Annotated in this window: 50 protein-coding genes and 1 pseudogene (1 of these 51 only partly in view); 15 read left to right on the forward strand and 36 right to left on the reverse strand. The window is 39.2% G+C overall.

The window, feature by feature from the left end:
* From V5M36_RS11755 to dcd, 3 genes and pseudogenes are all read right to left on the reverse strand, one after another.
* Window positions 1–100 carry the 5' end (the start) of a hypothetical protein gene (locus V5M36_RS11755; RefSeq protein ID WP_338559214.1) on the reverse strand. Its footprint begins 584 nt before the window's first position, so the window shows 100 of its 684 coding nt (coding positions 1–100); its start codon is at window positions 98–100; its stop codon lies beyond the left edge, outside the window.
* Between the two features lie 93 nt (window positions 101–193).
* Window positions 194–1,597 (reverse strand): annotated as a pseudogene (locus V5M36_RS11760) (hypothetical protein); the annotation flags it as partial.
* 286 nt (window positions 1,598–1,883) lie between these two features.
* On the reverse strand, window positions 1,884–2,453 hold the full coding sequence (dcd, locus tag V5M36_RS11765) for a dCTP deaminase (protein ID WP_338559218.1): 570 nt from the start codon (window positions 2,451–2,453) through the stop codon (window positions 1,884–1,886).
* A gap of 454 nt (window positions 2,454–2,907) precedes the next feature.
* On the opposite strand from dcd, the gene V5M36_RS11770 reads away from it, so the two are divergent.
* From V5M36_RS11770 to V5M36_RS11780, 3 genes are read left to right on the forward strand one after another with little or no spacing between them, the layout of a single operon-like run.
* Window positions 2,908–3,915 carry a TAXI family TRAP transporter solute-binding subunit gene (locus V5M36_RS11770; RefSeq protein ID WP_338559220.1) on the forward strand — a complete coding sequence of 336 codons (1,008 nt, stop codon included), beginning with the start codon at window positions 2,908–2,910 and terminating at the stop codon, window positions 3,913–3,915.
* Window positions 3,915–4,388, forward strand: coding sequence for a DUF1850 domain-containing protein (locus V5M36_RS11775; protein WP_338559222.1), 474 nt, complete (start codon window positions 3,915–3,917; stop codon window positions 4,386–4,388). Before V5M36_RS11770 ends, V5M36_RS11775 begins: the two co-directional genes overlap by 1 nt.
* A complete protein-coding gene (locus tag V5M36_RS11780) occupies window positions 4,385–6,400 on the forward strand; it encodes a TRAP transporter permease (protein WP_338559225.1) in 2,016 nt (671 codons plus the stop codon). Before V5M36_RS11775 ends, V5M36_RS11780 begins: the two co-directional genes overlap by 4 nt.
* 181 nt (window positions 6,401–6,581) lie before the next feature.
* On the opposite strand, the gene V5M36_RS11785 is transcribed toward V5M36_RS11780, so the two are convergent.
* The 3 genes from V5M36_RS11785 to apbC form a co-directional block, all read right to left on the reverse strand.
* On the reverse strand, window positions 6,582–7,175 hold the full coding sequence (locus V5M36_RS11785) for a LysE family translocator (protein ID WP_338559227.1): 594 nt from the start codon (window positions 7,173–7,175) through the stop codon (window positions 6,582–6,584).
* Window positions 7,176–7,463: 288 nt separating this feature from the next.
* The gene (locus V5M36_RS11790) at window positions 7,464–7,649 is read right to left on the reverse strand and encodes a hypothetical protein (RefSeq protein ID WP_338559230.1); all 186 of its coding nucleotides are present in this window, start codon (window positions 7,647–7,649) and stop codon (window positions 7,464–7,466) included.
* A 228-nt stretch (window positions 7,650–7,877) separates the two neighbouring features.
* Window positions 7,878–9,266 (reverse strand): iron-sulfur cluster carrier protein ApbC, encoded by a 1,389-nt coding sequence (gene apbC, locus V5M36_RS11795; RefSeq protein ID WP_338559233.1) that lies wholly within the window; start codon window positions 9,264–9,266, stop codon window positions 7,878–7,880.
* 292 nt (window positions 9,267–9,558) lie between these two features.
* Between apbC and V5M36_RS11800 the strand changes: the two genes are divergently transcribed.
* Window positions 9,559–9,864 (forward strand): hypothetical protein, encoded by a 306-nt coding sequence (locus V5M36_RS11800; RefSeq protein ID WP_338559235.1) that lies wholly within the window; start codon window positions 9,559–9,561, stop codon window positions 9,862–9,864.
* 77 nt (window positions 9,865–9,941) lie between these two features.
* On the opposite strand, the gene V5M36_RS11805 is transcribed toward V5M36_RS11800, so the two are convergent.
* The gene (locus V5M36_RS11805; RefSeq protein WP_338559237.1) at window positions 9,942–10,406 is read right to left on the reverse strand and encodes a hypothetical protein; all 465 of its coding nucleotides are present in this window, start codon (window positions 10,404–10,406) and stop codon (window positions 9,942–9,944) included.
* Window positions 10,407–10,725: 319 nt separating this feature from the next.
* Complete coding sequence (locus V5M36_RS11810; RefSeq protein WP_338559239.1) at window positions 10,726–11,544, reverse strand: hypothetical protein; 819 nt, start codon at window positions 11,542–11,544, stop codon at window positions 10,726–10,728.
* Between the two features lie 170 nt (window positions 11,545–11,714).
* Here V5M36_RS11810 and metG point away from each other — a divergent pair, with 170 nt between their 5' ends.
* The 3 genes from metG to V5M36_RS11825 all read left to right on the forward strand — a co-directional run bounded on the left by metG (window position 11,715) and on the right by V5M36_RS11825 (window position 16,808).
* A complete protein-coding gene (gene metG, locus V5M36_RS11815; RefSeq protein ID WP_338559241.1) occupies window positions 11,715–13,784 on the forward strand; it encodes a methionine--tRNA ligase in 2,070 nt (689 codons plus the stop codon).
* A gap of 229 nt (window positions 13,785–14,013) precedes the next feature.
* A complete protein-coding gene (locus V5M36_RS11820; protein ID WP_338559243.1) occupies window positions 14,014–15,561 on the forward strand; it encodes an LA2681 family HEPN domain-containing protein in 1,548 nt (515 codons plus the stop codon).
* Between the two features lie 266 nt (window positions 15,562–15,827).
* Window positions 15,828–16,808 (forward strand): MBL fold metallo-hydrolase, encoded by a 981-nt coding sequence (locus V5M36_RS11825; protein ID WP_338559245.1) that lies wholly within the window; start codon window positions 15,828–15,830, stop codon window positions 16,806–16,808.
* Window positions 16,809–16,868: 60 nt separating this feature from the next.
* Here the strand turns inward: V5M36_RS11825 and V5M36_RS11830 are convergent, their stop codons facing one another.
* The 6 genes from V5M36_RS11830 to V5M36_RS11855 form a co-directional block, all read right to left on the reverse strand.
* Entirely contained in the window at window positions 16,869–17,543 is a 675-nt protein-coding gene (locus V5M36_RS11830; protein ID WP_338559248.1) for a DUF799 domain-containing protein, read from the reverse strand.
* Window positions 17,540–17,917 (reverse strand): DUF4810 domain-containing protein, encoded by a 378-nt coding sequence (locus tag V5M36_RS11835; protein ID WP_338559250.1) that lies wholly within the window; start codon window positions 17,915–17,917, stop codon window positions 17,540–17,542. The genes V5M36_RS11830 and V5M36_RS11835 overlap by 4 nt, the downstream gene beginning before the upstream one ends.
* A 22-nt stretch (window positions 17,918–17,939) precedes the next feature.
* Entirely contained in the window at window positions 17,940–18,614 is a 675-nt protein-coding gene (locus V5M36_RS11840) for a CsgG/HfaB family protein (protein ID WP_338559252.1), read from the reverse strand.
* Between the two features lie 552 nt (window positions 18,615–19,166).
* Window positions 19,167–19,790, reverse strand: coding sequence for a LysE family translocator (locus tag V5M36_RS11845; RefSeq protein WP_338559254.1), 624 nt, complete (start codon window positions 19,788–19,790; stop codon window positions 19,167–19,169).
* A 390-nt stretch (window positions 19,791–20,180) separates the two neighbouring features.
* The gene (locus V5M36_RS11850) at window positions 20,181–20,366 is read right to left on the reverse strand and encodes an NF038215 family lipoprotein (protein WP_338559256.1); all 186 of its coding nucleotides are present in this window, start codon (window positions 20,364–20,366) and stop codon (window positions 20,181–20,183) included.
* Window positions 20,367–20,730: 364 nt separating this feature from the next.
* On the reverse strand, window positions 20,731–21,402 hold the full coding sequence (locus V5M36_RS11855) for a D-Ala-D-Ala carboxypeptidase family metallohydrolase (RefSeq protein ID WP_338559259.1): 672 nt from the start codon (window positions 21,400–21,402) through the stop codon (window positions 20,731–20,733).
* Between the two features lie 189 nt (window positions 21,403–21,591).
* Between V5M36_RS11855 and V5M36_RS11860 the strand changes: the two genes are divergently transcribed.
* Together V5M36_RS11860 and V5M36_RS11865 are read left to right on the forward strand one after the other, a co-directional pair.
* A complete protein-coding gene (locus V5M36_RS11860; protein WP_338564187.1) occupies window positions 21,592–22,461 on the forward strand; it encodes a 1-aminocyclopropane-1-carboxylate deaminase/D-cysteine desulfhydrase in 870 nt (289 codons plus the stop codon).
* Window positions 22,462–22,542: 81 nt separating this feature from the next.
* Window positions 22,543–23,742, forward strand: a complete 1,200-nt coding sequence (locus V5M36_RS11865) for an NAD(P)/FAD-dependent oxidoreductase (protein WP_338559262.1) — start codon at window positions 22,543–22,545, stop codon at window positions 23,740–23,742.
* A 233-nt stretch (window positions 23,743–23,975) separates the two neighbouring features.
* On the opposite strand, the gene V5M36_RS11870 is transcribed toward V5M36_RS11865, so the two are convergent.
* From V5M36_RS11870 to V5M36_RS11880, 3 genes are all read right to left on the reverse strand, one after another.
* Complete coding sequence (locus V5M36_RS11870) at window positions 23,976–24,143, reverse strand: hypothetical protein (protein WP_338559265.1); 168 nt, start codon at window positions 24,141–24,143, stop codon at window positions 23,976–23,978.
* 202 nt (window positions 24,144–24,345) lie between these two features.
* Entirely contained in the window at window positions 24,346–26,040 is a 1,695-nt protein-coding gene (locus tag V5M36_RS11875) for a mechanosensitive ion channel (RefSeq protein ID WP_338559267.1), read from the reverse strand.
* Between the two features lie 419 nt (window positions 26,041–26,459).
* Complete coding sequence (locus V5M36_RS11880) at window positions 26,460–26,729, reverse strand: hypothetical protein (protein ID WP_338559269.1); 270 nt, start codon at window positions 26,727–26,729, stop codon at window positions 26,460–26,462.
* 184 nt (window positions 26,730–26,913) lie between these two features.
* Between V5M36_RS11880 and V5M36_RS11885 the strand changes: the two genes are divergently transcribed.
* The gene (locus V5M36_RS11885) at window positions 26,914–27,336 is read left to right on the forward strand and encodes a hypothetical protein (RefSeq protein WP_338559271.1); all 423 of its coding nucleotides are present in this window, start codon (window positions 26,914–26,916) and stop codon (window positions 27,334–27,336) included.
* Window positions 27,337–27,480: 144 nt separating this feature from the next.
* Here the strand turns inward: V5M36_RS11885 and V5M36_RS11890 are convergent, their stop codons facing one another.
* Window positions 27,481–28,242, reverse strand: a complete 762-nt coding sequence (locus tag V5M36_RS11890) for a ferredoxin--NADP reductase (RefSeq protein WP_338559274.1) — start codon at window positions 28,240–28,242, stop codon at window positions 27,481–27,483.
* A gap of 84 nt (window positions 28,243–28,326) precedes the next feature.
* Between V5M36_RS11890 and gigC the strand changes: the two genes are divergently transcribed.
* The gene (gigC, locus tag V5M36_RS11895) at window positions 28,327–29,205 is read left to right on the forward strand and encodes a LysR family transcriptional regulator GigC (RefSeq protein ID WP_338559275.1); all 879 of its coding nucleotides are present in this window, start codon (window positions 28,327–28,329) and stop codon (window positions 29,203–29,205) included.
* 186 nt (window positions 29,206–29,391) lie between these two features.
* Here the strand turns inward: gigC and V5M36_RS11900 are convergent, their stop codons facing one another.
* The 16 genes from V5M36_RS11900 to V5M36_RS11975 form a co-directional block, all read right to left on the reverse strand.
* Complete coding sequence (locus tag V5M36_RS11900; protein ID WP_338559276.1) at window positions 29,392–31,440, reverse strand: hypothetical protein; 2,049 nt, start codon at window positions 31,438–31,440, stop codon at window positions 29,392–29,394.
* 231 nt (window positions 31,441–31,671) lie between these two features.
* Window positions 31,672–31,968, reverse strand: a complete 297-nt coding sequence (locus V5M36_RS11905; protein ID WP_338559277.1) for a cold shock domain-containing protein — start codon at window positions 31,966–31,968, stop codon at window positions 31,672–31,674.
* An 84-nt stretch (window positions 31,969–32,052) separates the two neighbouring features.
* Window positions 32,053–32,688, reverse strand: a complete 636-nt coding sequence (gene upp / locus V5M36_RS11910; protein WP_338559278.1) for a uracil phosphoribosyltransferase — start codon at window positions 32,686–32,688, stop codon at window positions 32,053–32,055.
* A 120-nt stretch (window positions 32,689–32,808) separates the two neighbouring features.
* Window positions 32,809–34,365, reverse strand: a complete 1,557-nt coding sequence (gene nuoN, locus V5M36_RS11915; RefSeq protein WP_338559280.1) for an NADH-quinone oxidoreductase subunit NuoN — start codon at window positions 34,363–34,365, stop codon at window positions 32,809–32,811.
* A 3-nt stretch (window positions 34,366–34,368) separates the two neighbouring features.
* Window positions 34,369–35,985 carry an NADH-quinone oxidoreductase subunit M gene (nuoM, locus tag V5M36_RS11920; RefSeq protein WP_338559281.1) on the reverse strand — a complete coding sequence of 539 codons (1,617 nt, stop codon included), beginning with the start codon at window positions 35,983–35,985 and terminating at the stop codon, window positions 34,369–34,371.
* 1 nt (window position 35,986) lies between these two features.
* The gene (nuoL, locus tag V5M36_RS11925; protein ID WP_338559283.1) at window positions 35,987–37,882 is read right to left on the reverse strand and encodes an NADH-quinone oxidoreductase subunit L; all 1,896 of its coding nucleotides are present in this window, start codon (window positions 37,880–37,882) and stop codon (window positions 35,987–35,989) included.
* Window positions 37,879–38,187: an NADH-quinone oxidoreductase subunit NuoK gene (nuoK, locus tag V5M36_RS11930; RefSeq protein ID WP_004695395.1), complete on the reverse strand. Its 309-nt coding sequence runs from the start codon at window positions 38,185–38,187 to the stop codon at window positions 37,879–37,881. The genes nuoL and nuoK overlap by 4 nt, the downstream gene beginning before the upstream one ends.
* The gene (nuoJ, locus tag V5M36_RS11935; RefSeq protein WP_338564189.1) at window positions 38,187–38,705 is read right to left on the reverse strand and encodes an NADH-quinone oxidoreductase subunit J; all 519 of its coding nucleotides are present in this window, start codon (window positions 38,703–38,705) and stop codon (window positions 38,187–38,189) included. Before nuoJ ends, nuoK begins: the two co-directional genes overlap by 1 nt.
* Window positions 38,705–39,247: an NADH-quinone oxidoreductase subunit NuoI gene (gene nuoI, locus V5M36_RS11940; protein WP_338559304.1), complete on the reverse strand. Its 543-nt coding sequence runs from the start codon at window positions 39,245–39,247 to the stop codon at window positions 38,705–38,707. Before nuoI ends, nuoJ begins: the two co-directional genes overlap by 1 nt.
* 18 nt (window positions 39,248–39,265) lie before the next feature.
* Entirely contained in the window at window positions 39,266–40,285 is a 1,020-nt protein-coding gene (gene nuoH / locus V5M36_RS11945) for an NADH-quinone oxidoreductase subunit NuoH (protein ID WP_338559307.1), read from the reverse strand.
* A 3-nt stretch (window positions 40,286–40,288) separates the two neighbouring features.
* The gene (nuoG, locus tag V5M36_RS11950) at window positions 40,289–42,973 is read right to left on the reverse strand and encodes an NADH-quinone oxidoreductase subunit NuoG (RefSeq protein WP_338559310.1); all 2,685 of its coding nucleotides are present in this window, start codon (window positions 42,971–42,973) and stop codon (window positions 40,289–40,291) included.
* 11 nt (window positions 42,974–42,984) lie between these two features.
* Window positions 42,985–44,313, reverse strand: coding sequence for an NADH-quinone oxidoreductase subunit NuoF (gene nuoF / locus V5M36_RS11955; protein WP_338559312.1), 1,329 nt, complete (start codon window positions 44,311–44,313; stop codon window positions 42,985–42,987).
* Window positions 44,310–44,819: an NADH-quinone oxidoreductase subunit NuoE gene (gene nuoE / locus V5M36_RS11960; protein WP_338559314.1), complete on the reverse strand. Its 510-nt coding sequence runs from the start codon at window positions 44,817–44,819 to the stop codon at window positions 44,310–44,312. Before nuoE ends, nuoF begins: the two co-directional genes overlap by 4 nt.
* Before the next feature lie 14 nt (window positions 44,820–44,833).
* A complete protein-coding gene (gene nuoC / locus V5M36_RS11965; protein WP_338559316.1) occupies window positions 44,834–46,621 on the reverse strand; it encodes an NADH-quinone oxidoreductase subunit C/D in 1,788 nt (595 codons plus the stop codon).
* Window positions 46,622–46,706: 85 nt separating this feature from the next.
* Window positions 46,707–47,384 carry a NuoB/complex I 20 kDa subunit family protein gene (locus tag V5M36_RS11970; RefSeq protein ID WP_338559318.1) on the reverse strand — a complete coding sequence of 226 codons (678 nt, stop codon included), beginning with the start codon at window positions 47,382–47,384 and terminating at the stop codon, window positions 46,707–46,709.
* Window positions 47,385–47,390: 6 nt separating this feature from the next.
* Complete coding sequence (locus V5M36_RS11975) at window positions 47,391–47,936, reverse strand: NADH-quinone oxidoreductase subunit A (RefSeq protein ID WP_338559321.1); 546 nt, start codon at window positions 47,934–47,936, stop codon at window positions 47,391–47,393.
* Window positions 47,937–48,503: 567 nt separating this feature from the next.
* On the opposite strand from V5M36_RS11975, the gene V5M36_RS11980 reads away from it, so the two are divergent.
* Window positions 48,504–48,860: a hypothetical protein gene (locus V5M36_RS11980; protein ID WP_338559323.1), complete on the forward strand. Its 357-nt coding sequence runs from the start codon at window positions 48,504–48,506 to the stop codon at window positions 48,858–48,860.
* 156 nt (window positions 48,861–49,016) lie between these two features.
* On the opposite strand, the gene bfmS is transcribed toward V5M36_RS11980, so the two are convergent.
* Together bfmS and bfmR are read right to left on the reverse strand one after the other, a co-directional pair.
* The gene (gene bfmS / locus V5M36_RS11985; protein ID WP_338559325.1) at window positions 49,017–50,651 is read right to left on the reverse strand and encodes a sensor histidine kinase BfmS; all 1,635 of its coding nucleotides are present in this window, start codon (window positions 50,649–50,651) and stop codon (window positions 49,017–49,019) included.
* Window positions 50,652–50,694: 43 nt separating this feature from the next.
* Window positions 50,695–51,411, reverse strand: a complete 717-nt coding sequence (gene bfmR, locus V5M36_RS11990; RefSeq protein WP_035267251.1) for a response regulator transcription factor BfmR — start codon at window positions 51,409–51,411, stop codon at window positions 50,695–50,697.
* 610 nt (window positions 51,412–52,021) lie between these two features.
* Here bfmR and V5M36_RS11995 point away from each other — a divergent pair.
* The 3 genes from V5M36_RS11995 to V5M36_RS12005 all read left to right on the forward strand — a co-directional run bounded on the left by V5M36_RS11995 (window position 52,022) and on the right by V5M36_RS12005 (window position 56,876).
* Window positions 52,022–54,850, forward strand: coding sequence for a ribonucleoside-diphosphate reductase subunit alpha (locus V5M36_RS11995; RefSeq protein WP_338559329.1), 2,829 nt, complete (start codon window positions 52,022–52,024; stop codon window positions 54,848–54,850).
* 470 nt (window positions 54,851–55,320) lie between these two features.
* Window positions 55,321–55,449 carry a preprotein translocase subunit YajC gene (locus V5M36_RS12000; protein ID WP_338559331.1) on the forward strand — a complete coding sequence of 43 codons (129 nt, stop codon included), beginning with the start codon at window positions 55,321–55,323 and terminating at the stop codon, window positions 55,447–55,449.
* A 143-nt stretch (window positions 55,450–55,592) separates the two neighbouring features.
* Complete coding sequence (locus tag V5M36_RS12005; RefSeq protein ID WP_338559332.1) at window positions 55,593–56,876, forward strand: ribonucleotide-diphosphate reductase subunit beta; 1,284 nt, start codon at window positions 55,593–55,595, stop codon at window positions 56,874–56,876.
* Window positions 56,877–57,671 lie beyond the last annotated feature (795 nt).

Consider the following 57,671-nt stretch of genomic DNA (forward strand, 5'->3'; position numbering starts at 1 on the left):
GCCCTTCAACTTTTTGAAGATCATCATCACTTAATACATCTAATGCATAAGATGGAACATGAAACAGGCTAGCTAAAAGAATAAATGTTATTTTTTTCATATCATTCTCTACCTATAATCCTTTAGTGGTGATTTTCATATGCTGAATAAGCACACCATCTATCACACCTGAACCCATGTTTTTAAAATTGGCAGCAGGAACTGAACCGTTTGGAATCTGTGGCATTGGATTCATTGCCCCAAATGAGATACCCACTGCATCAGAACCTTTATAGGCACTCAAGGTATTTGAACCTTTGTCATAAACTGTAGAGCCTATGGTAATACTACCGTGCGTCGCATTAGTACCCTGATAGCCCGCTATGCCATTGTTACCGCACTGATAAACATTACACGTTGAACCTTTATAAACTGTTGAGTTTGGATTGCCGTAATCTGTGTAAATTTTTTCATAAATTTCTGGCTTATTCGGAATCCGAGTTAATTCAAGACTAAAATTGACACCATCTGAACCGAGAATCAACGGTTGATATAAAGACCCTAATACCAAGTTAGCATTTAGGTTATGTATGAATAATCCTTCATTGGCATCGAAGATCGGTGCAGAAGTCCCAGTATTAATCGCTGGTGTACTCAAAAGTGCGCTATCTGTAGTTTCACGCGTACTCAATCTTAGTACTTTATTGTTTAAAGCGTTGGTTCTTAAATTATTCGCATCACCACTATTTAGACGAATTAAACCTGCGATTCCTAGCGTATTATTGTAGAACTCACTCATTCCATTCGCATTTTTTGCGCCACCTAAGGTTTGGAATACTTGTAATCGTGAACCATTAATACTGAAATCATTCCAAATGGCTTGTAAACGAAGTCGGTTAGCACGCGATGCATCCGATTGACCACTACGTGCACCTAAGTTATATAAATCGGTTGCACCTTCTTTTTTAGATGGATCCAAAACAAATGCATCCGCCCACATCGCCATTTTTAATTTATAGGCATCGGCACCATCTGAAACGGAAGTTGGTAAATTATTATCATAAAGTGGAGCTTCCAAGGTTAAATAAGGAACTTGACAACTCACATCTGCCTGACTACAGGTCTTCGACAAATCAAAATTTGGAACTTGGTTTTCTGTCCCTACTTTTAACAGCCATGGATTGGTTGCGTTACCCCAAGAGCCAATTTTAGCCGCAGCATCTGTCGCCGCCAATCGAGTATTATGATTCCCGTCTGACTTAGACAATGCCAAGCCATAAACAAAAAGATCTGCTTTACCGACTGAATGGTCACCACTGTCAATAACACCATTTTTATTGGTGTCTTGTGATGCTGTGGTTAATGGACCGACTGGAATTAAATGGATATAACCCGTATCTTTACTACGATCAAGCACGTCTACAGCGGAGTTTGAATTTTCACCTTGGAAAACAAAATAGGCATCTTGAGGGACAAGCGCGATTCCTTCCCCAGTGGTTGAACTGAGCACTTCATCTGATAATGGCTGCAAAGCAAAGCTTGTTTGGCAAATGAACAAACCCATTAAGCTAGCCATTAAAGGCTTTTTTACTCTAAATGTATAATTTAGTGTAGTCATCTTGACCTTCCTTCTCTACGATGCTCCGCACCATAATTTATAATTCTTAATCTTTTTCAGGCATTTTTCATACTTATATTCAGCATAAGAAAAAACTTCGCATCTTTAAAACTTAATGGGATACGGAGCACAATTTCATCTTACCGAATAAAAAATCAATAAGCAAAATAATGCGACTTCTATCTCCTTTTTTCCGATAAATGAAATTGTTGTGAGTACAGCCAATAAAAAATAAAAAAAGCAAACTTAGGCGTTTGCTTTTTATACATTTTGGTTTTGATGAATATTAGGTCTTCGGTAAAGTGACACCTGTTTGACCTTGGTACTTACCACCACGATCTTTATAAGACGTTTCACACACTTCATCAGATTCAAAGAAGAGCATTTGTGCTACGCCTTCACCGGCATAGATACGCGCAGGTAAATTGGTCGTATTAGAGAATTCTAATGTCACGTGACCTTCCCACTCAGGTTCAAGCGGCGTTACGTTCACAATAATACCGCAACGTGCATAAGTCGACTTACCTAAACAGATCGTCAATACGTTACGAGGAATACGGAAATATTCAACAGTACGTGCTAATGCAAATGAGTTAGGTGGAATGATACATACATCAGCTTCAATATCGATAAAACTTTTTTCATCGAAATTTTTAGGGTCAACAATTACAGAATGAACGTTTGTGAATACTTTAAATTCACGCGCACAACGTACGTCATAACCGTAACTTGAAACACCATATGAAATGAGTTTTTCACCATTCTCATCTAAACGCACTTGGTTTTCTGCATACGGTTCAATCATGCCGTGTTTTTCGCTCATTTCGCGAATCCAACGATCAGACTTAATAGCCATCTATTTTATCCAAAAACTTAAATCGATTATTGCGTGGTACTTTAACTGAAATTGAGCGCAATGAAAATAAGCCGATGTCGCTAGTGACCACTTCCAATCCATGAATACTAAATTTCATCAAATAAATGTAGATAAATATTTACAGCATTAAAAAATTTAGTTTTAAGCGTAAAAATTATCTCATTTTAGTAGCTAGAATTATTTTTTAATTTAAATATTTTGATACAAGTTGCTTTTAAGAAAAAATAATGTAAGTCTTTAATATATATTATATTTTTATAAAAACACACACACTCAATTTATTTTCTAAAAACGTAGATTGGTCATTTATTAAAAAAAACTATTCAAATGAAAATTAATGAGTTAATTTCTTTAAAGTCGATTTAATCAATACATAAGATGACATTATAAAAATCAAAGGAATCTGATTGCAAAATAAAACCAGGAGAAGTAAATGAAAAAATGGACTCAACTCACCCTTCTATCCGTTGCACTTGTGGGTTTAAACGCGTGTTCAAGTGACAATAACAAAAATGCTTCAACTACAGATAAAACTGAAGTTACAGCACAGTCAGAAGATAAACTTGCAACAAAATTTGTCAACATCGCAACTGGAGGTGCCTCTGGCCCATACAATGTGATTGGTACAAGTCTTGCTGAAGTTTATAACAAAACCTACGGCGTTAACTCAAAAACCCAAACCACTGGTGCTTCAGTTGAAAACCTGAATTTATTGAAACAAAATAAGGTTGAAATGGCATTCGTCATGAGCGACAGCCTAACCGAGGCTTTAAAAGGCACGGGAAGCTTTGCAACTGGAAAAGTAGAGAATGTTCAGCAATTGGCTGCGCTTTATCCAAACTATGTACAAATTGTTGCCTCTAAAAAGTCAGGTATTAAAAACCTTGAAGACTTAAAAGGTAAACGTATCGCAGTTGGTGCTCAAAACTCAGGTGTTGAGGTCAATGCACGTACATTACTCAATGGTTTTGGTATTAGTTATAACGATGTCAAAGTGGATTACTTAGGCTATGCAGAGGCAGCAGATGCATTAAAAGGTGGCCGAATTGATGCAGCATTTTTAACCAGTGGTATTCCAAATTCGTCATTAATGGAACTGCAACAAGGTTTTGATTTGCAACTGGTTGGCATCAACCCTGCAAAAGTCAAAGAAATTGCTCAAAACCAAGCCTATTTCTTGTCCCTGAATATTCCAAAAGGCACCTATGGCAATGCAGAAGATATTCCAACTGCAGCGATTATGAATGCCTTGGTTGTTCGTTCAGATATCTCTGAAAGTGACGGTTATAAATTAACAAAGTCTTTCTTTGATAATTTAAAAACACTCGAAAACTCTCACCAAGCAGCATCAGAAATAACGCTTGCTGGTGCTCAAAACGGTTTAGTTGCACCGCTACACCCTGGTGCAAAACGTTATTATGAAGAGATGGCAGCCAAATAATGCCTTGGAAAAAAATTGCAGCTTCGGCTGCATTTTTTATCTTCATACTCGGTCTATTGATGTCTACACCGATAAAATATACCGAAGTCAATATCGCTGGTAAGCAGTGCAAAATCTCATCAGCAGATTTTGATTTGCAATGGAAGCATTCAGTTGAAAAAACAATATGGACCGAAAATTATCAGCGTCAGCAACAGCATTTCGTGCTGCGCTATACCGATTTAATTTCTTTTGGTGCAGGCACTCCCGCAAACCTGCCGATCATTTCCCAAAAAAATGGTGTGATTAGAATGAGCGTAAATCAAAAAATAGAAGATATACATTGGATCGTTTCTAGAAATATGCAAGGAACCCTTAAGGTGAATAAAAATGAGTGGTCTATTTATAAAGATTACCCCGATTACACGCTTGTGAATATCGCTATACAACAACAACCATTATGGAAAACATGGACAATAGGAGAATGCCTATGAGCCAGCATGAGCAAAAAATTATTCCAGAACAGCTCGATAAAAAGCAGCAACAAGCTATTTTAGAGAAATTTGACCGTGAGTCGGTAACACGCACACCATCCAATAAATCAGTGAAATGGTTCGTTGCTGCAATCGCCATCTGTTATTCGTTATTTCATTTGTTTATTACTTTTAACCCACAACCAGAATTAATTCAGCGGGCTGCACACGTTGCGATTGGTTTAGTCTTGGTTTTTTTACTTTATCCTGCGCGTCAATCCAGTTCTAGACAATCGATATCATGGTTTGACTGGATCTTGGCTTTAGCTTCTTTTTCTTCGTTTATCTATATTTGGACAGAATATCAAGCCATTATGACCTCCCGAGGAGGGATTCCAAACACACTGGATATTGTTTTCGCGATTATGAGCGTCGTGTTAGTGGTTGAAGCGGCTCGAAGAGTGATGGGTTGGATGCTTCCGATTCTCGGACTGATTTTTCTGACCTATCCATTTGTGAGTCATTTTAATTGGATGCCAGATCGTTTACTGACTCGTCACTATACGATTAGCGATATTTTCGGACAAATGTACCTTAAAACAGAGGGTTTATATTCATCTGCTATTGGTGCATCCGTCACGTTTATTTTTCTCTTCATTTTATTTGGCGCATTTCTAGCCAAATCAGGCATGGGTAAACTTTTCAATGACTTAGCGATGGCCTTAGCGGGTCATAAGCAAGGTGGCCCTGCAAAAGTAGCAGTTATTTCCAGTGGATTTATGGGAAGTATTAACGGTACTGCTGTTGCTAACGTCGTTGGTACAGGTTCTTTCACCATTCCGCTCATGAAAAAAATTGGCTATGACAAAAACTTTGCTGGAGCTGTTGAAGCCAGCGCCTCTGTCGGTGGGCAAATTTTACCACCTGTCATGGGCGCAAGTGCCTTTATTATGGCAGAAACCACGGGCGTCAGTTATGGAACCATCGCACTTGCTGCGACCTTGCCTGCGTTGCTGTATTACTTAGGTGTGCTGGCTCAAGTACATTTCCGTGCAGGAAGAGATGATTTAAAAGGCGTTCCCAAAGCTGATCTGCCCCGCGTAAAAGAAGTCCTGAAAGAACGTGGACATTTATTAATACCGATTATTGCTTTGGTCTTTTTCCTCTTTCAATCTATCCCTGTAAGCTATGCCGCGGTTTATACGATTGGTTTAACCATTGTTGTTGCATCCTTCAAAAAATCCACACGTATGGGGTTTAAAGAAATATTGGAAGCGCTTGAAGATGGTGCAAAACAATCGCTCTCGGTGATGGCAGCCTGTGCTGTCGTCGGAATCATTATTGGTGTCGTCAGCTTAACCAGCTTTGGTTCAGTCATGACATCATCCATTATGAGTATTGGTGCGGGCAGTTTATTCCTGACCCTGTTTTTCACCATGATTGCTTCTATGATCTTAGGCATGGGCTTACCGTCTATTCCTGCTTATATCATTACCGCTACGATGGCCGCACCTGCACTCGCCAATTTCGATATTCCGACGTTAGTCGCGCATATGTTTGTTTTCTACTTTGGTTTATTTGCCAACATTACGCCACCTGTAGCGCTGGCCGCCTTTGCAGGTGCAGGTATTGCAGGCGGCGATCCCATGCGAACAGGTTTTCAGGCACTTAAACTTTCCTTAGCCGGTTTTATTGTGCCCTTCCTCTTCGTTTACAACCCTGCAATGCTGATGATTGACACCACCAATGCTGCTGTCAATGCGCGTGAATTTGCATTCCCAGCATGGACCACCATTGTGAGTATTACTGTGACTTCGATCGTCGGTATTTTGGCATTGGGTGCGGCAGTAGAAGGTTACTTTAAAACAGCACTCAATTGGTTCTGGCGCTTATTCTTAGGCGCTGGTGCTTTAATGTTGATTATCCCTGAAACCATTACCGATGTGGTTGGTGCAGTCCTCGTGGTGATTGCTATTGGATATAACATTATGAAAGCACGTAAAACAGAGACTCAAAAGATCAGTCACCTTTAATCAACATATGAAGCATCAATAAAAAAGAGAGCGTTGATCGCTCTCTTTTTCTGAATGAAATGACTTAGAATTCAAATAACAGCTAAACTAATTTTTTCAAATTCTGATTTCTGATTTTAAGTTTAAGTTTAAGTTTAAGTTTAAGTTTAAGTTTAAGTTTAAATCTAATCGCTAACATCCCTCATAAACTTAAAATCGCTGAATAGCTTAAGGGAATTGAAAAACTCATCAAAACCAAAGATGCCGTTTTTTGCATATTCGACTGATTTAACCATTTAATTTTATTTTTTGCTAAAACTGACCCAATCAATGTCCAAAAAAAGGCAATTGGAACAATGAGAAATAAGAAAATCAGCATATGAGAAATATAATAATCTAGATTTTTCCATGCAATCGTTGGAAAAATAGCTGAAGCAAATAATAAAGCTTTTGGATTCAATAATGTTGCACAGAACAATTCCCTTGCTCGAATCGTTGGTTGTAAGACACTTTGTTCTACATCCGCAGTACGCCATAACTTGATGGCTAAATATAAAATATAAGCGGCGCTAAATAACTTGAGAATCGTCGGTAAAAGCGGAAGTTGAGTGCTGACTTTACCAATCAAGAAACCCCAAAAAGTAATCGACAACAAGTAGCCAAAGGATTCGGCAGGAATTAAAGCCAAAGATTTACGTATACCCACCTGAATACCTGATGAAGCTAACAAGGTATTGGTTGGACCTGGCGTGAGTAAAATCGTAATCACTAAACCAACAAAAAGCCATGAAATCATAGATGACCTCACTAATGAATCTTTGCAGATTAATCTTCTTTTTTTACGCAAGCAAAAACTTATTTGTGTGAAGATTTTTCAAACGGCTTCTCCTGTTTATTTATTATTAAATTACAATTACTTAAATTAATAAATATTAATTTTACTTCGCAGTCACTTTCCTATTTTCTAAGCAAAAAACATCTCATATCGAGAGCGTTGTTGAAAAAAAGTCAGCAATGTAATGCATTTCTTAAATGACAGCATAAAAAAGAGAGCATTTGCTCTCTTTTAAGTGTTGGAATATGCTTATTTCTGTGCATCTTTATGTAGATCAGTCGCGGTTAAATTTTCTTGCGTTTCGCTCTGCACTTTAGCTTTCACAGTCGTAAATGCTTCAGGAAAATCAACTTGATTAACAATCGCTGCTGTTACTGTAGTTGAAACCATGGTTAAAGCTAGTGTTGTTGCAGCTAAAATATATTGAATACGCATTTTTATCTCACCGAAAATAATCACAGGGAATAGGCTTATTTTATGGATTTAAATTAGAGTAAATAATCCTAAAATGCGTTTTTCTATGACCATTCATCGGACATCAATTCTATAACGATAAATTTAATGACATTGCAGACCCGATAAAAAAGCCCAACCGAGGCTGAGCTTTGTGTGAAAGAGTTGAGCTTTGGATGAAATCAACAATATGACAACTACAATCGCATTTTAGAAAATTCGATTTTGATCTTTTTCAGCTTGCGGCAATTGTGCAGCGATTTTTGCAGCAATCGCAATATAATGTTCAGCGGCATCATCACCCGCGGCAACAGACGGTTTACCCGCATCTGCATTTTCACGGATTTGAACGTTAAGCGGTAAACGACCCAACAATGGAATATCGTATTGTTCAGAAAGTTTGTCACCGCCACCTGTACCAAATATCTGCTCTTCATGACCACAGTTTGAACAAATATGCGTCGACATATTTTCAATCACGCCCATCACAGGAATACCAACGCGATTAAACAACTCAATTCCTTTGGTTGCATCAAGCAATGCAACATTTTGAGGTGTCGTCACAATCACGGCACCTGTAACTGGAATACGCTGTGCCAATGTCAATTGAATATCACCAGTGCCTGGTGGCATATCTATCATCAACACATCTAAATCTGGCCACAAGGTTTGATTAAACAACTGCATCAGCGCACCTGTCGCTTTAGGTCCACGCCATGCAACAGGCGTATTATTATCCCCCGTTAAATGTCCAATCGACAACACAGCCATACCATAAGCTTCAATCGGTACAAACTGTTCAGCCTCGATCATTGGGGTACGACCTGCATTGCCTAACATGGTCGGAATACTTGGGCCATAAATATCGGCATCCAAAACACCGACTTTTAGTCCTTGTTTCTGCAATGCCAAGGCAAGGTTAACCGTCGTGGTTGATTTACCCACACCGCCTTTGCCTGAAGAAACCAAAACGACATTCTTAATACGTGGATGTTTTGGCACATCACGCTGTTGAGGCGCTGCTTTTTGAATCGGTGGATTATTCGGATCAGTTTCAGCTGTTGAATTGATCTGCTGCTCTTTAACAGCTTCTTTACTCTCTACGCCCTTTTCCACTTTAATGTCAGCGTTCACTGTTTCCACTTTCTTGATCGGTGCTGATGCATCTATGACTGGCGGTAAACTTGGCTTAGCCGCAGCTTCATTTTTAGAACTATTTTTAGGACCATTTTTTTGACTGGAACAGCTCTCACCTTCTTGATGGTTGTGTCCACAACCGCCAGATTTATGATTTGATTTGTGCTTTGATTTATCCGCTGTTTTTTGCTGAATGACATGCATATTCAGTTCTTGGATACCGCACTTTTCCAATGCATCGGCAAGATCATCATGAATTTTTTGCAAATCATCTGCTTCAGAAGGGTATGTATTGATCGTGATTTGAAGAATACGACCTTCAACATTGACTTGGCTAATACGATCTTTTAAAGCATTATTGGAGTTAGGCAAAATATAGTTTTGCAATACGGTTTGGATGTCTTCTTCCTTCACCTCTTTTGCTGGTGAAAATACAGATTTGAGTGAAGAAAGCCACGACATACTTTTTGCTCCAAAACAGACAAACAGATGAAACTGTTCGTTTAACGGTGATTTATATATAGTTTAAATCAAGTTCAGCCTGAATTGTGAATGTATCGAGTAATCCGAGTAAAACAGTTGGTTTAATGTCTGGTTAAATGGCTGCTTAGATATCTAGTTAAAGAAAAGATTAGATATCTAGTTAAACATTAGATATTGAGTTAAATACAAAATATCAAATCAATAATACGGTCTATGATCTATGTTAAGTTTATCGTCATAAAAAATGAGTAAAATATATCAAGAGTCCACAATGAAAAAAATATACGCTGTACTACTTACTTTGAGTTTAAGCATAGTCGTTCCCACAGTTGTAAATGCAGCGAATGAAACACGGAGTATGCGTACCCAATCGGGTGAAATTATCGTAATCGGAGATCGTTTTTCTAAATTAAGCCAAGCGATGCAACATGTGCCGCAGCCTATACAAAGTTACGAATTTAAAGAAAATAAAAATCGTTATACCGCTTCCGTTTATCAATATGAAATCAACCAAATTATTTATGCCATTACTGTTGTGAATAATACGATCACTAAAATTGAATGGTTTAGAAAATAAGTAAAAATTAGCTTAAAATTGAAAATAAAAAACCACCTTTTGCAATGCAAAAGGTGGTTTTGAACAATAAGATAAAATTAAGTCTTATCGTTACTTTTAAACTTGTTTAAAGTATCTGTCGCTTTCTGTTTTAAATCTTCAAACTTCTCAGAAGCTTGAGTTTTCAATTCATCCAATTTTACAGAAGCTTCATGCTTAAGCTCATTGGCTTTCAATTTTGCTTCGTCCAATTTATGGCTCGCATCTGTTTTTAAATGATCAAACTTTTCTTGAGCTTGGTCTTTTAAATCACTTGCCTTGTCTTTGGTGGCATCGACTTTTTCATCTAAAGACGCTTTAGCATCAGATTGATTATGCTCTGCATCACGCTTTAAATCCGTCAGCTTTTTATCTGCTTCAAGTTTAGTTTCAGCAGCTTGATGCTTCACCTGATCAACTACTTTTTCACCTTCTAGCTTCGCTTGACCTGCTTTGTGTTTAAGATCATCACCGAGTTCAGTTGCTGCTTTTTTTAAATCGTCTAATTTATTGTTCGTTGTCATTTTTCACCTCTTCTATAGTTGCTTTTGTTTAAAAACACTAAAACCTGATACCAGTTATAACGTGATTTTTATTCTTAGAGTGTCAAAGCAGCATTAAGAAACAAATGGCATACAAGATGAAGTGATTCACACATCAAAACACTAAAATACAAGGATAAGAATGGGGTGGAATGGATGGAATTAGTCTAAATAATTTCATCCATTCGCATCGCTTGATTTACGAACGATCTTAGCAAATGATTTTAGCTACCGATTTTGAGTAAACGATCTTAGCAAACAATCTAATCGAGCTATTTTATCTAAATTTCTCCCAATGAGCTTATCGAACGGTGCCCATAAAACTTATTGCTGAGAATAGCCAGATCAAGAGTATGAAACTGCGCTCTTTTGAAAAATGCTGAATATCTGTCCCATGCACAATATTATGGCGTGTCATGGTCACCGTCGAACTACTGTCCATTTTATAGGCATTAATTTCAGCAAAATAACGATTCAGCTCACATGCAATTTTTGACTTATGCCAAAGGCTTTTGATCTCATTGCCTTTCAACCCAGGAACGATTTTATATACATCGACAAACTTGGTGTCATTCTGCTTCAAATACCCCTGCGCTATCAGCACATCCGTGAGCAATCCTTCTAATTGTCCATACAGTAACGGAATACAGCCTGCAAAACATTCAAGTTGATAGAGCTTGAATATTTCTTGAATCACAATACGGCGTTGATCTTTATTGTCACCAATATCCAGTGCATCAAAAGCAGTGAAGAGTTGGGCTTGGAAATATTCGGTATTGATCAATTCTAAAAGATTAAAACTCTCTAAATCAGCTTCATTCTGCTGAATCAAATTCCAAAAATGCATGAAGTTAAGTGCATCATTCGCAACTTTCGCATCTGTAGGCTGATCGAGCTCATCCATCAATACTTTAAAATAGGGTTCATTTTCTGAAAATGCACCTAAGGTTTTGAGTAAATATGCATGTTCTGTGGCATTGAGTGAATTTAAAAATTCATTTGCCTCAGCCAAAATCACTTTACCTAAAGGTTTGAGATGTTGATGTTGTGGAATACGAGTGACTTCACGATCAAATTCATCTTCCTCAAATTCATCTTCTTTAAAATCGTCATTGATCATGGCTGGGTACTCATCTACATCATTTTAGCTGTGTATTATCGCTGTTATTGAGCATTGAATATATATAAATCTACTTTTGAAAAGAATTCGCTTATTCCGTTGTGCAACTGGCATCCAAGTCAGGTAAAATCATTGACCTTGCATAAAATACGAATGAGAGAGTTATATCCGTGCGTAATATCTTAGTCACTAACGCCCTTCCTTACGCCAATGGCCCGATTCATATGGGACATTTACTCGGTTATATCCAAGCAGATATTTGGGTTCGTGCCATGCGTGCAATGGGTCATGATGTGACTTATGTGTGTGCGGATGATGCTCACGGTACAGCGATCATGCTTCGTGCTGAAGCCAATGGTATTTCACCAGAAGCTCAAATCGCCAACGTGCAAAAAGAACATATTCGTGATTTTGATGGTTTCGGTGTTCATTTCGATCATTACGACTCGACCAACAGTGAAGAAAATAAAAATCGCTCGGAAGAAATTTATCTTAAAAACCGTGATGCAGGCAATATTGCAGTTCGCCCTGTTAATCAGTTATTCGACCCTGAAAAAGGCATGTTCCTCTCAGATCGTTTCATCAAAGGCACATGCCCGAAATGTAAAGCAGAAGATCAGTATGGCGACTCATGTGAAGTGTGTGGTGCAACGTATAACGCGACTGAATTGCTCAATCCAAAATCGACCTTGAGCGGTGCTGCTCCTGTTGAGAAATCTTCAGATCACTACTTCTTTAAACTGCCTAATTTTGGTGAATATCTACAAAAGTGGACTCGTGATGAAGGCCGTTTACCTGTTTCTATCGCCAATAAGCTCGATGAATGGTTTGAAGCGGGCTTAAACGACTGGGATATCTCACGCGATGCGCCTTATTTTGGCTTTGAAATTCCTGATGCACCGAACAAATATTTCTACGTTTGGGTCGATGCCCCAATCGGTTATATGTCTAGTTTTGAAAACTATATTAAAACCAAACGTCCAGAACTAAGCTTTGAGGACTATTGGAAAAAAGACTCTAAAAATGAGGTATATCACTTCATTGGTAAAGACATTGTTTACTTCCACGCGCTGTTCTGGCCTGCAATGCTTGAAGGCGCAAACTACCGTACGCCATCAGGTTTATTCGTGAATGGTTTCTTGACTGTGAATGGTCAGAAAATGTCTAAATCTCGCGGTACGTTTATTAAAGCGGAAACGTATTTAGAACATTTAAACCCTGAATATTTACGTTATTATTTTGCATCTAAGTTGTCCGATAAAGTTGAAGATTCTGACTTGAACTTGGATGATTTCGTACAAAAAGTGAATTCGGACTTGGTGGGTAAAGTGGTGAACATCGCCAGCCGTTGTGCAAAATTCATCAATACTAAATTTGACAATAAACTCTCTGCGACTTGTGCAGAACCTGAATTGGTTCAAAGCTTCATCGATGCGGGTATTTCAATCGCTGCTCAATATGAGGCTCGTGAATTCTCTGCTGCGATTCGAGAAATCATGTCATTGGCAGATAAAGCGAATCAATATATTGATGAGAAAAAACCTTGGGCATTGGCGAAGATTGAAGGTGAAGACCAACAAGTCCATGACGTCTGCTCTGTGGGTATTAATTTATTCCGTCAATTGGCGATTTACCTTGCTCCTGTCTTGCCAACATTGGCAGCTCAAGTACAAGAGTTCTTGAAACTTGAATCTTTCAATTTTGCTTCTCGCACAAACATTCTTGTCGGTCATGAAATTGCATTGTTCCAACCTTTAATGCAGCGTGTTGATCCTAAAGCTGTTGCAGCGATGGTCGATGCGTCTAAAGACTCTTTGGCTGCTGCGGCTGAACCCGTCAAAGTCGAAAAGAAAAAAGAGAAGAAGGCTGATAAAAAAGCTGAGCCTAAAGTCGGTGAAGCTACTCTTAACACAAGCACCATTGGCATCGAAGACTTTATGAAAGTTGATCTACGTGTCGCTGAAGTTTTAGAAGCAGCGCACGTTGAAGGTTCTGACAAACTTCTTCAATTGACTTTAAATGTCGGTGAAGCTGAACCGCGTAATGTATTTAGCGGTATTCGTGAGTTCTATGAGCCTCAAGACTTAAAAGGCAAATTGGTGGTGATGGTGGCAAACCTTGCACCACGTAAGATGCGTTTTGGTATTTCAAACGGTATGGTTTTAGCTGCGGGGAATGGCGAAGGCGTTTGGGTAATTTCACCTGAAAGCGGTGCTAAACCGGGTGATAAAGTTTCTTAAGATTTAAAGTCTGTGATAGAAAAAGCCTCTACTGATGTAGAGGCTTTTTTATTTCCCTCTCCCAACCCTCTCCCTGAGGGAGAGGACTCATCCATCACTAGATTTATTCTGTATTACTCCTTCTACATTCAGGAGATTGGAAGCACTGCTTTACAATGGTCGAGGTAACTTTAGACACTTATCGGAAGCTCTGCTATATTTTAGTAGGACTTTTATATAAGTTATTTGGATGAAATTAGAGCTAAATGAAATTAATGAAGCTATAAACGCTATTTCTAATTCTATCGATGCTGGTGAATGGACTGATGCACTAATAGGTTGTGAAATGATGTTAGGTGAATTAGAAAAAAATGCAATATCAGAGTATTCTCTTAATCTTTTTTTTAATTTAGCAAGTCATTATATTGATGCAGGCACATATTTAAGAAATAAAGATGCTGTTTTAAGTGGGATTAACATTCTTGAAAAACACCGCAGTCACTACGAAGACAAATTTATAAATCACTTCTTTTATAACTTAGCAAATGCCAAAATTAGCATTGCAAATAATTTTGGCTATAAAAATGAATTATTAAGCTACGAAAATAGCGAACTGTATAGTGAAGCAAAAAATCTTTATTGGCAAAATTTCAAAAAAATTAACAAAGATACAAATACAAATCTTTATTATCAAAATTTAATCAATTTAGCGAATACATTAAAACAACAGTATCGATTCTCTGAAGCTATGTTTATATATGAAAAGATAGCTTTAACTAAACTAGACTACCCAGAAGCATTTCTAAATAGAGCTACATGCTTAGAAACGTTTGATAAGTTTTTAGATCATCGTACTGAAAAAATGATTCAAGAAATAATAAAAGGCTATACCTTCGTGTATTTATCCCCATTTACAATAAGTGTATATAAACCTAGTTACTTGGAAAGAATCCATTTTTTAAAATCTCAAATTAACGATTTTGACGAAGATGACGAAATTAAGAAAAATAAAGAAGACCTTTTGCAAATGTCTGATTTTAGACAATGGTGTATAAAAGAAAATCTAACTTTGAATATTCATGGAATGTATTGTTCATGTATAGCCAATGAACGAGATAACTTAACATTATTTGAAGGTGTCGTTTCTTCTGAAAATATTCTAAAACACGAACAATACTTAAATCGTATTAAAGCTGAATTTTCATTAGTTCGTGCTCTCCTATATGAATCTAAATTTACTGAGAGCTCTATAGTTGATTTTGAAAGTTGTTATTCCGAATTAAATGATCATGAGATTATCAATATAAGATCAGAAAAGTTAAGAACTTGCTTCAGATTATGCTTTTCAATATTAGATAAACTAGCAATATTTTTATGTCATTATTTTTCACTTAAAATTGAAAAAAATACTGCATTTAATAACTTTTGGCATAAAAATAAATCTATTTTAGAAATCAAAGAAAATTTTGCTTTGATTGCAATTAATAGCCTTATATACGATCTAAATGAGCAAAATGGACAATTTGGATTTTATAAAATTTGGCGAAACTCACTAGAGCATCATATTTTATTTTTAGTTCCAGACTCATTTGAGTTATCTAATGATTCGACACATACTTATGTAAAAATCAGCGAGTTTGAAAGTAGTCTTCAGAATTTACTTCAATTTACACGATCTGCTATCTTCTCAACTGTATTCTCAATCATTGAGGATTTACGTCAAAAAAAACCTAATGATCGTGAAAATACAATAGAAATTACGGTTCATAAGAAAGATTTTAATCAATTTATTAAGTAGTTAAAACAGTCTTCAATCACATGACCTGCGACATGGATGTAGCCCGTTCGTTAGAGGCAAACGGATGTGCCCTCTAACGAACAAAGGATTTTTGTTACTTTTGATCCTTCAAAAGTAAGGCAAAATTTCCTCAATATATAGATTCCCTCACCCCGACCCTCTCCCTGAGCAATATATGGCGCAAGAGAAGGAGCTTTCAACTAATTTTAAACTCATCAATAAATATGTTAAAAAAGATATATCCCTTTAAGTTTAATAAGAATGCTATGAAAACTTTAAAACCGCTTTTGATCGCCCTCGCCCTAAGCTCTACCACTTTCACAACAGTTCAAGCAGCCGAATCCAACACGACTAACCACCAAGCCTCAAAACAAGTAGCAGGTTACTACCATCACCAAATCGGCAATACCCAAATCACTGCCCTACTCGATGGTACAAACTTCTTAAAACCTGAACAATTTAAAGGGCTGAGTCCTGAACAAAAAGATGAAATTCTGAACAAATACTATGTTGATCAAAGCAAAGGTATACAAACCTCTGTGAATGCTTTCTTGATTAAGACAGGCGATCAACTCCTCATGGTCGACAGTGGTGCTGCAAGCTGTTTTGGAGCGCATCTAGGTTCAATCTATAACAACCTCAAAGCATCGGGTTATCAACCTGAGCAAGTGAATGGCATATTTCTCACCCACTTACATCCAGACCATGTCTGCGGTATCTCAAACAACGGCGTGCCAAATTATCCAAATGCGACGCTGCATATAGCAAAAACTGAATACGATTACTGGCTGAATCCTAAAACAGTCAATAGCTTGCCCAAAGAAAAACAAGCAGGCTTCTTAGGCACAGTTGAAAAAATTAAAGCTGCATTAGCGCCTTATGAAAAAGCCAAGAAAGTGAAAGTTTTCTCGGATAAATCACTCGCATTTGGCGGGATCACATTTAAACCGTCATTTGGTCACACACCGGGACATTACAGCTTTAAATTGAAAGCGGACGATCAAGACGTTGTATTTATTGGAGATATTGTACATTCACATACACTACAGTTTGAAAAGCCTGAAACAGCCATCGAATTCGATATTGATCAGAAATCAGCAATTCAAACCCGTCTAAAACACTTTGCAGAATATGCAAAAGATGGACAACTCATCGCTGCACCGCATTTACCCTTCCCAGGGATTGGTCATATTTATTCAAAAGATGGTTCAAGTTATCAATGGATCCCTGTCCATTTTAAAGATTAAAAAAATCCCCTCACTGGAGGGGATCATTGATTAAGAGGATGATTGTTCAAAAAAATATTTTTATTGCTGTGGACTCATCGAATTTTGAACAAAATTCGGTGATCTCGGGCCGTATAAAAGTCCTTTTTGCTGAGCCAGTCGCGGGGTATAGAGCTGACTACTCACAGAGCGAGACAAGGTATATCCTTTGTCATTCAAATGATTGGCAATTTGATCGACCAATGCACCCACCAAAGCGCCAAGTAGACCGCCATTATCGTTGGCTTGCTGCAACTTTTCTTGGCCTTCCCAAAGCAATTGACCTGTTTTTAAGTCAACCAGTTTGGCTTCAACTGCAACCGAAGCAACAGACTGTAAAACTTGGTACTTCGAACCATATTCTTTAACTTTGATGTACAACGCAGCATCCGCACCGAAAATTTCTTTTAATTTTTTCGGATCAATCGCTTGCGCATCAAAACCATTGAACACTCCATTTTCCTTGAGCATCGTATCGACGACAGCAATCGGGAAAACATAGTAGCCTGCTTCAGCGACAGGCAAAGTCACAGTTGACCAATAGCCATAAGTTGCACGAGTATCAGGTGATTCATTCACTGGCGGCAACACCAAAATTGATTTCGGCATGTTCGCAGCAAAAGTCGCTAAATCGCGGTTATTTTTTGGCGACATTGCACAGCCTGTTAATAATGTCGTGACAACGCCAAGCGCTAAAAGTTGTTTGATTATTTTCACTTTTTAGACACTCCAGCTGCTGTACCACCCATTTTCTTTAACAGTCGATCCATCAAGACAGTCGATTCAGGATAAACCTGACGCTCTAACTCAAAATATTCCGCTGCCCGTGTCGCATTTTGCGCATTAAGATTCATCAAACCCAAATGTGCATAAACGCCTGGTGGTACAGCCAAATTTTTCGCTTTGGCTTTTTCAACATCTTTCTCTAGCTTTAAGATTTGTTCTTGAGGTGAAGTTTTTTCAGGTAAGCTCAACAACAAATACGACTGTTGAGGATATTCCCCCCAACTGTATAAAGCTTGGGGAGCGGAGGCGCACCCCACTAAACTTAAAGTGGCCAAACCACATAAAGTTAAGAATATTTTTTTCATTTATTCAAACCTTTGTATGATTTTATTTGGTTGACCACTTGTTGGTTTGTACATCAACAACCAAATTATTCACTGCTTCACGAACAGCCAAATCTAAGACTTTACCGTTCAAAGTCGAATCATAAGACGCTGTAGAACCAAAACCGAGTACTTCACGTTCGCTTAATGCATATTCGCCTGCACCTTGAACGGAATGTACAACTTCAGCAGTTTTTACATCGACGACATTTAAATTCACTTTTGCATAGGCAATTTGCGTTTTACCGCGGCCTAAAATACCAAACAGTTGATGATCACCGACTTCTTTACGACCGAATTCAGACACGTCACCAGTGAATACAAAACGTGCACCTTTAATCGCCTGAGCTGTTTTATTAAAACCTGCTTCTTGTTGTAATGCGGTCAAATTATCACGATTTAAAACTGAGAAATATCCAGTCTGCTGGAGATGTGTTTCTAGAATAGTTTTGGCTTGTCCACCTAAACGGTCAACATTATCAGAGAAGATTCCGCGCATGTAGCTTGAACGATTATCAAACTGACCAATCGAAACAGGCGTTTTGATTCCTGTATATTTAACTGCGGCTGTTGCAGCCGTCACTTGCGGCGCTTGGATGGTTCTAGAAGTTTCAGTAGTTGAGCATGCTGACAATACGAGGCCAGTAAGAACGACTGTTAAAGTTAATTTATTAGACATATTTTACCATAAGGTTTTATTATAAATAAGGAGCGCATGATATCAATGAAATCGCTTAAAAAGAATAATTTGTGATGAAAATCATCATTTTTTTATTTTCTAGTTCTTATCTTCTTGTTCTTATTTTCTAGTTCTTTATCTAGTTCATAATGTGATCTAAATAATTTTATCTTTAAATAATCTTATCTTTAAATGATCCCAGCTTAAAGCTTCATCTGAATCGATAAATTGACTTCATCATCAAGCAATCTACGCGCTTACTTAATTTACTCATCTTACTCAATTGAAAGAAGCCGATCTGCCAACGATGATACCGTGAAAATATTTTGATCAAAAACTTATGACCAAAAGCATCTTATTAGGGGACATTAATTAAAAGAAGATCAACGTTTAAGGTCTAAAATTTAAGGTTTAATGATTTGGAAATGAATGAGATTAATTTTAAACTTTCATAGGGTTTGAACCTAAAGAAAGTTTCCTCTAAATATTTATTTCAATCAAGATTTTTAAGGATCGATACGACTCAATATGAATATTAATAAGATGCTTGTGTTATTTCATACCAAAAATGAGTTTTAAACCCAATACCGTCATAACAGTACCTGCAGCACGATCAAAACCCGCTTTAAATTTTAGATACACACGGCGTGGTTTCTCTGCGGACAATGCCACAGCGACCAATGAGCACCATCCCGCATCTATGAAAAAGCACAACAAAGGCAAGAAAAAATAATAATAAGTAGGAATAACTTTAGGTAAAAGTGCTGTAAAAATACTGGCGAGAACAATAGCAATCTTTGGATTTGATAATTGAGTAATTAGTCCTGTCATAAATGCACGGCGTAATGACATTTGCGTTTCAGTCGTTGGATAATGATCGATCGGCTCTTTAGCATGTTTGATGATTTTAAAAGCAAGCCAAAGTAAATAAAGACCACCACAAATTTTTAAGATGATATATGCAGATGGCACTGCCAATAAAAATGCTTGTAGACCTAATACCGCCAGCAAACCAAATATTGCTGCACCCGCACCTGTCCCCAATGCCGTAAATAAACCATGTTTTCTTGAAATCGCAATCGAATTTTTGGCGACATAAATTGAAGTCGGCCCTGGACTCATCGCACCTAACATTAGAGCAAATGCAATTGAGCCTAAAATCCAAAATGATTCCACAACGCCACCCTAATTTAAATTCACGAACAGATTCTACAGATTTAGAAGTTGAATATCTCGCTATTTTTTTATCGATTTAAAAAAGTCAGCGTAGATCTTACTTAAATCCAGTTTAATGTGTGATGAGATGATGAATGAAATTGCTCACTTAAAAGCATTTAAATATATAAATAGATCAAGAAACTTTAGCGCACAAATTAAGCTTAGCGCATTTTTCACAAATAAACGTGTTATTTACAACCAAGCACATTTTCAAGAATAGCTTTTTTAAATATCACTTGTTCAAACGTATCAATGAATAAACATGATGAAAGAAGTGTAATAAACATTGAAGTTAATTCGAGATCTTTTTCATGTCATTCATCATGCAGACATTTCGAAAGATGCACCTTAATCTTTAAGCTGAATTTGCTCAGCACTTAAATCTTGAGCAAGTTTGTAATCACGCTCATATACAGGCACACCGCCAATAATCATAGTGCGTAATTCAGTTTTAGGCTTAAATGGATCTTTGTTATCACATCCGCTGCTCAATAAGGCGATAACAATGAATATAGCTTGGGTAAGTGTTTTCATACTGCCCCCTCATTATTGTTTTATCGGCTGAATATCCTTTCTTCTCTCCAGCATAACATTGAACAGTCTAAAATATATACAAAATATAAGAATAATGATTAAGATTTTATGTCTATAATTTTAAACTCTATTCAATTTATGCTATTCCATTCAGCACTTTAGAATCTTTTTAAAAGCTCCTTCATACGCAATAAATTGATCCATAGCATCCCTTCTCCCAGAGGGAGAAGGAATTTCCTCTATCAATTTAATGCTTCAAAATGATCATTTTTGATTTATTAAGTGGCTTCTTGTTTAAGCTAAAATCAATTTAAAATATTCAGCAAATCATATAGATAAAATTTATTGATCTTGTTCAGTTACTTCATTTTAAACACGGTGAGCTTGCTGACTTATAACCCACACCCCAAGTTCGATATCCTTGCGTATCAATATGAAAGCGTTGTTTGCCATAAACACCTAATCCTAAACGATACTGCCGCCCTTCTTTACGCCAAAATTCACATAATCTTTGTTCTACTAGATCAGTATCTGCATAAGGTTTGAAATTTTGATCTAAGGTTTGAAAATCAACTGCATAATTTTTTAAATGTTTGCTTTTTTGCGCACCTTTTACACAGCTGTTGGCTTCCTGACTGCGATATACAGACACAATTTTATAATGATCATACACGCCATTGAGCTGTAGTTTTTCAATCAGTTGTAAGGTCGGTAATAAATTTTTCCACAATGACTTTGGCGGTAAACTAAATCGAAATTTCTCGCACTCTCCACCGAGTGGATGTGAATTATAAGTTAACTCGAATAAGGTCGGTTTTTGTTTTAAATGCGTGTTGAAATAATTCTGATACTGCTCCAATTCCACTGGATTTTGAGTCTTTTTCCATTGTTCAAATTGATCTAGATGCGCTTGCATAATCGATTGCTTTTGATTTGGCTTAAGTGGTTTAACTTTTTCAACTTTATCTTCGCTTGGTTGACAACCTAATAGACAAGCACTTAAAAAAATGAAAGAAATAAAATAGTGATTGGTCATTGTGAATATATTTTCTAGTGCATTGATGGTATCAAAATCAATTCTAATGTATCGATCACTGTCTAAGTTGGTCCATTACAATTCATCACACAGATGAAAACTCATAAAATAGCGAACGCTCACTGGACCGCATTGACACTTTTTTTCGATACAATATCACTTGCCTTCGCCTGTATAGATTATTTTGTGATGTTTGATGAAATCGCCCTAGAAATTCCCTATCAAAATATTCAGTATAAGCAAGTCACCCTCACCATTAAACGTTTGGATTTAGTTCATCCGCAAATATCAGGTAATAAATTTTTTAAACTAAAATATAACTTTCTTGAAGCAAAGCGTCAGCGTCTGAAAAAAGTACTTACCTTCGGCGGGGCTTATTCAAATCACATTGCCGCGACCGCTTTTGCAGCGCATCAGTATGGCTTTAAAAGTGTGGGCATCATCCGTGGTGAAGAGTTAGCTAATCGTCCGCTAAATTCAACTTTACAAACGGCACAGCAGTTTGGCATGACATTCAAGTTTGTCAGTCGTGAAGACTATCGACAAAAAGATCAACCTGAATATTTAGCACAGCTAATTCAGCAGTTTCCTGAGTATTATGTTATTCCAGAAGGTGGCACAAATGCCCTTGCTATTCGGGGTTGTCAGGAGATTTTAAGCGCTAAAGATAAAGCTCATTTTGACTTAATATGCTGTGCTGTCGGTACCGGTGGGACGATTACGGGTCTGATTGAAGCCAGTGATCCGCATCAACAGGTCTTAGGATTTTCCGCCTTAAAAGGTGATTTCTTAAATAAAGATATGACTCAACTCACTCAGAAATCAAACTGGCAGATTATCGATGATTATTGTCATGGCGGCTATGCCAAAACCACAGCAGAACTCATGCAATTTATTGACAGTTTTGAAACTCAATACAACATACCACTAGAACACGTTTATACCGCTAAAATGCTCTATGGCATATTTGATTTAATTGATCAGCAAAAAATAACATCTACAACGAAAATACTAATCATCCATTCAGGCGGTCTACAAGGTCGGCTGGCTTCAATTTAAGTTCATCTGGATCAAGATAAGCCCTGAAAAAAAAGCTAAACTTGTCTATAATGCCCAGCTTTATTTTCCCGTGAGTTAGTCATGTCTACAAATCAATATGATGTTGTCATTTTAGGTGCGGGTGCATCTGGCTTAATGACAGCATACATGGCTGCTCAACGTGGACGAAGAGTTGTGGTTCTGGAAAAAGCCAATAAAGTGGGTAAAAAAATACTCATGTCGGGTGGTGGTAAATGTAATTTCACCAATTTGTATGTAGAGCCTGACAATTTCATTTCTCATAATCCACATTTCGTCATTTCAGCTTTGACTCGCTATACCAATTGGGATTTTATTGGTTTGGTTTGTGAGTATGGGATTGAATACGAAGAGCGTAAGCATGGACAGCTGTTCACACTCAACGGCGCTAAAGAAATTCTAGCAATGCTGTTAGCAGAATGTGAAAAAACAGGATTGGTGGATATTAAGACCAGTGCTGAAGTCAAAGCCGTCAATGCCATCGATGACCATACTTTTCAAGTGGCAACGTCTATCGGTTATTTTCAATGTGAATCTGTGGTTGTTGCTTCTGGTGGTTTATCTATTCCAACTTTAGGTGGCTCAGGTATTGGTTATGATATCGCTAAACAGTTTGGTCATCACATCTACCCGACTCGGGCAGGCTTAGTTCCTTTTACATTCTCAGATGGTTTTAAGGAAGTCACCACACGTTTAAGTGGTAATGCTGTTGATGCAACGTTATCGAATGAGCTGAATAGTTTTACTGAAGCGTTATTGTTCACGCATCGTGGTTTGAGTGGACCAAGCTCTTTACAGCTTTCAAATTATTGGGAAGCGGGACAAAGTTTTAAAGTGAATTTCTTACCGTATATTGATCTGTTTGACTTCTTTAAAACCAAGAAAAACAGTCAACCGAAAGTATTATTACGGACCTTATTGACTGAGCACTTACCTAAAAGTGTTGTCTTAGAATTACAAACTTTAATTTGGTCAGATGTCGCGGAAATGTCGATTGGCAATATCAGCGATGAAAAATTAGAACACGTTGCACAACGCTTACATGCATATGATGTTAAACCATCTGGAACTGAAGGTTACCGAACTGCTGAGGTTACTTTGGGTGGTGTAGACACGACTGAGGTTTCATCAAAAACCATGGAAAGTAAGAAGCAAAAAGGCCTGTACTTTGTCGGTGAGATCCTTGATGTTTCGGGGCATTTGGGCGGATTCAATTTTCAATGGGCATGGTCATCTGCACATGCAGCATCGCAATTTGTTTAACTTATATCTTCAATATGAGAGCACGAAAATAATATTAGAACCTGAACATCCACTTGAGATATTGATCAGATTCAATACGAACTCGATCTCAATCTTTATACATCAAGGGATTGAGTTATTTTTAAAGCCCGATCAACATTCATTTGTATTCAGACATAAACCTGCTTCCTGAACCATTAAGGATGGCTGAAAATAAGGATAGCTGATAATTCATTCTCCTGTTGAAGATCTGCTTAAGAATCTTGCTGAGAATTTTGAGCGTTCAATTCCTCTGTTTTTACATCAACTTTTTTTTCATCATCTGATTTAGCAAAAACGAATTTGAACGCGCTGGCCAAAAACCCGATGGTAATACCCGCAATCACAATAGGTGCTATAAACTTATTGGGTTTCTTTTTCATTGTTATTTTCCTCTTTAAATAGTCCGCTCATATTTGAATGAACAGCAGCTCATTTTCAATCTCTGCTCTCTTCAAATACTTTAAAATTTTAATCATTATCATCTTTGAATTCAATCTTATGCTTTTTGCATTCTCCTCAAATAAGGTTAAGAATAAAAAATCAGCCACGATATCGTGACTGATCTTAAATACAAATTAAAGGTTATTTTAGGTCATCTTGCGGTTTATCATTTAACAGTGATTCACCGGTAGATCCAAATGGATTATTCAACGGTTTGTCCGTTGGCTTTACATCAGCACCCGCTGGTAGATCCTTATTTAGATATTCTTCAGATACCGTGGTTGAATCCATTTGCTCTTGTAGCGGAGCAACTGGCGTGGTTTTTGAGTCAGATTGTTCTGATCCACGTAATGGATTAGGTTTATCTGCTTCGTCTTTTGCTTTATCGATCAAATCCGTCAATAAACGCTCAGCCGGTTGACGACCGCCTAATCCGAAGGCCAAAGCAAATGCCACTGCAACAGCACCTAAGGTTAAGCCAAAGGCTAAGTTAACAATCGAATCTGCGATGCCCATTGCGCGTAAACCCATTGCGACAACTAAGCCCATGATCAAAACACGAACTAACGTACCTAACCAACGTGAGCTGTTGTTCTCACCACGTTGTACGACATTCGCAACGATATTCGCCAGCCAAAAACCGATGACCAAAATCACAGCGCCCAGTAAAATATTGGCACCGAAATAAATAAACATGGCGATCAATTCGCTGACTTGCTCAAACCCAAGTCGATTCGCCGCTTCTGAAACAGCAAATAACATAGTAAAGAAAACGATCAGATAACCAACAACACACGACAGTTTAGTTGTTCCTAAAAAGCGTTGAATATCTAGTTTCGCTGGAACCTCATCTAAGCCAGTACCTGAAACAACATCAACCACCAAATTAGCAACGAATCGCGCCACCACATAAGACAGAATCAGGATTAAACCTGCTGCAATAATATGAGGAATTGCATTCATAATTTCATACAGCATTGCAGTTGCAGGTTGTGAAATTGCATTCACACCCAATGCTTCAAATGCAATAATTAATGACGTAATGATGATGATTGCAAAGACAAATGATCCCAAAACCTTAGGTAAATTGGAGTTTTTAAATAATCCAATTTTTTCTGCTTGCTGTTGAACATTTAAGCTTCCTAATAAACCTTCAACAATACCGCGTACAATTTTTGCCAAGATATACCCAACAAAAACAATAATACCCGCCATAAATATATTCGGCAGATAACCTACAGCTTCATTCACCATGTTTTGAACTGGGTACAACAAACCATTCAAACCGAGGATAGAAAGTACGATCGGTAAAAATAGAAGTAGAATCAACCAATAAACAATTTCACTAATATTTTGGCTGATGGAAGTCACGCCTACATCTTGGCTCAACTTTTCATCCAGTTGGGTACGATTTAACAGCTTGGTCAGTCCAACTTTTACTAAATTTGCAACAATCCAACCAATAAAAGCAACGGCGACTGCGGCTAAAAGTTGAGGAATGAACAATAAGAACTGTTGAACCATATTACTAAACGGACCACTTACGCTGGTCAAATTCAACACATTCAATGCGCCGATCACAGCAATGATCATCACGATCCAAAAGACGACTCGAGAAACAATATTTTCGATATTAGAACGATGCCCGGTCGCAGTTGATAAACGCTGATTCGTATTGAGTTTACTTAATAATTTTTTTATACCTGCAGCAATGATGAGTGCAACAATCCAACCGACAATCAAAATAGCCACAGCGGCTAAAATCGGGTGAAATTGTTCCCAGTAGTACGCAGCATCAAATCCACCACGTGACGGACTGTTAAAATAGTCGTTCATACCTTCACCTCTTGTCTAAATTTAGTTTTTCTAATCGCAACTTTTGTTCATTTATTTTGTTTAAAACTCATTCATTTTGTTTAAAACTATAGTTATTAAGCTTGAGTTATTAAGCTCGAAAAAAATGATTAAGCTTGGACAATTTTAAATAAATAATGATTACATGTTTATTTCTAAGCCTTTGTTAAAGCTAATTTGTTTAATCAATTCTTTAGTTAAAGCAATAAAGTTTAGCCTTAGATTTGTTAATCCATCTCTACACCTTAGATTTGCTCTAGATTGGGTTCAACCTTTTTCAACCATATGCTGCATAATTACTACATATCATGTACATAAGCGCTTAAATCCATAAATTATAGACCCACAAAAAAGCCCTAGAACATGTCTAAGGCTGTATGCTTTCTCTACGATGAACTCGACTACTGTGCTGTCGCAGTATCTTCTGCAATGGCCGTCGTTGTATTGTTGACAGCAGAATCATCAGATGCTGTCGCTGTGTTTGAATCATTGGTGGATGTTGCAGGAATAGATTGATCAATTTGCTCAGGATTACGATCAGCAAGTACATAGAAAATAAACGATGCTAAAAATATTCCGACAATAATCAAAATAAATACAGGAATCCGTTTTCTTCTATTCGATTGTTGATGATTGGGATCTTGGGGCGGCTTATTGAAATCTTGAGTCATGATTCACCCTCACTTATATTTTGTTGATTAAGTTTATTTATACTAATAATTATACTAACAAGCACTTATGTTGTTTTGTGTGAATAATCATTATCAATTCGTAGTGATGTAATTTTCAGAAGATCAGAAGAATTTAACAAAATGGGCTATAATATGTTCCCCCATCTTTTCGCTGTTGAATTTTATGACCTATTCGAGGCAAAGTGTCTCTTTAGATTTAGACACAGATGTCACTCATCAATGTTACTTACATAGTACTCGCGATGAGCATTTGATTGGAATTATTGAATTCAATAAACCAAGCTATATTTTAAAATGGGGTGACTTAGAATATTTCCGTAGAAAGACGGAAGAGTTTTCTGTCATGCCTTTCCCTGAGTGTATCAATGCAATGATTATTGATATTCGTAATATTGCGGCGTTCTTAGACAACGAAGTACCGATTATTCCTTGGCGGCTTTTAGAAGAAGATTGCCCGATTCGCTTAGTCGTTCCACATGATCGTGTGGATCATTATGCAGGTCTTTTTGAACCGACATGGCTCACTAGTGATGTGGAAACTGCAATTCAAGAAATCCGCCAATTTATGGACATGTTTGTGCATTAATTTTTGAAATAATTAAAAAACCTCCATTTTGGAGGTTTTAAATTGAAAAGAATAATTTGAATTAGCCCAATATTTGAACGCGCTTAATATTTGAATAGGCTTAATATTTATTTAGACTGGTCGTTGAGTTCAAAACCCATCGCGTTACCAATAATTTTCAACCGCTATATTACCTTCACCACGACGGTTCATGGTTAAGCCACGCGCTTTTAAAGCCTCTTTCGTGTCTTCAACCATTTCAGGATTCCCGCAAAGCATAATATGTGTTGATGCTGGATTAAAACAAAGCCCCGCTGTTTCTTCTAATTGACCATTTTCAATCAAAATCGGTAAACGATCATGTAAAGGTGCTTCAGGATCACGGGTAATAATCGGAATGAATTTAAAACCTGTATGGCCTTCGCCAAAAGTTTCAACGATTTCTTCAATACGCTTTGAATAAGCCAATTCCGATGCTGTACGAACGCTATATACCAGATTAATCTGGGAATACTTTTGCCAAGTTTCAAAATCTTGTAACATCGAAATAAAAGGCGCAAGCCCCGTTCCTGTTGCCAATAACCATAAGTCATGTGGTGCAGGCAATTGATAACGCGCCAGTGTTAAAAACCCATAAGGTATTTTTTCTAAATAAAGTTCATCATCAACTTTCAAGTGTTGAAGATTAGATGTAAAAGCACCATCCGGTACAACAATAGAGAAAAACTCTAAAGTCTCATCAAACGGTGAAGACACCACAGAATAAGCACGTACAACGAGACCATCACCCACTTTCAAACCAATACGGGCAAATTGGCCTGCAGTAAACTTAAAATGTGCAGGCCGTGTCATCGTGAAACTAAACAATGTGCTGGTCCAACGATGTACAGACAAAACTTTTTCTAGGCTAAATTTCTCAAATGACATAATTTCTACGTGGCACGATAGACTCTGCTCATGGTAGCATGACCCAGTAATTTATTAATATTTTTTCACATTAAGGCTTCATCCATGCGCATGACACTACGCCAATTGGCAGTTTTTGTAGCCGTTGCTCAAGAAGGTACTGTAACGAAGGCGAGCGATGCCGTCCGACTGACTCAAAGTGCTGCGAGTATGGCTTTGGCAGATCTGGAAGATGGTTTAGGCGCACCGTTATTTGATCGCTTAGGTAAACGTTTACAGTTAAATGATCTCGGTCGTTTCTTGCTTCCTCAAGCGCTCGAAATTCTGGGTCGTTGTGAGTCTTTTGAACAGGCTGCCAAAGGTGAATTACAAAGTATTGATTTGCGCATTGGAGCCACGCTCACCATCAGTGATTACTTAATGCCAGACTTAATGGCGAATTTTCTACAAGCTCAACCTCAAGCTCATCTACAACTACAGGTTGGCAATACACGTCAAATGATCGAAGCGGTAAATCAATTCCAGTTAGATTTGGCGTTAATTGAAGGTTCATGTCATTTACCTCAATTACAATCGATCCATTGGCGTGATGATGAACTTGCCGTGTGTTGTTCACCTAATCATCCAATCGCACAATTAAATCGACCAGTAACGATTGAAGATTTTATTGATGCCGAATGGGTTTTGCGTGAGGAAGGTTCAGGTACACGTGAAGTTTTCGATAACGCTATTTTAAAAGACTTACCAAATGCCAATATTCGCCTGACACTGGGTCATAATGAAGCGATTCTAAAAATCGTGGCGGGTGGTCTAGGTTTGTCATGTATTTCAAAGCTTGCCATTGAGCCTTTATTAGAAAAACAGCAACTGGTTGAAATTAGCACACCTTTCTGGCAATTAACTCGTCCCTTATTTATGTTGGTGCATCGTCAAAAATATAAAGGACCTGGCTTAAAAGCCTTTATGAAGTTTTGTGATGAATAATTTGTGGTGAATCATTAAATTATTTTTGATAAATAATTTTGTTAACCGTTAAATTCAAAATATAAAAAAGCCCATATTATTTGGGCTTTTTTATATACTATGACAATGCTTTATTTGATCCGATCCTAACAAATGATTCACACCTGACAACTGTTGCAAAGCCTGATCTGATAGAAGCTCGTCCGATTAATTTCCATGTGAACGGCGTTGCTCTTCTATTTTTTGTTCTTGCTCAAGCATATAAATCGTTAATTTAGCCTGTTGCTCAGACTTATATTGTTGAAATCTTTGATATCCCCACATACTTCCATTCACCAATACCAATGCCGCGATGACCGACATAACTGTAAAGTTCAATATCTTTGTCCTTTTTTGTCGTTTTTTATTCTTTAAACTTTTATTTTGAACAGTTGAAAACTGATTTTCACTTGAACTCACATTTTTCTTTTGCGTTAAATGAATGCAATTTTTCTTCTTAATCGCATCAACAATTGCTGGATCTGGAGCTTTAAGCTGTCCTTGAAAATAATGTTTGTCACTGGTCGAATTTGCTGATGCAGATAGCATTGATTCTTTCCAACGTTCAAATTTTTTAATATTAGGTTGTGTTGAAAAATATTCCCCATCTTTAGTATGGACTCTGTTCGCAAGCGGCAATACTGGAACTGCTGATTTATGTAAAACCTTGCTCTCCTTAGCGACTGCTAGCTCCGCATTAGAAAACAACTCAACGTCTTCAAAAGATATTTTTTTTAACTCTTCAGAAGATTGTTCTGGACTATTTTCCCCTTCAAAAATAACCGAGTCCTTATTGAGTTTATCAAAATCGAGTTCAAATTCAATGTTGAAAAATTCAGAACTCAACGCTTCATCCTGTTTGTTTTGTTCTATTTTTTCATTTTCAACAGGAATTTGGAGATCGGTTTCTGACGAAACTTGACCTGAGTTTAAGATTTTATAATTTAATTCAAATTCCGGAATGACATCATTGTCAGCTTTTTGGTTTTTAATTTTTAAGCTTTCATTTTCATGCTGTTCATTGATAAAGCCATCATTATTCGCTTGAGTGATTGTGTTTCCAGAAGAATCTGTATGATTAACTTGCTTATGGTTATCTACTTGCTGTACTGCTAAACGACCAAAATCAAGTTCAAACTCTTCTGGTTCAGCAGGCTGCGCATTCGCAGCATCGTTTTGTTCGAATGCAGTCTCTTCAGTCTGATCAACTTCACTATGAATATTTAAATTTTGTAAGTCCGAAAGTTTCTCAAAATTTAATTCAAATTCTACAAGTGGAAAAGGGAGATTTGAATCTTTTTCATCATCAAAATTATCTCGCGCCCTTTCATCATGTTGCACAGTAGACTCAATAAGATTCGGCTGCTTGGTATTTAATGCTTCATAATTTAATTCAAACTCTTGAACGCTTTCAGTGCTTTCAGTGCTTTCAGTGCTTTCAGTGCTTTCAGTGCTTTCAGTGCTTTCAGTGCTTTCAGTGCTTTCAGTGCTTTCAGTGCTTTCAGTGCTTTCAGCATGCGGATTTTCAGATTTTAGTTGATTATTTTCTTCTGCTATTTTTAAATCTGAGCCATGATCTATCTCCTGTGTTGTCTGCTCTAAATCATCCTTATTTGATTGTTCGAGACTTGAACTCAACAGTTTTCTGATCAGTTCATTTTCAGCATTTTGTAAAATCAATTTTGATTGAAGACTTTGTGGTGAATGAAACGCCTCAGTTGTTTGATGCTGCTCATTAACTTTAAAAGTTTCATTTAGATCGATCTTTGGCTTTAAATCAATATTTTGTTTTATTTTGGCTGATTGCTTTTCAACATTTTGAATTGCTGTTTGTTTAACTTGAGGTTTTGCAATAACGTTAACCTGTTTCGTAACACCTTCATCAGCTTGGCTAATAACAGATTTTTGAGTAGATTCTTTTCGGTTTTTTTCTTTTAATAAAACATTAGAAGTCTTCGCTAATTTCGAGCTTTGGCTTTGAACAGAACTCTGCTCAGTTCGAGCATTTTTATTGTCTAAACGGACAATATATTTTGCATATTTATCATTCGCTTCATCGACCAGAATACATTTAACCCGCTCCCCAATTTGCGGCTGAATGATCGAGTTTGGTAGATCTTTTAAATTAAAGTGAACTGTTATTTTTTGCTCATCAATATATATTGTTCCGACTTTATTTTCAGAATCATACGTATGTAATACTCCCCTGTAAAACATAAACTTCCCCAGTCCCGCTTGAATTCAATGTATAAGAATCAAAATTTTAAAATTTTTAAAGACACGCAATAATACAAAGGAGGCTCCCCCGCCTCCTTTGTATTTTAATCACGTTTTAATCTTTTTGTACAGACACAAAAGCAATAACGATTCAATCACTTAGTTTAAGACAAAGATAAATTTTGGACTGAAATTGAATCTTCATCCTTCTGTTTATTTTGTCTTAAATCATTATCTTAGAAATTTTGACAACAAATCTGTCGTAATGGCTTCGTTATGTTGCAAAATTTTTCTTTGCTTGGTTTTTGCAGGGTTTGGATCAAGTTTCTCGATACGCGTTGCCTTGAGTTTTTCCCCATTTTCTTCAAGCACAAATTTAACCTTATCATTTCTTTTAGGCTCTTCTTCAGCGCCTTCTGGAAAATCAGAAATATGGAAAAAAACATCTTCTCCAGCCATAGAAATAAAACCAAAACCTTTCTCTGGATTATATTTAACCACTTTACCGAATTGATATTCTAACTTCATGATCGTTGCCCTATTGTTTAAGCATTTGAATAACAGTATATAAAAAAGAGGCCAGAAGCCTCCTTTTTTGCTCAAAATCTTAAATTAATCTTTTTGAACTGAACCGAAGATTTTATCGCCTGCATCACCCAGACCTGGAATGATATAGCCCTGTTCATTCAAACCTTGGTCAATTGAAGCCGTAAAAATAATTACATCTGGATGTGCTGCTTCTACACGCTTGATCCCTTCTGGCGCCGCAACCAATACCATCACACGGATGTCTTTACAACCACTTGCTTTAAGCACATCAATCGCTGCAACCAGTGATGAACCTGTTGCTAACATTGGATCAATAATCATTGCTAAACGATTTTGAACATCAGGGACTAACTTTTTATAATAAGTACGCGCTTCAAGCGTTTCTTCATCACGCTCAAGACCTAATACAGATACTTTGGCACTTGGAATGAGATTTAAAAAGCCATCTAACATGCCAATACCTGCACGTAGAATCGGGACAACTGTTATTTTTTTGCCTGCAATACGATCGACAACCACTTTACCATTCCAACCATTAATCTCGTGATCAACAATCTGTAAATCTTTGGTTGCTTCGTAAGTGAGAAGCATCGTTACTTCTTGAGCAAGTTCACGGAAGTTCTTGGTGCTGATATCTGCACGACGCAATAAACCTAATTTATGACGAATGAGCGGATGACGGATTTCTTGAATGGGCACGGGAGAACACCTAAAACATAAAAGTAAATTTCCACTATTATAAATGTTTTTTATATAAGAAATAAGAAAAGCCCTCAATCAATGAGGGCTTTTTTTGTTAATCACGACAGGATTTTCAGATTATCGAATAATTGCCTGTAAAGGGGCGATCATTTGAGCATTTTGCGCAATCGCGATTACTGGATCTGGATAAACACCAATCACCAATACAGCGAGTGCAGCAAGAAGTACCATGATACCACCGACTTTCTGTCCCCAATGCTTATCTGCATCGATACGTGGAACATCTGGCGGTGTCATATACATCACAATCATGACACGTAGGTAGTAGTACAAACCAATACCCGAACCGATAATAATCATTGCCGCATAGAACCAATGCGCACCTGAAACAACCGTCATCACCAGCATAAATTTACCGATGAAACCAGCAGTTAACGGAATACCCGCTAAAGACAACATCATCACCGTCAATGTTGCAGTCAATACTGGACGACGCCAGAACAAACCACGGTAATCTGCCAGCGTTTCAGCTTCGTCACTATTATTATATGGACTAGACATCAACGCGACTGCACCAAAGGCACCAATCGTCGTCAATACATAAGTCAATATATATAGGCTCACTGAGGTTAAACTTAAAAATGACATTGAAACGATGGCCAAGATTAAATAACCAAAATGTGCAATTGAAGAGTAAGCCAAAATACGTTTGACATTCACTTGCTTAACCGCAAGTAAGTTACCCACCAAAATAGACATCACAGCAATCACGATCAACACGGTATTGATCGATTCAATGTTCAATACGCCTGAAGACAGTAAATAACGTACAAATACCCCAAGCATTGCAACTTTCGCAACTGTTGCCAAGAACGTTGCAATCGGTGCTGGCGCACCAGCATAAACATCTGGTGTCCATTTATGGAATGGAGCAAGTGACAATTTAAACGCGACAGCCGCAATGATTAAGCCTAGACCCAAAATACCAAATACTGAAACCAGTTGCGCACCATACTGTGGTAAATAGGCTTGTAATGCCGCTTCAACAGCAGGATCGCGTGTATTAATTAGCGTCCAAACTAAACCATCGACATGACCAGCAAAAGACAATGAGCCTAATACTGAATACATGTACGCCATACCCATGAGTAAGGTCGCAGAAGCGGTTGCTGAAAGAACTAAGTATTTCACGCCTGCTTCAAGTGAGTTGCCACGTTGGTACGTGTAAGCAATCAAACCATAAACAGGAATAGACATTAATTCTAAGCTGATAAAGAACGATACAAAGTGTGAGCTTGACACCATTAACATTGCCCCTGAAACAGAGATCAACATCAATAGATAAAGTTCTTCACGATTGTCTTTATACGTTTCAATATAAGCGTGAGACAAGGTACAACATGCTAATGCAGCCAGCAAAATAATGACTTGATAGTACAGTGAGAATGGATCCACCATAAATAAGTTCATTACGTTTGGAGAAACCTGTGGCCCCATAAACAAACTATATAGAATGTTTAACAAGGCAAGGTTTAGACCAATCACTGATACTGTCGCAATCAAATTATGATTACGTTTAATTGCAGTCAAGATCATGACAACGATTGCTGTCAACGCAACAATCATGACTGGAGCCAATGGCATTAGCTCAGAAAAAGAAACTGTGAAGTTCATGACTTATTGCATCTCCACATTTTGTTGTAATACGACTTGTTCTGTCACATCAACAACTTCTTGTACTGGGATATAGCTGTTTGCAATCCACATCATGCTTGAGTTTGAAATATCAAGGAATGTTTGCGGATATAGACCCAACCATAAAAGACCAACAGCACAAATTAACAAAATACTAAGCTCACGCGCATTCAAGTCTTTTAATGGGCTTGCATAGTGTTGTTTTTGCTCTTCGTTTGGTGTTCCAAACAATGCTTTGTGAATGAGGATTAAACCATATAGTCCTGCAAACACTAAGCTGATCGCTGCAATAATCGTAAACATTGGGAAACGACCAAATGAACCCATTAAGATCAGGAATTCACCAATAAAGTTACCCAAGCCAGGAATACCGACTAACGCTGCAACGAAGAACATCAAGAAGAAAGGTAAATATTGGAATTGACCTCGGATACCACCCATTAAACGTAAATCACGTGTGTGTAAACGCTCATAGACTTGACCACACATAATGAACAATGCAGCAGATGACAAGCCATGTGCCAACATCATGATCATTAAGCCTTGGAATGTTAAAATATTACCTGCGTAAATCGCGAGTAATACAAAGCCCATATGTGAAATAGATGTGTAAGCCAATAGACGCTTCATATCGGTTTGCTGGAAAGCACACCAAGCGCCGTAGAAAATACCAATTAAACCCAGAATAATCGCGACGTCTGCAAATTGTGCAGAAGCGACTGGGAAAAATGGAATAACAAAACGCAATAGACCGTATGCAGCAGTTTTAATCAAAATACCTGCCAAGTCTACAGAACCTGCTGTAGGTGCTTGTGCATGCGCATCTGGTAACCAACCGTGTAAAGGGAACACTGGAAGTTTTACTGCGAAACCAATAAACAAACAGATCATAAATGCAAAAGCAATCGAGGCTGTTTGAGGGTTTGCATCAAGTGTATTGGCTACACTGAGTAAATGGTTATAACCAAAAGCAATTTGATCCGTCATTGCATATCCATAGATCACCAGACCTAAGATACCAACAAGCATGATCAAACCAGCAACTTGCGTATAAATAAAGAATTTAGTCGCTGCATAAACACGCGATTTACCATCTGCTCCTTTATGACCCCAAAGTGCGATCAAGAAGTAGATTGGAACCAGCATCATCTCCCAGAAGAAGAAGAAGAGGAACATGTCAATCGCTAGGAATACACCGATCACACCACCTAAAGACCATAAAAGGTTTAAGTGGAAGAAACCAACGTTCTTTTGAATTTCACCCCATGAACAACCTACTGCCAGTACACCTAACAATGCCGTTAAGCCCACCATAAGCAGTGATAAACCATCCACAGCCAAGTGAATGTTAATCCCCAGAGATTGAATCCAAGGAACATAAAATTCTGCTGACCAAGATGGTGCCGCAGCACCTACTTGATAGCTAAATGTTCCACTTTGCCATAAAGCAACAGTCAAGCCTAATGTAATCAGCATGCCGAATAAAGCAATATAGCGTGGAAGATGTTCGTCGACTTTATCAACCAACCAACACACAAAACCAGCAATGAACGGTACAAGGATCAGCGCGGGTAAAAACCAGTTGTTTGGATTTTCCATGTTATTTCCCCACGATCTGAGTCACGATCAGAATCATCAATAAAATGACGATACCGAATGCCATGCTCGATGCGTAATTACGCAAAGAACCGGTTTGGCGTGAACTTGTGAAACTATGACCACCTTTAACAATTGCAGGTAATACTAACCACAAACCATCAATAGGATCACGTCCTAAAATTTTAGCAATAAGCAGGTATGGTTTTACAAATACGATGTCATATAACGCATCAAAACCAAGCGCATTACGACAGATATTAACAAGACCAGCACCGAAACAAGTACGCGTAAAGGCTTGAACTGCTTTATATGCAAATGCAAATAAAATCACGCCAATTACTAAACCAGCCAGAGCAATTGCAATCGCAACATGCTCAGCACTATGTGCACCTGCTTCTAAAGCTTCTGGAATCACAAATGCTGGAATTTGCGCAGCATTTAAGATACTCATAACGGGTGCTTTAAGCACGATAGCAAGACCTGTAGACAAAACAGCAAGAATCGCTAAAGGTAACCAGTAGGTCACGCCCTTAATTTCATGGTATGCCGTTTTTTCTTCGCCAAAGAATACAATCCAAATGAGACGGAATGTATAAATTGAAGTTAAGAATGCACCAGCTACACCCACACAATACAATGTGTTGAAGACTGGGATACCTGCGATATGTTGTTGTGTCCAAACAGCTGCCAAGATTGCATCTTTAGAGAAGAAACCAATGGTCAGGAATGGAATCGCTGCCAAGGCACCGCCACCAATCGCGAAGCAAGCAAATAAGAATTTATTGTGCTTGAACAAGCCACCCATTTTGAAAATGTTTTGTTCGTGATGGAATGCAAGAATCACTGCACCTGATGAAAGGAACAATAATGCTTTAAAGAATGCATGCGTCAGCATATGGAACAGACCAGCTTGGTATGCTTCTGCGCCCACCGCCATAAACATATAACCCAACTGACTCATTGTAGAATAAGCAAGAATACGTTTAATGTCTGTTTGAACCAAGGCAGCAAAACCAGCAACGATCAACGTCACTGCACCAGTAATCGAAATAAACACCATTACTTCAGGTGCCATTTCAAATACAGAGAACATACGGCAGCACAGGTAAATACCCGCTGTGACCATTGTTGCAGCATGAATCAATGCTGATACAGGCGTAGGACCTGCCATTGCATCTGCCAACCATGTTTGTAATGGGATTTGTGCAGACTTACCTGCAGCACCCAAGAACAACATAAGCGCAGTCCAAATGGTCAATGAAGAGCTTTGCGTCATGACTTGTGGCGCATTCGCTACGATCTCTGCGATGTTCAAGGTTCCAAATTGTTGGAAAATTAAGAACAAAGCAATCAGCAAGAATACGTCACCAATACGAGTAACCGTAAATGCTTTGATTGCCGCAAGACCATTCGATGGGTTTTGGTAGTAATAACCAATCAATAGATATGAACACAGACCTACACCTTCCCAACCCAAGAACAATAACGCTAAGTTATCGCCCAATACGAGCAGCAACATGCTGGCAACGAACAGGTTGAAATAAGAGAAGAAACGTGCAAAATCTTCTTCGCCACGCATATACCATGATGCAAAAATGTGAATTAAGAAACCCACACCTGTCACCATGCCAAGCATGAGTAAAGATAAACCATCTAAGTGCAAGCTCATGCCTGGTGCAAAACCAGCCACATTAAACCAAGTCCAAAGATGGGTTACTTGTGAAGATTCACCACTATTGATGAAATTAATACCTGCAAGCAAAGCAAATAATGCAGATAGACCGACTGAGCCTACACCAATAATGGCAGCGACTGATTCAGGAAGTTTATTACGTCCTGCCGCTAAAAGGACAAAACCAATGAGCGGAAATAAAATTGTTAGTGCTAATAAACTCATCCGCGCATCTCACTAGCAGCATCTACATCCAAATGATGGAAGCGATGGTAGAACTGAAGGACGATCGCAAGCCCGATACAGGCCTCTGCCGCAGCAAGAGTCAAGATCAAGATAAACATAATTTGACCATCTGGTTGTACCCATGCACTACCAGCAAGTACGAACGCAAGTGCTGCTGCGTTCATCATGATCTCAAGGCTCATTAACATAAAGAGTAGATTGCGTCGTACCATCACACCGTAAAAACCGAGTGCAAAAAGAATGGTCGCAACAATCAAACCATGTTCTAAAGGGATATTACCCATTATTCTTTTTCCCCTTCTGCACTTGGTGCACGTTTACCTAAATGGAATGCTGCAACCAAGGCTGCAAGCAATAACATCGCGGCAACTTCAACCAATAATAAATATTGTGTAAAGAGTGCTATACCAACTTCTTTAGGACCGATAACTTCTGTGCCCATCAGTGGACCAGAAACACTGTATTCTGATGTCATTGTCCAAACCAGAACAAGACCCATCAGGAAGCTCATGAGTGCTGGATATGCCCAAGCATCAGAGCTTAACCATCTACGCTCTTGTTCTACCGTATGTTCGCCGAGATTTAACATCATCACGACGAATACGAACAACACCATAATCGCACCAGCATAAACAATGATCTCAAGCGCGCCAGCAAATGGCGCCCCGACGATCATGAAAATACCAGCAACGGCTAAAAGTGACACAATTAAACTTAACAACGCATGCACAGGATTCGCATTGGTTACAACACGGATTGTCGAAACGATGGCCACAAGTGCCATCAAATAAAATGGCCACATCATGGTAATAAGCTCCGTACATCCACAGGCGCGCTTTCACGTTGAGCCTGACCTTTGTCTTTACCTGTTACAGCCATACCTGTTACACGGTAGAAGTTGTAATCTGGGTATTTACCAGGACCTGAAATGAGTAAGTTTTCTTTCTCATAAACCAAATCTTGACGTACATACTCGCCTAACTCAAAGTCAGGTGTCATTTGAATCGCAGTCGTTGGACATGCTTCTTCACACATACCGCAGAAAATACAACGTGAGAAGTTGATACGGAAAAACTCCGGATACCAACGACCATCTTCTTTTTCTGCTTTTTGTAAAGAGATACAGCCCACAGGACACGCAACCGCACATAAATTACATGCAACACAACGCTCTTCGCCATCTGGGTCACGTGTCAGCACGATACGACCACGGAAGCGAGGTGGAACGATATCTTCACCTTTGACTTCTGGATATAAAATAGTGTCACGTTTACGTGTCACGTGCGAGAAAACCATCCACAGTGAACGTACGATTGACCCGAACCCAGCTAGAATTTTATACATTTCCTACTCCTTGCTGTCTTAGGCCGCTTGATTCAGAAGAATCACAGCACCAGTCACCAACAAGTTGACCAACGCCAAAGGCAAACAAATCTTCCAACCAAAGTTCATCACTTGATCATAACGTGGACGCATTAACGAACCACGTGCCAAGACAAACATCATGACAAAGAATGCAGTTTTAATGATGAACCAAAAAGCTGGTGGGATAAATGAAATTTCTAGGTTGAACGGCGCTAGCCAGCCACCAAAGAATAATGTCACGATTAAAGCTGAGATCAGAACCACGTTGACGTATTCCGCAACGAAGAACATCCCCCACTTCATACCACCGTATTCGACATGGTAACCTTCCGCCAATTCTTGTTCCGCTTCTGGTTGGTCAAATGGGTGACGATGCGTTACCGCTACACCCGCAACCACAAAGATTAAGAAACCTAAGAACTGTGGAATCACAAACCAAACATCACGCTGCGCTTCTACAATTTCACGCATGTTGAATGAGCCAGCAATCGCGACTACACCCATCAATGAAATACCCAAGAATACTTCATACGAAATTGTTTGAGCGGCAGAACGTAGACCACCCAGTAATGCATATTTGTTGTTTGAAGACCAACCACCGAACAGGACTGCGTAAACAGCGATACCCGCCATTGCCATAAAGAACAATAGGCCGATGCTCATGTCTGCAACACCTAAATAAGGTGATACAGGAATAACCATGAACGACAGTACAGCGGTTGCCATTGCAACTGCTGGCGCTAAACGGAAAGTCAATTTATCAGCAAACTTCGGCGTCCAGTCTTCTTTGAACATGATTTTCAACATGTCTGCAACGATCTGGAACATACCACCTGGACCTACACGGTTAGGACCATAACGGTCCTGCCAGAGGCCAAGTAAACGACGTTCAATAAAAGACATCAACGCTGCGATCAATACCACAACCAGCAAGATCACAATCGCTTGAACAACTGAGTAGGCAATTTGCCAGTTCTCAGCCCAAAGCGGCGTTTGACGGATTAATTCTTGTTCCATGAATTATGCTCCTACCGCGACTGATACAGGCTCAGCAAGAGATACCGTCGGTGCGAGACCAATTGGGTAACCAATATAACCTGTAGGTAAATATTCAATCACTTGAACTGGAAGAACGATTGACGTATCCCCTGCTTTCACAGTGATTTTCTGACCGTCTTGAACATTCAAACGAGCTGCATCTTGTTCGCCTACCGCAAAGACCGCTTCAGGAATACGTGTTTCCATCGCTGGTGTTTTTACCGTAAATTCGCCAGAACCAAAAATATGGTGCATTGGCACTAAACGGAAGCTTTCAGCATTCACAATAACGGGTTGAGGCGCAACAAAAGTACGCACTGGACGTTTTGCCAAACGGTCGAATAAACGAATACCCGAATCACCACCTTTTAGTGAACCACCCACTTTGTTTTGGAATTTATTCCAAGCTTGTGGAGAGTTCCAACCTGCAGACCATGCAAATGGTACAAGTGCTGATGGTGTTTGATTACCTACATAACCTTCCATAGAGAATGTTAATGCAGAATCTTTATCCACCGGTTGTTTAGGTTCATGAACAGTCAATGGTGCACGCATAGACGTACGACCAGAGTAACGACGTGGTTCACGTGCAACTTTTAAACCATGCACACGGAAGCCAGCATCTGGTGCAACATCTTGAATCGCTTCTAAAGCAGGTACATTTTTTGCAACTGCTTCAATCACGTCATCCAGTAATGTCCATGAAATCATTTGACCTTTCACACCGGTCTCGATTGCATGTAACCAGCGCCAAGATTCTTTAATTGCGAGTTCAGGTTTATAGTAGCTTGGGTCATACACTTGGTAGAAACGTTGTGCACGGCCTTCTTGCGAAACCACAGTACCATCACCTTCAGCAAAACTTGCAGCAGAAAGTACAACAGTCGCTTTCTTCACAGTTTCAGTTTCAGAATGATCTAGCACAATAATATTTTGCGCTTTCGCTAAAGCAGCATCGACTTGTTTTGCAGGTAAACGACGGTAAAGATCATTTTCAACCACGATGATCGAATCATAATCTTGTGCAAATGCTTGCTCAAGACTTTGACCACCAAAGATTGCCAGACCCATCGAGTTCACTTCAGGAACAGTCAACGTTAAGCCAGCATGAGCACCTAGGTTTTGTGCAACTTGTGCAGCCGCTTCCATGATCGCTGGATCTTGTAAGCTTGTACCAGAGATGATCAGTGGTTTTTTCGCTGCTTTTAATGCTTCCGCAATGCTTTGTGCAAATGCTTTTGCATCATCTTCTAAACCAAGGATGTTTTCACCCGCAACTGCTGCTGCAACTGCAAAGCCTAAACGTGCGATATCATTCGGAGAAGCAACCACTTCACCTGTTGCAACGTCTGCTAGGCGTGTTTGAGTTGCTGCCAAAATGTAAATCGGAGATTTAGCATCTTGTGCAATACGCTGTAACGGTTCTGCTAACCACTCTTGGGTACGACGTTCTGCAGCCATTTCTTTGGCTTTATTTTTAGCCGCTTGACGAACAGACAATGCCATACGTGGCGCAGTTTGCGTTAAGTCTTCACCTAAAATCAAAACAGCATCATAGCTTTCGATTTCACGCATTCCTGGGTTATACACCCCTTCGGTTTGCATGATTGACGCTGCTAATTCAACTAAGTTTTGCTCTTTTTGCGAAAGACCGGTAGAGAAGTTCTCTTGACCCACCAATTCACGCAGTGCAAAGTTCGATTCAATCGAAGCTCGTGGTGAACCAATTCCTAATACTTTTTTGCCTTGAATATTGGCAATCACAGTATCAAGCGCTTGATCTACAGAAACAGTTTCTACATTTGCATTAGAACGGAATTGAGGTTGACGTGGACGATCTGCACGGTTCACATAACCCGTACCAAAACGACCTTTATCACAAAGGAAGTATTGGTTTACTTCACCGTTAAAACGGTTCTCAACACGACGTAATTCGCCATAACGCTCACCCGGAGAAATATTACAACCTGAAGAACAGCCTTGGCATACGCTTGGCGCATACTGCATGTCCCATTTACGGTTATAACGTTCAGAATGGGTTTTATCTGTAAACACACCTGTCGGGCAAACTTCTGTCAAGTTACCAGAGAATTCAGATTCTAAAGTACCTGATTCTGGACGACCGAAGTAAACACGTGATGCGCTTGCATACACACCAAAGTCTGTACCACCAGCATAATCATTGTAATAACGCACACAACGATAGCATGCGATACAACGGTTCATTTCGTGTGAAATGAATGAGCCAAGCTCTTGGTTATGATGCGTACGTTTGGTAAAACGATAACGACGGCGATCATGTTGAGTCATGACTGTCATATCTTGTAAATGACAGTGACCACCTTCTTCACAGACTGGACAGTCATGTGGGTGGTTGGTCATTAAGAATTCAACAATCGATGCACGGAATTCCGTTGCTTCTTTATCTTCAATCGATATATAGGAATTGTCAGATGCTGGGGTCATACATGACATTACTAAGCGGCCGCGTGTATCTTCTGGGTTCGCATATTGAGTAACGGCACATTGACGGCAAGAACCGACAGAACCTAAGGATGGATGCCAACAAAAGTACGGAATATCTAGACCCAAAGACAAACATGCTTGTAGCAAGTTTTCCGAGCCATCAACCTCGTACGATTTTCCATCGACATGAATTGTAGCCATAGTCGAATTCCTTAAGCTTGTTTTGCGAGGTGAGTTTGAGCAGCGGCATTAACAACCTTCGCTTCAAATTCACCACGGAAATGTTTGAGTGCACCCATTAATGGTTCCATCGCACCTGGAGCATGCGCACAGAAGGTCTTACCAATCCAAAGCTTACGCGTAAGCTCTTGTAAGTGGTCGATATCTTCTTGTTTGCCTGTACCATCTTCAAGTGCTTTCAGCGCTTTCACTGCCCACGGCAAACCATCACGGCAAGGTGTACAGAAGCCACATGATTCACGTGCAAAGAATTCTTCTAAGTTACGTGTTGCTGAAACCATACATTGAGTTTCGTCTACAACCATCAATAAACATGTTCCTAAACGAGAACCTGCTTTCATGATGCTTTCCGCATCCATAGGAAGATCAATATGCTCAGCAGCCAAGAAGTCAGTTGATGCACCCCCTGGCAACCATGCTTTTAAAGTCAAACCATCACGCATACCACCTGCGTGATCTTCGATTACTTCACGTGCGGTTGTACCGAATGGAAGCTCCCAAAGACCCGGGAATTTTACTTTACCCGACGCACCGTAGATTTTTGTGCCTGGATCTTTCGACTTACCTTCAGACAAACCAACGTACCACTCTGGACCACGTAAAATAATCGCAGGTAAGTTGTTGAACGTTTCTACGTTATTCACAATCGTAGGACGTCCCCAAGCACCAGCAACTTGTGGAAATGGTGGTTTGGTTCGTGGGTTTGCACGACGACCTTCAAGCGAGTTAATTAATGCGGTTTCTTCACCACAAATATAACGCCCTGCGCCTGTATGTACGTGTAAATCAAAATTCCATCCTGTTCCCAGAATGTCTTCACCTAAGTAACCTTTGGCACGAATTTGATCTAATGCTTCATTTAAGTATTGCGCAGCTTCGATGTATTCACCACGGATGAAGATATAACCTTGAGTCGCTTCTAGGGTATAACCTGCAATCAGCATCCCTTCAATCAATTGATGTGGAAGTTTTTCCATCAACAAACGGTCTTTAAAGGTCCCTGGTTCCATTTCATCGGCATTACAGATCAGGTAACGAGGACCGCCATCATTTGGCGCCATCAATGACCATTTAATCCCTGCTGGGAAACCTGCACCACCACGACCTTTTACAGTCGCCGCTTTAATCACATCCAAAACTTCTGCAGGTTTAAGTTCAATTGCTTTTTTAAAGCCTGCATAACCTTCAAGCGCTTCGTAATCATCTGCACTACGTACAGACTCTTGTTTGCTTAAACGCCAAGTCAATGGATGTGTTTCTGGATTGCCATCGCCATAAATTGGTTTTGGTTCAGTATTCATACATACTTCTCCAAGAGCTGCTTCACCGATGAAACTTCAACCAAGCCGTGAGTGTCTTCATTCACCATCAAGGTTGGACCTTTATCGCAGTTACCTAAGCAGCAAATCGGTAAAATCGTGAAACGACCATCAGCTGTCGTTTGACCAAATTGAATACCGAGTTCGCGCTGGAAAGCTTCAGCCAAAGTTTCCGCACCCATCAAGAAACATGCGATCGAATCACATAGTAAAATGACGTTACGACCCACAGGCTGGCGGTAAATACGGTTATAGAAAGTGGCTACACCCTCTAAATCTGCAAGATTAATCGTTAAGATTTGAGCAATTGCATGCATCTGTGCATCATCTACCCAGCCATTACGGCGTTGTACACACTTTAAAGCATCCAAAGATGCTGCACGTGGGTACGGATAGTGACTCATGTGATGTTCAATTTCGTGAATTTCGTCCGCAGTCAAAATCCCTTCAACATTCACACGTGGTTTTTTATCAGTCAAAATCATCATAATGCGTTTACCCCTTAGCGATCCACGTCAGCCATTACGACGTCAATTGTCGCTAAATAAATGATCAAGTCAGACATTAAGCTGCCGTTAATCACAGAAGGCATTTGCTGTAAATGCGTGAAGGTCGGTGTACGAATACGAGTACGGTAACTCATCGTTGACTTATCTGAAGTCAAGTAGTAGTTCGACGCCCCTTTCACCACTTCCGCCATTACAGATGCTTCACCAGCAGGCATGACAGGACCCCATGACACGCTTAAGAAGTGCGTAATCAAAGTTTCAATATCTTGCAAGGTTTTGTCTTTTGGTGGTGGAACAGCCAGCGGATGATCTGCTTTATAAGCACCAGATGGCATGTTATCCAAGCATTGCTTAACGATTCTCAATGATTCGTTAATTTCATGGAAATGCACCATCACACGTGCGTAAGCATCGCCTTCGTATTCTAGAGGTACTTCGAAGTCGTAGTTTTCATAACCACTGTATGGACGATATTTACGAACGTCAAAATCAATACCTGTCGCACGTAAGCCCGTACCTGTTACACCCCAAGCCAATGCAGATTTAGCGTCATATTGCGCTACACCTTGCGTACGTCCCATGAATACTGAGTTGCGTAATGCAGCAGTATAGTATTCATTCATACGCTTCGGCATCCACTCAAGGATTTCGCGAATGAGGTGCTGCCAGTTGTTTGGCAAATCGTGCGCAGTACCGCCAATACGGAACCAAGCTGGATGCATACGGTAACCGGTGATCGCTTCAATCGCGTCATAGATTTTTTGACGATCCGCAAACATATAGAATACGGGGGTCATACCACCAGCATCCTGAATCGCTGTACCAATAAACAATAAGTGGTTATTGATACGGAACAATTCTGACATCATCACACGGATACATTGCGCACGATCAGGAACGGTAATCCCCGCCAATTGCTCCACACCCATGACATAAGGCATGTTCTGCGCACAACCACCTAAGTAGTCGACACGATCTGTATACGGGATAAATGAATGCCAAGTTTGACGTTCAGCCATCTTTTCCACACCACGGTGGTGATAACCAATGTCAGGCACACAGTCTTTTACTTCTTCGCCATCTAACTGCAAAATAATACGGAATGCACCGTGCGCAGATGGATGGTTCGGACCCAAGTTCAAGAACATGAAGTCTTCATCTTCATTACCACGTTTTAGACCCCAATCTTCGGGTACAAAACGCAAATGTTCTTGCTCAAAATCCTGCTTGGCTTGGTTCTGCATATACGGGGTATATTCAGTCGCACGTGCCGAGTATTCTTTACGAAGTGGATGACCTTCCCAATAGGTTGGTAACAAAATACGACGGAGCATCGGATGCCCTTCGAAATTGATCCCGAACATATCGTAAGCTTCACGTTCGTACCAGTTGGCATTTGGCCAAATGTTGGTTGCAGTCGCGAGATTAAGATCACTCTCTGACAACGCAACTTTAATACGAATATCTGAATTACGCTCTAATGACAGTAAGTGATAGAACACTGTAAAGTCGGACGCAGGTAAACCGTCACGATGGGTACGTAAACGCTCATCTGTAGCAGACAAGTCAAACAACATCACGTAAGGACGTGACACTGTACGTAAGAACATTAAAACGTCTTGTACACGTGCGCGCTCGACCCAGACTGTCGGAAAATCTTCAAACGTCTTTTGCACATAGAAGTTCTCACCAAATTTGGTTTTGAGATCTTCTACAATCGCAAATGCAGGGCGTGAATCAACTGGAGTTGATTCTGGCATAGCAATGTCAGTTTCAGCCATTGGCTTGGCTTCCTATTTAATTCAAATTTATTCAATAAAAACGACAATTACACCCAACTCGGTGCATCAATACTTTGCGTTTAAATTATTTAATTTCATCCATAGAACGCAAATTTTTCACCGCAATACGTTCAGCATTTTTACGGTCACGTTCTGGCTGCATCTTTGGCTTATATATCGGCTTAAGATCATCACCAATCACCGCTGAAAGCGGACGACGTTCGAGTTGAATTTGGTCTTGTAATAACATTAAAGCTTGAATCAAAGCTTCAGGTCGTGGTGGGCAACCTGGAATATAGACATCAACAGGAATGATTTTGTCGACACCCTGTACAACAGAATAAATGTCGTACATACCACCAGAGTTTGCACATGCACCCATTGAGATCACCCATTTAGGCTCAAGCATTTGTTCGTACAAACGCTGAATTACAGGTGCCATCTTAATAAAGCATGTTCCTGCAATGATCATCAAATCTGCCTGACGAGGCGAAGCACGAATAACTTCCGCACCGAAGCGTGACAAGTCATGTACACCCGTCAACGTCGTTGCATACTCGACGTAACAGCATGATGTACCAAAGTTAAACGGCCAAACTGAGTTCTTACGCCCCCAGTTTACTGCTGTATGTGCTAAATCCTCTAAACGAGTCATAAACACATTTTTATTCACTTCGTCTTCTAGCGGATCAGTTACGATCTGGCGCTCTTGAAGTGGATATTGATCAGCATCCGGATTCGCACGGGTTAATGTGTATTTCATCCCGTATTACTCCTTATCAGATGATGTAGTCTGTGAGGTTTTCACACGACCAGATGATTGTGCTGGGATTTGACCTGTAGGATCAATCACCAACTCCTCAATATTATTGAAGCGAGTAATTTCTGAGAGGTCCATATTCGGTGAACCAATTTTAGCTCTAATCCCTGCTGCTTTACGCTTATCTGAAGGTGCCCAATTTAATGCACCAGTAGACAGTTCATAAACCAAACCAACAAGTAAAACTAAAATAAACACAGCTGCTGTAATAAAACCTATCCAGCCTACTTCACGAACTGAAACAGCCCATGCATATAGATAAAGTGCTTCCAAGTCGAATACGACAAAGAAAATTGCAACCAGATAGAATTTTGCAGACAAGCGAATACGTGCACCACCAGCACCAACTACGCCTGACTCGAACTGCTCTTGCTTAGCACGGCCCCATGATTTACCCCCAAGGAGTAATGGAACTGTAAGCATAAAGACGCATAAAAAAGTAACGCCGATCACGAAGGCAATAATAGCCCAATCGTATGGAGTAATGGCACTCATGCGGGGATAACTCCTGGCAGGCCTATTTATCAACAAAGAATGTATGTATTGGCCTTCGAATACACCAAACACAAAATTAATCCCGCCAATTGTACCTGATTGATGACGTCTCTTGCTAGCTTATACAACTTAGTCTTTAGGATGATTTTTTAAACGATATTTAATTTAATTGGTTTTGATCCTATTCCATCCGCAGCTAATCGATTTTACAAATCAATATAATCACTTTTATTATTTTTTCTCGGGTTAAGAGTTTTTTAGCCGATTTTAGCGACTATCTTTTTTGAAAAATATGTATCTATAAAACAAAAAGCCCTTTCATTATCAATTCTATTTATTTTAACTATTTTCCAGAGAAATAACAAATTCGTCATTCATGTTGTTTTTTTAATCAACCCGCAGACTCAATTTAAAAACAATCTCCTATTCACAGTTGTGAAGAGGCCAACTTATGCATCATATTTTTGATTTCTTGTGTCTTTTTTGCAACACCTTGAGCAAGCACTAATTCTTTGTGGTATTACTATCTAAAACTCGAAAAGTCACCTGAAATAAGGATAACGATATATGACATTAGAATTCACTCACAAACCTAATTATTTCTTATTTGCGCAATTGATCATTCGTCATTTAGAAAGCTATATTAAAAAACATCCTGATGCGAGTAATGCCATTTTTGACCTTCGAGATATTTATCAAATTTTTCGTCAAGATTTAGCATCAACCACAACAAATCTAGATGGTATTCTCAACATTGCCGATGAATATGCTGTTGAGACGATTAATGGCGATCAAAAAATCATGAGCAAATATAAAATTGATGCGCAAAATAACAGTTTATTGATCGACTTTAATGAAGATGCTTTGGCAGCGCTTAGAGAAGGAAAACGCATCATTGAGCCTGATGCAAACAATTATGAGTAAACCTTCGTAATTTCATATTTACGAATAAGCAGCTAAAACTTTCAACCATAAAAAAAGTGCCTCATGGCACTTTTTTTGTTTTTCGACTAAACAGATCTTTTTCACCCAAGCCTAACTTTAACTTGAACTTTAAAAAATGAGATCAAAATTCAGAAACTAAATTACTTTTTTCTTTTTAAAACGACGAGCTGGCCACTCCATGGTAAAGCGTGCTCCTCCCAAATTTGGACTTTGATCGACTTTAATCGTTCCGCCAAACCAATACACAATACGATTCACAATTGACAGTCCCAAACCATAGCCTCCAGATGCACGTGTTCGACTATCATCTAAACGCGCAAAAGCTTCAAAGATTCGATCTCGGTCTTCTTCAGGAATACCTGGGCCGTCATCCTCAACACAAATAAAAGCCATCCCCTGCTCGGTCACACCACCACTGACGACAACCTTATCATCACAGTAGCGCACAGCATTCCCCACCAAGTTTTGCACCACACGATGCAAATAACGACGCTCAGCATCTACAAGCAACGTTGCAGGTGGAGCCACCAATTGAATTTCTTTATTGGTTTTGAGTGCCTCGGTTTCGATCACCACTTGATCCAACACTTCAAATAGAACAATTTGCTCTATATCCAGTGAAGGCATGCCTTGTTCAAGCTTGGCATAGGTCATTATCTCATCAATTAAAGTGTTTAATGCTTCAATGTCTTTATCGATCATATCCACTTGTTGTTGACGATATTCATAATCTTCTTCATCAACCAACATTTCCATACCAAAACGAATACGTGCTACTGGCGTTCGCAGCTCATGCGACACCGCACGCATGAGTTCTCGCTGTGCTTCGATTAAACGCTGAATATGATCAGACATATTGTTATAACTAGAGGCCAAACTTGCCATTTCATCATAACCCTCGACAGGGACACGAACTGACATTTCGCCTTTCTGCATAACGTCTAAGGCATTATTCACCTGTTTCAGTTTGCGCTGCATCGGCACAATTAAACCGTAAACCCCCATACACAGTATAAACATACTCAGTAAGGTGATCCCCGCTGCCAATTGGAATGGCATCCAATTGAACATTGGTACTGGCCCCATCACCAAAATCTCACCAGGCGCATTTGGCATAGGAGAAAGGATTGAAATCGTGGTGCCTCGTGCAGTTGCACTGTCTTGATATTGAATCACACCCTGATCTGAGCGCAATCGCCCAATTTGCTCAGAGTCCAAACTCAATTGTGAAATATTCTGAATATCAATCTTATAAGAGAAGTGCTTTTGAATTTTCTTTAAGTATTCTTTTTCTTGCCCAGGATAATAAACCAGATAATCCATGACAAAGATGGGCAACGCTTTCATTTGGCGCTCACCCAAACCGTCTAGCTTTATATAGATATAAAGCAAATGACTTGGATCACCAATCAAACCAATAATAAGATAAGCCACCCCTTGATCAGCATCATAACGAACCACCGCTTGACGGTTATCTATTCGTTTTTGCTCTGCACGAGATAAATCAATCTTATTGGAGTCCAAATAATAAATGGGAAGTTCTAAGAGCGTTGAAGCATCAGAAATCCAATCCATTTTTTGTTGTTCGGTCTGCTGTCGTGCAACTCCCTCACTAATAACATAAGCCACGCCATCAGTTAAAGACTCTCGGTATTCTTGAGCTCGTTGATAGTTAATCACTTGAATGAGCAAATAACCAAAAATCGCTACAAGAACAACCAAGATAACGAGGCCTGCGTATATACGCAGGAAGATACTGTGTTTAGACACGTAGGTAACCTTGGTGAGTTGCACTAGACGCAACCAAACGGGATTACATCCCGTTGGTTTCTTTTACGAATAAATAACCTTTACTACGTACTGTTTTAATACGTTTTGGATTTTCAGGATCATCGCCAATTTTTGGACGAATTCTCGAAATACGAACATCGATTGAACGATCTTGTCCGTCATATTCAATACCACGAAGACGCTCAAAGATATCTTCACGCGACAGGATACGCCCTGCATTTGATGCCAACAACCATAAGAGATCATATTCAGCACTGGTAAAGTCAACCAACTCACCATTTAAGGTCACCGAACGACCACCATTGTCAATAACAAGGTCATCAAATTCGATACGCTGAGCCACTTCATCTTCCGGTGTTTTGTCTGTACGACGAAGCAATGCACGAATACGTGCTAAAAGCACACGCGGCTGAACAGGTTTAGCCACATAATCGTCTGCACCCATTTCTAGACCCAATACTTGGTCCATATCTTCAGTGCGCGCAGTCAACATGAGAATCGGTTGATGATAATGTGGTCGAACTTCACGACAAACGGTCAAACCATCAGCACCTGGCAGCATCACATCCAACACAACCATGTCTGGTTGCTCAGCAATAATACGACGAATCGCACGATTACCATCAGGCTCTACCCCAACCTCTAAACCATTACGAATAAGGTATTCTTGCGTTAAACGTGCAAGACGCTCGTCATCTTCAACGATCAAAATCTTTGGTAACTTTTCTTCTTGGCTCATATGCTGCCCCTATATTTGTTAAGGTGTCTGTCTAATCTGTCTAAATATTCACAGAATTAACACGCTATGATTTGCAATATACACACGTTTACATTGTAAACAAGATGCTGTTCACCAAACTGATACACGAGCGTAGCATTTTGTTATTTTTTATTAGCCATTGAATTATAGTGTCTTTTTCAAAATATCGAACAACCCAGTCTCGCGAGTAAAGCAAACGATCAAGCTGAGTCGACTATATTTTTTCATACAAAATATTTCCAAATCTATTTTTAATGTGGCTTTCATCGCTTTTTGAGTTATCCACAACCTTATCTATAAGCACTCCAAAAACTCTCTGTTATGCTTAGCAACGCTAGATTTAAGCTGATTGAAAAACTGATTTTTGACAAAAAACACCAACAATCCCCACCCAGCTTGGCGGGGGAAAAATATCAAAAAGTCAATATTGATCTAATATCAAATTTACCGTATCTTGTGTCTTAATCTTAATTAAACCACTAAGTCTTGTGTTTATCCCCCAAAATGTCGTGATGAAGGAATCTTTAGATTTTGTCCGATTCAAGTGGTCTATAAACATAATAATGATGACAATGGAGCTACGCTGACAATGAGCGCTAATACAACCCCTGGTCAACTTCAAGTGATTAAACGCACTGGTGACGTTGCCTCTTTTGATGCAGAAAAAATCTCTGTAGCAATTGGTAAAGCATTTTTAGCTGTTGAAGGACAGCCAAGTGCAGATTCGAGTCGTATTCATGACCGTATCACTCAGCTGACTGAGATGGTGATGAACACGTTCAGCCGTCGTTTACCGTCTGGTGGCACAATTCACATTGAAGAAATTCAAGACCAAGTTGAGTTGGCACTTATGCGTACTGGCGAACAAAAAGTCGCTCGTGCTTATGTCATCTATCGTGAACAACGTTCAGATGCGCGTAAACAATTGGGTGCACACCACCACCCTACGCTACAAATCACTGGCACTGACGGTCAGTTACAACCGCTCGATTTAAGCCGTCTTGAAGCAACGATTTCTAAAGCAAGTGAAGGCTTGGAAGGTATCGACGTTCAAGCGATTATCGACGAAACCGTTAAGAACCTTTATAACGGCGTAAAAGCAACTGACATCTCAACCACAATGATGATGGCGACGCGTACCCGTATTGAGCAAGAACCAAACTATACCTACGTGACTGCGCGTTTACTTCGCGATAACTTGGTTGCTACAGGTCTTGAGTTCTTGGGCTTGTCGACTGACACCATCGAAGGTGATGCGCTCGAAACTTTCTTGAAAAAAGGGATTGAGTTAGATCTTCTTTCACCAGAATTGCTTAACTTTGATTTGGCTAAATTGGCAGCAGCGATCAAACCTGAACGCTCAAACCAGTTTACCTACCTAGGTCTTCAAACTTTATTTGACCGTTACTTCATCCATTCGGATGGTGTTCGTTTCGAATTACCACAATTGTTCTACATGCGTGTTTCGATGGGTCTTACCCTGAATGAAGAAAACCGTGAAGATCGTGCAATTGAATTCTACAATTTATTATCAAGCTTCGATTACATGGCGTCTACTCCGACGTTATTTAACTCAGGAACTTTACGTCCTCAGTTGTCGAGCTGCTACTTAACCACGATTGATGATGACCTGTATGACATTTATGGCGCGATGCGTGATAACGCAATGTTGTCTAAATGGGCTGGCGGTCTAGGTAATGACTGGACACCTGTTCGTGCATTGAACTCTTATATCAAAGGGACCAATGGTAAATCACAAGGTGTTGTTCCTTTCCTTAAAGTTGCCAATGACACTGCTGTTGCAGTCAACCAAGGTGGTAAGCGTAAAGGTGCAGTATGTGCATACCTTGAAACTTGGCACTTGGACATTGAAGAATTCCTAGAGCTTCGTAAAAACACAGGTGATGACCGTCGTCGTACGCATGACATGAATACAGCGAACTGGGTTCCAGATCTATTCATGCAACGTGTATTCGAAGATGGTGAGTGGACATTATTCACGCCTTCTGAAACGCCAGATCTACATGATTTAATGGGTCAAGAATTCGCTGAACGTTATGCTTATTATGAAGGCATTGCGAAAGAAACAAATATGTTGCACAAAGTAATTCGTGCGAAAGATTTGTGGCGCAAAATGTTGTCTATGTTGTTTGAAACAGGTCATCCTTGGATCACGTTCAAAGACGTTTGTAACTTACGTTCACCACAGCAACACGTGGGTGTCGTGCATTCATCAAACTTATGTACTGAAATTACGTTAAATACCAATAAAGATGAAATCGCAGTATGTAACCTAGGTTCGATTAACCTTGTACAACACGTTCAAGGCGGTGTTCTTGACCGTGAAAAACTTGCTCGCACTGTAAAAACTGCAGTTCGTATGCTCGACAACGTGATCGATATCAACTACTACGCTGTTCCACAAGCACGTACTTCAAACATGAAGCATCGTCCAGTGGGTATGGGTATCATGGGCTTCCAAGATGCTTTATATGAAATGAATCTTGCCTATGGTTCTGACGCTGCTGTTGAGTTTGCAGATGAATCAATGGAAGTAATCAGCTACTACGCAATTTCAACATCAAGTGATTTGGCTGTTGAACGTGGTCCTTACGAGACATTTAAAGGTTCATTGTGGGATCAAGGGATTCTTCCAATTGACTCTTTAGATATCGTTGCGAAATCACGTCCAGATCGTATGTTTGAAGTTGATCGTACACAACGTTTGGATTGGGATACTTTACGTGCCAAAGTTCAAAAAGATGGTATGCGTAACTCAAACGTGATGGCGATTGCTCCAACTGCAACGATTTCAAATATTTGTGGCGTTTCTCAGTCCATCGAACCGACTTTCCAAAACCTGTATGTGAAATCTAACCTTTCTGGTGAGTTCACAGTGATTAACCCGTACCTTGTACGTGCGTTAAAAGATCGCGGTCTTTGGGACTCAGTGATGGTGAACGATCTGAAACACTTTGAAGGTTCTGTACAAAAAATTGCGCGTATTCCTGAAGAATTAAAAGCAATTTTTGCAACGGCATTCGAAGTTGAGCCTCGTTGGATTGTAGATGCTGCTTCTCGTCGTCAAAAATGGATCGATCAAGCACAGTCTCTTAACCTTTACATCTCTGGTGCAAATGGTAAGAAACTCGACATGACTTATAAAATGGCGTGGTTACGTGGTCTTAAAACGACGTATTACCTTCGTGCATTGGGTGCAACTTCTGCTGAGAAATCGACCATTAATACTGGCGCATTGAACGCAGTTAAAAACAGTTCTGTAACATCTGCACCTGTTGCTGTAGCAGCACCTGTAGTTGAAGCGAAAACTGACATGACTGAAGACGATTTTGCACAAGCTGCACCAGTGCCATTGGCATGTTCAATTGACAATCCTGATTGTGAAGCGTGTCAGTAATCTATAAATAACCTCCCCTAACCCCTCCTACAAGGAGGGGGATCACACCAGTTTTGAGTGGTGATGAAAGTCCCTCTTTCTTAAAGAGGGATTTAGGGAGATTCAAAATTTAGACATAAAAAAGCCCTCTAGCGTCGACCAAAACTAACTAGAAGGCTTTCAATCTCGAAGTGATACCAAAATGGTCACGACGAGGCTGGCATATAACAATGCGGATTGAATTGTATCACTGAATTGTTTCGCGAGCCAGTATGAGTCATTTTCTTTACCAAAGGAGTATAGATGATGTCTAATAAGCGCGAATTTTATAAAAGTGCTATTGACGGTCGGTTTGTTACTAAAGCATATGCTTTATCTCATCCAAAAACGACAATCAAGCAAGTTCGTAAAGTCAAATAAAGACCTAAAACTTGTAATGTAGTTTCCTGATTCATCTGGACTCTATAATTTATAAATACAAGGAAAAGACCATGCAACATATGACCCATAACTATTCGTTAGGACTCGCTGTTCTGGTCTTTTGCTTTATTTTCTTTTACACCCCGATGGTCTATGCGTTTTTAGCCATTCGAAAACAAAAGCGTAAGCAAAATAAGTAGTGTAGGTCTCTGCCCTATTCAACATGTTTAGCGCTGTGATCAGCAAAACTTAATTTTGCTTACACAAATTAAGCGTATAGTAAGGACATCCTCGCTTGTGAGATGTCGTAAAAACAGATATAAGCAACGAAGAGAGAATTGATATGTCTATCCTAAGTTGGGACGATTTCGAAGATGATTCGCAAAAACCGGCTACACCTGAACACAAGTCTGCGCCCGTCGAACCGCAAAAAGCGACTGATTCGCAGATGGTATCTGATGCAAGCAACGAACCGACGCGTGTGGCAACTGCACAACCCGCTCGAACCCGTTCAAGTCGAGCAACAGATTCAACCGATCCGCTGGCAAGAGCATCTAACGCCTTAGAAACCTTAGATGTTGCACCGGGTCTAGAAGAACTAGAAATGGGTGCACAGCGTGTCCAAGTTGACGACAAAGCCATGATTAACTGTCGTGCGGACTTGAACCAATTGGTTCCTTTCAAATACGAATGGGCTTGGCAGAAGTATCTTGACGGGTGTGCAAACCATTGGATGCCGCAAGAAGTAAACATGAACCACGATATCGCGCTTTGGAAGTCTGAAAATGGCTTAACTGAAGACGAACGTACCATCGTAATGCGTTCATTGGGTTTCTTCTCTACAGCAGACTCTTTGGTTGCAAACAACTTGGTATTGGCGATTTACCGTCACATTACCAACCCTGAATGCCGTCAATATATTTTACGTCAAGCATTTGAAGAAGCGATTCATACACATGCTTACCAGTACTGTATCGAGTCTTTGGGCATGGATGAAGGCGAAGTCTTCAATATGTACCGTGAAGTACCATCGGTCGCACGTAAAGCAGCATGGGGTCTGAAATATACTCAGTCTTTATGTGATCCTAATTTCCATACAGGCACACCTGAAAACGACCAAATTTTGCTTCGCAACTTGATCGCGTTCTATTGTGTACTTGAAGGGATCTTCTTCTACTGTGGTTTCTCTCAAATCTTGTCTATGGGTCGTCGTAACAAGATGAATGGTGTTGCTGAGCAATTCCAATACATCTTACGTGATGAGTCTATGCACTTGAACTTTGGTATCGATATGATCAACCAAATCAAGATTGAGAACCCTGCACTGTGGACTGCTGAATTCCAAGAAGAAATCATTCAAATGATTCTTGAAGGTACAATGCTTGAAATCGAATATGCACGCGACACGATGCCACGCGGTGTATTGGGTATGAATGCAGCGATGATGGAAGAGTATTTGAAATTCATCGCAAACCGTCGTTTGTCTCAGTTAGGTTTACCTGAGCAATTTGCGGGTGTAAACAATCCATTTCAGTGGATGTCTGAGATGATGGACTTGCGTAAAGAGAAGAACTTCTTTGAGACGCGTGTGACGGATTATCAAACTGGTGGTGCGTTAAGCTGGTAAGCTTTCTACTATTAAAACCCTCTTCGGAGGGTTTTTTCTTGGAATGTAATTATGAATATTATAATAAATCAAAAAGTAAAACAAAACTCAATGCTATATAAATCTTGGATTCTTATCATTGTAATGAGTGCTCTATTCAGTCTTTACTATCTCATCGCTGAAAACTTATCTATTCTGATCATATCGATTGTGATTGCACTTCCAAGTACACTCGTTTGTGCAACGACTGAAAGCCATGTAATTTATATTAAGAGTTTAATTTTCAATACCTCGATTACATTAATGATTTGCTTATATCCACTCTTCCATTTTAGTCAGCTAATTACTTTTGTTTTTCTCATCTACTGCTTTTTAGATTATTATTTAATCAAGAAAAAATGGAATAGGGTTTTCAAACAACCTGAATTCACTGATACTCTAAATAAAAAGATTATTAATAGAGATCAATTCACTTTAGATTATGAAATAGAGCATGGTCGTGTATGGCAATTGAAGTATCACATCTCTTTACTTGTTTTGATTATAGTCATCACTATTCCTTTAATATTCCTTGCTAGAACAACCAAAAGTTTTTTTATTTTCATTCCAATTAGCCTCTTCTTTTCATTTTTCCTTTGGGAATATACTTTTAAGCGTTATTTATTCTTTCATTATTTATTTAAAATCTACGAGATAAAAAAGGCGCTCTAAGCGCCTTTTTATTAACTTTCGATTAATTCAAGCCAAACCTCAGCAACATTTTCTTCTTTTAATTTCGCAAAATGAAGGATACATATAATTATTAAAAAGGTAACC

The organism is Acinetobacter sp. KS-LM10 (assembly GCF_036896575.1).
Taxonomy (GTDB): domain Bacteria; phylum Pseudomonadota; class Gammaproteobacteria; order Pseudomonadales; family Moraxellaceae; genus Acinetobacter; species Acinetobacter avistercoris.

What these genes read in the sequence shown, in the direction of transcription:
- dcd (WP_338559218.1), bottom strand. Translation starts at nt 2,453, where the DNA reads ATGGCTATTAAGTCTGATCGTTGGATTCGCGAAATGAGCGAAAAACAC.
- V5M36_RS11770 (WP_338559220.1), top strand. Translation starts at nt 2,908, where the DNA reads ATGAAAAAATGGACTCAACTCACCCTTCTATCCGTTGCACTTGTGGGT.
- V5M36_RS11775 (WP_338559222.1), top strand. Translation starts at nt 3,915, where the DNA reads ATGCCTTGGAAAAAAATTGCAGCTTCGGCTGCATTTTTTATCTTCATA.
- V5M36_RS11780 (WP_338559225.1), top strand. Translation starts at nt 4,385, where the DNA reads ATGAGCCAGCATGAGCAAAAAATTATTCCAGAACAGCTCGATAAAAAG.
- V5M36_RS11785 (WP_338559227.1), bottom strand. Translation starts at nt 7,175, where the DNA reads ATGATTTCATGGCTTTTTGTTGGTTTAGTGATTACGATTTTACTCACG.
- V5M36_RS11790 (WP_338559230.1), bottom strand. Translation starts at nt 7,649, where the DNA reads ATGCGTATTCAATATATTTTAGCTGCAACAACACTAGCTTTAACCATG.
- apbC (WP_338559233.1), bottom strand. Translation starts at nt 9,266, where the DNA reads ATGTCGTGGCTTTCTTCACTCAAATCTGTATTTTCACCAGCAAAAGAG.
- V5M36_RS11800 (WP_338559235.1), top strand. Translation starts at nt 9,559, where the DNA reads ATGAAAAAAATATACGCTGTACTACTTACTTTGAGTTTAAGCATAGTC.
- V5M36_RS11805 (WP_338559237.1), bottom strand. Translation starts at nt 10,406, where the DNA reads ATGACAACGAACAATAAATTAGACGATTTAAAAAAAGCAGCAACTGAA.
- V5M36_RS11810 (WP_338559239.1), bottom strand. Translation starts at nt 11,544, where the DNA reads ATGATCAATGACGATTTTAAAGAAGATGAATTTGAGGAAGATGAATTT.
- V5M36_RS11820 (WP_338559243.1), top strand. Translation starts at nt 14,014, where the DNA reads ATGAAATTAGAGCTAAATGAAATTAATGAAGCTATAAACGCTATTTCT.
- V5M36_RS11825 (WP_338559245.1), top strand. Translation starts at nt 15,828, where the DNA reads ATGAAAACTTTAAAACCGCTTTTGATCGCCCTCGCCCTAAGCTCTACC.
- V5M36_RS11835 (WP_338559250.1), bottom strand. Translation starts at nt 17,917, where the DNA reads ATGAAAAAAATATTCTTAACTTTATGTGGTTTGGCCACTTTAAGTTTA.
- V5M36_RS11840 (WP_338559252.1), bottom strand. Translation starts at nt 18,614, where the DNA reads ATGTCTAATAAATTAACTTTAACAGTCGTTCTTACTGGCCTCGTATTG.
- V5M36_RS11850 (WP_338559256.1), bottom strand. Translation starts at nt 20,366, where the DNA reads ATGAAAACACTTACCCAAGCTATATTCATTGTTATCGCCTTATTGAGC.
- V5M36_RS11855 (WP_338559259.1), bottom strand. Translation starts at nt 21,402, where the DNA reads ATGACCAATCACTATTTTATTTCTTTCATTTTTTTAAGTGCTTGTCTA.
- V5M36_RS11860 (WP_338564187.1), top strand. Translation starts at nt 21,592, where the DNA reads ATGTTTGATGAAATCGCCCTAGAAATTCCCTATCAAAATATTCAGTAT.
- V5M36_RS11865 (WP_338559262.1), top strand. Translation starts at nt 22,543, where the DNA reads ATGTCTACAAATCAATATGATGTTGTCATTTTAGGTGCGGGTGCATCT.
- V5M36_RS11870 (WP_338559265.1), bottom strand. Translation starts at nt 24,143, where the DNA reads ATGAAAAAGAAACCCAATAAGTTTATAGCACCTATTGTGATTGCGGGT.
- V5M36_RS11875 (WP_338559267.1), bottom strand. Translation starts at nt 26,040, where the DNA reads ATGAACGACTATTTTAACAGTCCGTCACGTGGTGGATTTGATGCTGCG.
- V5M36_RS11880 (WP_338559269.1), bottom strand. Translation starts at nt 26,729, where the DNA reads ATGACTCAAGATTTCAATAAGCCGCCCCAAGATCCCAATCATCAACAA.
- V5M36_RS11885 (WP_338559271.1), top strand. Translation starts at nt 26,914, where the DNA reads ATGACCTATTCGAGGCAAAGTGTCTCTTTAGATTTAGACACAGATGTC.
- V5M36_RS11890 (WP_338559274.1), bottom strand. Translation starts at nt 28,242, where the DNA reads ATGTCATTTGAGAAATTTAGCCTAGAAAAAGTTTTGTCTGTACATCGT.
- gigC (WP_338559275.1), top strand. Translation starts at nt 28,327, where the DNA reads ATGCGCATGACACTACGCCAATTGGCAGTTTTTGTAGCCGTTGCTCAA.
- V5M36_RS11900 (WP_338559276.1), bottom strand. Translation starts at nt 31,440, where the DNA reads ATGTTTTACAGGGGAGTATTACATACGTATGATTCTGAAAATAAAGTC.
- V5M36_RS11905 (WP_338559277.1), bottom strand. Translation starts at nt 31,968, where the DNA reads ATGAAGTTAGAATATCAATTCGGTAAAGTGGTTAAATATAATCCAGAG.
- nuoN (WP_338559280.1), bottom strand. Translation starts at nt 34,365, where the DNA reads ATGAACTTCACAGTTTCTTTTTCTGAGCTAATGCCATTGGCTCCAGTC.
- nuoM (WP_338559281.1), bottom strand. Translation starts at nt 35,985, where the DNA reads ATGGAAAATCCAAACAACTGGTTTTTACCCGCGCTGATCCTTGTACCG.
- nuoL (WP_338559283.1), bottom strand. Translation starts at nt 37,882, where the DNA reads ATGAGTTTATTAGCACTAACAATTTTATTTCCGCTCATTGGTTTTGTC.
- nuoK (WP_004695395.1), bottom strand. Translation starts at nt 38,187, where the DNA reads ATGGGTAATATCCCTTTAGAACATGGTTTGATTGTTGCGACCATTCTT.
- nuoJ (WP_338564189.1), bottom strand. Translation starts at nt 38,705, where the DNA reads ATGTGGCCATTTTATTTGATGGCACTTGTGGCCATCGTTTCGACAATC.
- nuoI (WP_338559304.1), bottom strand. Translation starts at nt 39,247, where the DNA reads ATGTATAAAATTCTAGCTGGGTTCGGGTCAATCGTACGTTCACTGTGG.
- nuoH (WP_338559307.1), bottom strand. Translation starts at nt 40,285, where the DNA reads ATGGAACAAGAATTAATCCGTCAAACGCCGCTTTGGGCTGAGAACTGG.
- nuoG (WP_338559310.1), bottom strand. Translation starts at nt 42,973, where the DNA reads ATGGCTACAATTCATGTCGATGGAAAATCGTACGAGGTTGATGGCTCG.
- nuoF (WP_338559312.1), bottom strand. Translation starts at nt 44,313, where the DNA reads ATGAATACTGAACCAAAACCAATTTATGGCGATGGCAATCCAGAAACA.
- nuoE (WP_338559314.1), bottom strand. Translation starts at nt 44,819, where the DNA reads ATGATGATTTTGACTGATAAAAAACCACGTGTGAATGTTGAAGGGATT.
- nuoC (WP_338559316.1), bottom strand. Translation starts at nt 46,621, where the DNA reads ATGGCTGAAACTGACATTGCTATGCCAGAATCAACTCCAGTTGATTCA.
- V5M36_RS11970 (WP_338559318.1), bottom strand. Translation starts at nt 47,384, where the DNA reads ATGAAATACACATTAACCCGTGCGAATCCGGATGCTGATCAATATCCA.
- V5M36_RS11975 (WP_338559321.1), bottom strand. Translation starts at nt 47,936, where the DNA reads ATGAGTGCCATTACTCCATACGATTGGGCTATTATTGCCTTCGTGATC.
- V5M36_RS11980 (WP_338559323.1), top strand. Translation starts at nt 48,504, where the DNA reads ATGACATTAGAATTCACTCACAAACCTAATTATTTCTTATTTGCGCAA.
- bfmR (WP_035267251.1), bottom strand. Translation starts at nt 51,411, where the DNA reads ATGAGCCAAGAAGAAAAGTTACCAAAGATTTTGATCGTTGAAGATGAC.
- V5M36_RS11995 (WP_338559329.1), top strand. Translation starts at nt 52,022, where the DNA reads ATGAGCGCTAATACAACCCCTGGTCAACTTCAAGTGATTAAACGCACT.
- V5M36_RS12000 (WP_338559331.1), top strand. Translation starts at nt 55,321, where the DNA reads ATGCAACATATGACCCATAACTATTCGTTAGGACTCGCTGTTCTGGTC.
- V5M36_RS12005 (WP_338559332.1), top strand. Translation starts at nt 55,593, where the DNA reads ATGTCTATCCTAAGTTGGGACGATTTCGAAGATGATTCGCAAAAACCG.